Below are 57671 nucleotides of genomic sequence, written 5' to 3' on the forward strand. Positions count from 1 at the left end.
CCAAAGAAAAATTACAAGATAAAGTAGAAAGCCCTTTATTTAGTATTATTGTACCTATTTATAATGTTGAACGTTATTTGGAACAATGTATTGAATCTGTTATCGCTCAGGATTATCAAAATTATGAACTAATTTTAGTTGATGATGGCTCTCCAGATAATTCTATAGATATTTGTATAAAATATGCAAAAAAATATAAGAATATCATAGTTATTCATAAAATTAATGGTGGGCTATCAGATGCCAGAAATGCAGGTATAAAAGTAGCTCAAGGTGAATATCTTATCTTTTTAGACAGTGATGATTATTGGGATGGCACAAAAATTTTAACTGAAATTAGTCAACTCATCCAACCTGAATATCCAGATGTCATCTTTCATGATATGACATTTTATAATGAAATCGAAAATAAATTGAAGCCTTATATTACTAATAAAAATAATCTTACAGGTAATTATCGGGAAGATTTCCTTCTACTTACTCAGAATACTGTTTTCCGGCCATCTGCTTGGACAAAAATAGTAAAAAGATCTATCTTAATAAAAAATGAGTTATTTTTTAAAGTTGGAATTGCACACGAAGATCTAGATTGGAGTTTTGAGCTTGCAAGAAAAATAAATTCTTATAAAATCTATAATTCTCCATTCTATATTTATAGAACAAAAAGGTTTGGTTCCATTACTACTGGGATAAAGGCCGAAAATGTTAATGATTTACTTGATATTGGCATAGAAAAATTAATAAAACTTAACGATATGAAAAATATTTTTCTATATAAAGGCTTAAAACAATACTTCCTTTATGAAGGGCAATATATTATAGATTCTTTTAAACTCCTTAAAGGAGAAGAAAAATCTAGTTTACAGGGTAAATATAACACTTTTGAAAATTTATTTAATTTAATTAAGTGAATTGTATAAAATATACACAATAATATATTGTTGTAAATATATAAAATGAAAAAAATAGCTTATTACGTACTTTATTCAGAACAACAAATATCTCAATTCAGAGACAAATTCTCTTTTATTCCTGTTCTAGCCATCAATCCTTCTCAGATAGATTCTATTGATGCCTCCCTTTTTTTTAACAAAACGAAAGCATTTGAAAAACTCAATCGTCAGATTACCAATGAAGAAATCGCTCACACACTCTCTCATATTAAATGCTGGAGAGAAATCGCAGAAAATAACGAATTAAGCGATGAAGATTTTGCTTTAATTGCCGAAAGTAATATTCAACTTGTCAACAATTTTGAAAATTTAGTTCAAAGCTATGCTAATAAATACCCCTCTTATGGCATCATAAAATTACAAAAGAATGGTGAATATTACTCAAATAAACGCTTATTTCAAGAAGGCGATGAACCTGATGCAATAATTTATGGCGATATAAACAAGTATAATAATGGCTGTTCTTTATACCTTATCCGAAAAGATATAGCTAAAAAACTGAGCTTATCTTTAAATGAATCTAAACCTCATTGGTTAGCAGAGCAATTTACTGAATTTCATGAACCATCAAATATTGCTCAAGCTCATTATTTATTAGGCGAAATCCCCAAAGAAAAATTACAAGATAAAGTAGAAAGCCCTTTATTTAGTATTATTGTACCAATTTATAATGTTGAGCGTTATTTAGAACAGAGTATTAAATCAGTACTTGCTCAAGATTATCATAATTATGAATTAATCTTAGTTGATGATGGCTCGCCAGATAATTCAATTGATATTTGTGTGAAATATGCTAAGAAATATAAAAATATTAGATTTATTCATAAAAGCAATGGTGGATTATCTGATGCCAGAAATATGGGTATTAAAATTGCACGTGGTGAATATATCATTTTTTTAGATAGTGATGATTTCTGGCAAGGTTCGCATATTCTTTCTGATTTACAAAAGATTATTTTTCACGATAATCCTGATGTTATTTTTAATTATATGAGTAGCGTCTATCCAGATCATATTATCCATCATTATATTGATATTTCAGAAGAAACCGGTGATTTTGTAAAAAATTTCCCTATATTGTATCAATCGGATATTTATATTGGTTTTGTTTTTACTAAAATAGTTAAGAGATCTCTTATATTAGATAATAACCTATTCTTTATTAAAGGAAGACTATTTGAAGATGTTCCTTGGAGTTTCTCGCTACTTAAACATATAAAAAGTTATTCTATCTATAAAAGTAGTTTTTATATGTATAGACGTGGAAGAGAAGGTGCTATTACTCAAATTGTTACTAGCGAAGGAACGGTGCATTTATTTGCTAATTTTGATAGCCTTATTGAAGACTTTAAATATATTTCGGTTAATCTACCTGAACTAAAAATATCCGCTTTAGAATATATTAGTAAAAATCATCAATATACTATGCAGTGCTACGATCTACTTTCAGACAATGAAAAAGAAAAGTTGAGAGAAGTAAAAGAAACACATTTGCAAAAATGGAAAGAATTAAATAATGAATAAAAGAATTATTTTAACAGCATTAAATAATAATGAAAAATTATGGTATGAACAATTTATTCCCTTTATTTCAACCCTAAAGAAAACAGACTATGAAGGAGATATTGGTATAATTGATTATGGAATTACTTCTGAGGCTAAAGATGTTTTAGCTAAAAATAATGTATTGGTTTTTGCTCCTGAGAATTGCGTTTCTAATTTAGCATTAGATCGTCATTTTTCAACTGCTTGTATTGCTCAAACATATCATTATGATGAATTAGTTTTATTTGATGCGGATATTTGGTTTCCTTCTCATCAATTCACTTTATTTGAAAATATCAAAGATAAAGAATATCTTTATGCTTGCCCAGATAATCAAGTGAGTGGTTTTATTTATGAATGTGTAAAAGATTCTCCGCAGGCTCAATACTCTCATCTTTATATTGGACAAAAATTAAGGCAAATTTTAGATAAATATCAGTATATTTGGCAACTAGGTTTAGTTGCTGGTTGTGCCAAAGCATGGCTAAACTATAAAGAATATCTTATTAAGCTCTGCCAGCATCCAGAATTTAGCATGGATTATGGTGTTGATACTACATTATTAAATCTTTATTCTGCTGAAATAGATAAAGTAAAACCGCTACATAAAAAATATAATTGTATTCCTAACTGGGAAATTAGTTTTCTATACCAAAATGGAAAATTTCGTTCTTTTTCAATAGAAGAAGAAACAGTTGAAGCAATGCATACACCTGGAGATTTTAGATTAGAAGGGAAATATAGCTTAGCTAAATTAGATGCTGAGAAATTAATAAAATTAGGTAAAACATATCGTTTGAAAGATTATCCTATTTATCATATTCTAAGAGAAAGCCTAACTTCTTATGCTATTGAAGAGCGTTATACGACACTAAAATTAGAATATGCTAATGCGAATTATATCGCAATAAAAACGTTAAATAATACAGATGTTTCTCAAACATTAAATGCATTATGTATTGATGTGACAGGATACTCAAAAATTTGCTTAAGTAATCCACATTCTTATGAAATAAACCTTATTTATTCCTATCATGATATACCTAATTTTGATTTATGTAATGTTACTTATGTGAAAAAAGAAGGTTTAACGCCATTTCTAACGAAAGAAAATAAATACTATAGTGTAGTCTTAAAGCCGAGTGAAAAGTTATATTTCTATACTGATTCTCTTGATATTGAAAGAACAAGAACAAGATGGGTATTTGAAAATATAAGATTAATATAAGAGTCGTTATTTATGAAAAAGAAAAAGCTCCTGTTTATTCATCCTGCTTTAGTATTTGGTGGTACAGAAAGAGTACTTATCAATTACCTCAATCTACTTTCACAAAAAGGAAAGTATGAAATTGAACTAATGCTAATAAAAAATAAAGAAAATCATAATATTGATAAAATTAACCAAGAGATTAAAGTTAAATATATATTAAGTGATATTGAGTCTGAATTCTTTATTTTGAGTTATATTGAAAAACAATCTGAATATTTTAACTCATGGTTTAATGGCATAAAAGAGAGGATAAATAGTAGAATTCTTGATGTTATAAATCAAGGAGGGTACGATGTTATTATTGATTTTCATAAACATTTAGCTAATTTTGAAGACTTTATAAATCATTACGATATCAATAAATCTATTCCTGTGTTATATTGGATTCATGGTAAATATATTATAAATATTTGGGAAAATAATCCTAGCTATTATTCATATGTTTTATCTAAATATACCCATTTTATTGCTATTAATGAGAGTATGAATAAAAGTTGTAGTCATGCATTAAATAATTTAGGTATAAAAAATAGTAGCGTTATTACACTATATAACCCAATTAATATTGAGAATATAAGATTGCAAGCTAATATACTTCTTATTCCTGAGTATTATAAAAAATTAATCAATGAGCCTTTTATTTTACAAGTAGCAAGATTGGATCCTATCAAGAATCACTTAGAAATGATTGAGATTTTTTATCAACTTAAACAAAAAGGTGTTAAAGAAAAACTCTATCTTATTGGTGAAGGTGAAGCAAGAAATGAATTAGAAGATAAAATAAAAGAATTAGAATTAGAAAATGATTGTTTGTTATTAGGTAAAATTGAAAATCCTTTTCCATTTATGCAACAAGCAAAACTTTTCATTCATACTTCAAAAATAGAAGGCTTACCTACAGTACTGATTGAAAGCATGGCATGCGGTACACCGGTAGTTGCTTATGATTGTCCATTTGGACCTAAAGAAATTTTAGCAGATGGTAAATATGGAGAACTCATTCCATTACATGATAAAGAACTATTTGTTCAAGCAACTTATGATTTATTAACCGATGAAAATAAGCGACAACACTACATCCGTTTATTGCCTGAAGCTATTAAGCGGTTTAATTTCCAAACAATTGGAAATAAATTAGAAGTATTATTAGATAATCTATAATATGAGGATTCTATGATAAAAAGAAATTTTGGCATTGATTTGCTAAAAATAACGGCTATTTTTATGGTCGTGATATTACACACTAATGGACATGGAGGGATATTATTTTCGCCTTCTCTGACTTATACCCAAGAAAATTTCTTTTATTCCAATTATTCTATTGTTTGGCTAATTGAATACCTTGCCTATTGTGCAGTAAACTGCTATGCCTTAATTACAGGATATTTTTATTGGAATAAAAAAGTTCAATATTATAAACTCGTGGTGTTTTGGCTACAGATTGTCTTTTATATGGTTTTAGCCACCTTAATTTATAGTATTATTACTGCAACAATAAATACTACTCTTTGGTTTAATGCTTTATTTCCAATAATGACCTATCAATATTGGTATATGACGGCTTATGTTGGTGTATTTCTTTTTATGCCAATTTTAAATGCTTATGTTCAACATACACCTAATCGATCGCTGATATTACATCTTGCTATTCTTTTTATTATCATGTCGGTACTACCTTTCTTTTTTAGCCAAAATGGCGATCCATTCTTATTTCATCAAGGCTATAATACTTTCTGGCTGATTATGATGTATATTACAGGTGGAATTATTGCAAAATGCGAGATTGGCAAGAATTTATCTAAATTAAAATGCTTTTCTTACTTTCTGTTAATGATCTTATTAACATGGGGGTATCAGATGGTTATTACTTATTTTAATACTTATACTCAAGCAGGTATTAATTCACTGAAAATTATGCAATATTGTGCACCAGCAATTGTACTTGCGGCTGTATTCTTATTATTGCTGTTCAAACAAATTCATATTACTCATCCCATTCTTAAAAAGATAGTATTGTTGTTATCTAATGCTACATTAGGAGTCTATTTAATTCATGAGCAACCATTAGTTCGCGATAATTTTATTAGCGGTTATGCTCAAGAATTTGCAACTTATTCAACATTAAAAATGGTCGGTGCGATTTTATTAAGCTCACTCGCTATTTATGCAATTTGTACGATGATTGAATTTATTCGTATGCAATTATTTAAATTATTAAATATTAATAATTGCTTAAAAAGCATTGAAATAAAATGTACAGATCTATTAAATAAATCTTAAAGAAAAATCCCTTTGGTAACTATTACTAAAGGGATTTTGCTAATCTAATTAAGAAAACAACCGCTTGATCTCTTTCTCATACATATAAATATTAACAGGATTTGTTGGTAACTGAGAATCCAAATATTCATTTGCACGTTTTACATATTCTTCGTGATGCTTATCATGATTATCAATTATATCAAGTAATACTTTTGCACCTTCAAAAGCATCGAATTGTTCATAATAATATCCGATCCCTTTTGGAATTAATTTTGAGTTATGAATAAACGGATAACCGCCATATAACGCATCATTATAGGCGTAATTTAGTCCGTTTTCCCATTGATGGCTTAACACAATATCAACATAGCGGGTTAAAAAATCTGGCATCTGATAACGTCCTTCCACTGTCATCACCCCATCTTTGACCAAATCCGTTCGACCAATAAAATTAAAGAATGTTGGGTTATCCTTTTTATCGTAGGTATTACATAGATATACATTTTTAATTTTTTCTGGATGTTGGCGATAAGCCTGTTCACAAATTAAGATAGGCGTAAAACATGTTTTCACTACGTTGATATTTGCTTCAAATGAGGCAATGCGTTTAGCTTTTTGATCTAAACTTGGTTTATATCCAAAATCTAAATTGTGTTCCTCTTTAATACGTTTAATAACTTGATCACAAAAGATAGGCGACCAGATAGCAGGCACAACATAAGAAGGGCAATGATACATAATTGAAAAATACGATTTACACGTATTTTCATGCTGAGGGATCATCCATACCGCATCAAACGTTGTACCATTAAATACGCGTCCTGCTTTTTTATCAAATAGGAAATTTTCCATATCCATAATAAAGTCATTCCCCATCTTATAGCAAACGACTTTACCACCGTGATCGTGCATTCTTGTTACTTGAGAAGGCTCTATGACTAGAGTTCCTTCAATAAGCACATCTAATTCATCAATAATATCCTCAACATAGGCAAATTTAAGATTCATACCTTCCAACATAAAGCCTTCAGGTGGCGTTGTACGTTTCTCAGGTCCCCAAGAAACTAATACAACATCTTTAATAAGATCTGAGTGTTGAAATAAATGATAAAGATGAATAACGTTTTGATTTGCCCCATTAGCCCAAATATCTGTTACCTGAGATTCTAAATTAAAGGTAATGCCAATTTTATATTTTTTCATAAATTTCTCTTAATTAGGATTTATTACATAACTGCTCTCAACAAGCGGTTAAATTTATGCTGTTTTTTTGCGAGCTAAGAGTATTTATATAATAAAACCACTCGGGTTTCCCCGAGTGATTTTTAATTATCTAGTATAAATTACCATTGGTAACCAATACCAGCACCAATATTATAATCGCCTTGCGTTGTTGCAGAACCGCTCATTTTGAAAATGACTCGGTTATTATCACTTGATTTAGATAAACCAACCGCCACAGCACTTTGACCTTTATAGTTACCAATGCCTGCTCCAACCATCAGTTTACCAGGTTGAGTAACTTGCGGAATATTTGCCATTGCAGTCGCACCAGCTACCCCTCCACGAAGTTTTTTCTCTGTTTTTCTGAGATCGTTACGTACAGAGCCTACAGCATTATCAACATAGCGTTTATTCGCAGCATCTGTGTTGTTTACAGGATCTGCAACGTTAGTAATACGGCGTTCATTGCCTACTCTACCCACAGATACCGTATTGCGTTCGTTCGCTACAGAATCTTGACCAATTGCCACAGAATTTTCTGCAGTTGCAGTTGCATTTTGACCTAATGCTGTGCTGTTTCTACCTGATGCAGTTGCATTGTTACCAATTGCTGTCGCATTTTTACCACTTGCATTTGAGCCATAACCTGCAGCGGTCGCATCTTTGCCTTTTGCTTTAGCACTATCACGATTGCTGGTGTTATCCGCCGCAAAGGCTGTTTTACCATCTTTGCTGATTAAGCCAGAATCTTCGATACGTTGAGCAGAGCTTTGTGCTGCTGAAGCAGCTGAACTTGCCGCAGTTGCTGAACTGTTCGCTGCAGATGCTGAAGAGCTTGCTGCGGTTGCAGAGCTATTCGCTGCTGAAGCAGATGAACTTGCTGCGGTCGCTGAACTGTTCGCTGCTGAAGCAGAACTTGATGCTGCGGTTGCAGAGCTGTTTGCTGCTGAAGCTGATGAACTTGCTGCGGTTGCAGAGCTGTTCGCTGCTGATGCAGATGTGCTTGCTGCGGTTGCAGAGCTATTTGCTGCTGATGCAGATGTGCTTGCTGCGGTTGCTGAGCTGTTTGCTGCTGATGCTGAAGATATAGCTACTTTTGCAGCCGTACTTGCTACTGTGGCAGAGCTTGCTGCGTTAGTTGCGGCAGTTGTAGCAGATGTTGCAGCTGTTTCTGCACGTTGAACTGATTGGTCGATCTGATTCAGTTTCGTTGTTACTGTTTGTGCTGCTGTTTTAGCATCAGTAATAGCTTGTTTGGAATCGTCATTTAGTTTGTAAGTTACTGCATTATTTTCATATGTAACATCTAACCCATCGCCAGCTTTGAAATCAAGCGTATTATGAGCATTATTAGCTGCTGATGTGCCATTGTTACGCATGGTTTTAATATTCTTGCCATTTACTTGGAAGTTATATTCCGTTTTAGCAATTTCATCAGCGGCTTTGATTACATGGTAAAGTTGTGAACCAGTAATTACATCACTTGATGTAGCAGAGATCTCACCAGCTCCTACATTTTGGATCTGGCGTTTAACATTATCTTTACCAAAACTTACAGTGCCATTATCGGTTGCAGCAACGCCTGTAGATAAGGTTGCGTCACCAATTTTGAGACCATTTACTGTATGTTTAGTTGATGTACTTGAAGATTGACCAATAGCAATATCACCTGAATTATTAGCAACTGCGGCTTGACCCAAGGCAATACCATTATTTGCACCAGAAGCAACATTAGCACGATCACCAATGCTAATCCCTGTCGCAGCTTCTGTTTTGGCGCTGTTACCTAAAGTAATAGAATAACTTGCAGCTGTTTTCGCTTGTGCACCGTTACCAATTACAATAGCTTGATCCGCACCAGTTTCTGATTTTGCTTGATTATCTGTCTTATTATCACCTAATCCACCAATCACAATAGATTTTGAGCCATTAGCTGTTGCTTCTGGACCAATTACAACTGTTCTATCGCCATTTGCGGTTGCGTAAGCACCAATTGCTACAACCCTTTCTCGAGTTGCTTTTGCTTCTTGGCCAATAACTACAGAATTTTCACGTGCGACGCTTACGTTTGTACCAATACCAACAGAGTTTTCACGTGAAACTGTTGTATTATTACCTATCGCAATACTATTATCTGAAGCCTTCCATACACCATTAGAAGCATAATTCCCCCCTATACTAGCATTATTACCTAATGCAATCGCATTACTTGCTTGATCTACTTTAGCTAATTTACCAATTGCAATTGCATTATTTGCATTAAGTGTTGTTTGGTCGTTATGTAAAATTTGTGCTCCTGACCCCATAGCAATAGAATCTTGTCCAGCATTTACTGTTGCCTCACGACCAATTGCAATCGAACGTTCAGCTGCAACCAATTGCGATCCCCAGTTATTATTTACATTAGCAAGTGAACCAATAGCAATAGAATCTTTTGCTAATGCATTAGCTCTTACGCCTGAGGTAATAGCCCTGTTTCCTTTTGCTCCAGCTGATTCATGATATGTGCCGTTGTTATTGTCAAACTGATTTTCCCAATTTTTAGCTGTAATAATACGATTTTCTGTAACATTATTCGCATCAGTTTCATTAACATGCGAATACCCCATGATATCAACTTTATCCGCTTTAATTTCATTAAATTTATCTAATACGGATTTTACACCTGCAGTTCTTGCAACGGTGTTATTTGCATCTGTGCTAATAGGATCTGTTACAGTAATCTTTGAAATCTTACCATTTGCTACTTCTGTACCTAGGTTAGCTGTTTTAACTTCGATATTTACTGTGCTTCGATTGGTTGAATCTAAACTTGTCCATACATCTGTGTAATTACCAGGTTTAAAAATAACCGTATGATCATTATTAACACGTCCTGTTGTCGTGTTAGCTCTTGTTACATCATCATAATGCCCAATATTCCAACCCGTATAATTTCTCACGTAGTAAAGTTGAGAACCGTTTACTGCATCATTACTGTCAGAGGCAATACGACCTGCTGCCACGTTTTGAATTTGGCGATACATCGTATTATTACCATCTTTACCGCCAACAGAAAGAATAGAAACGGTTGTAGTGCCAGCAGAACCATTAATTTGAGAAACTTGTTGATCTTGTGTCGTAAATTTACCCGTTTGAGTTGGATGAACAACATTAGATTTGATAGTCATCCCTTCTACTTTATTTAATGCGGCATTGTTTATCTTTCTTCCTGCTTCTTTAACCGCATTTAAAGTGTCTGCATTTTGGTTTTGATTGAATGCCTCAACCGCTGTAACGTAGGTGTTATTTAAATTATTAATCTCAGCATCAGTATAGTTTTGTCCTAAACCTTTTGGTGCAATACGAGAGAATGAACCAAGATAGACAGCGTCATCATACCCTTGGTATCCCACTCCACTACCTGATGCAGCCCCTAACGCTAATGCATTAAGCCCGATAGATTGTGCTCCAGCACCAATTCCAACTGTATTAAAACCTTGAGTACCACCTTGTCTATAAGTTAATCCCCAAGCGTTAGCATGCCCATAATCAGAGCCAATAACGATACTATTATTACCAGAGGCAACTAATTTATCGTGTCCAATAGAAATTTGTCTATTACCAACCGCTGCAACTCTATTTCCCTCTTTTGGCTTAGGACCAACTTGTGCACCACCATTATAACCACCAATAGCAATCCCATAATCACCATACTTAACAGCTCCATTTTCAGCACCTGTCGCTGCCATTGCCCAGGTTGGATATCCCAAGCAAATTGAGAGTAGAGAAAGTTTTAAAACAGGTTTAGATAAATCTTTAGCTAGATTTACTACATTATTGGAAGAAGATTTTACAGCTCCTTTTGCTAGCTCTGATACGACTTCTAGCCTCTGAGTCGTTTTATTCCAAATAACTTTAAATATTTTGTTCATACTTAACGATATCCATAAATTTAATTAATACAAAGAATAGACGGTATGTATTCTATAAATACTTCCACAAAGAAATTAACAACCATGAATCTTGTTAAAACCAAGGTCATCATTTCTTTCACAATCCGCATATATGTTAACGGGCGAAGTATTATACAAAAAAGTAATGAAGAAAAATTAATCTAATTTGTAAATTTATGTAAATATCCCTACGCTTTTTCATCTTGGTATTTTTTAACTAAAAAAACCACGCAAAAGCGTGGTTTTTTTCAATATAAAGTGTTACTTATTTCGTTTCTTCTCAATCGTTTCTAGCAACTGATTGATTTCCGTATTTGCAAAAATCTCTTCAATAGTGTGGCTGAGTTTACGTCGCCAGTTTGGATACTCCATACTTGTGCCGGGAATATTCACAGGATCAAGCATATTCAACCAATCTTCAGGCTGTGAACCGAATAACGCACTATTTGTGTCTGCCACATAGGCTTGCAATTGATGTGTGAACTCTTTGCTTACGTTGGTATCAGTATTCGCAAGTTCTTGCACATTTTCAACCGCTTGTCGAATTTTCTCTTTTGCCTCTTTGCGTCCTTGTTTGAGAATATTCAGCACTTTTTTACTCGGATAAACCCCGAATTGCTCGCCTAAATCAAAGTCGTAACCTTTCCAATAGCCTTGCACCGTTGGTAAGTCGTGTGTACTCAACGTGGTCATTGCTTGGTATGGATAGTTCTCTAGCGGTTTACTTCCATTTGCATCCATTTCAAAATAAAAGATGTTATAAGCTAAAATACCTTTTTCTTCCAATTTTTCGAGCATACCTTTCGGCACTGTGCCTAACGCTTCAGCAATGATTAAACATTGGTGGCGTTGGCTTTCAAGAGCTAGAATTGCAAGTAAATCATCTAATGGATAACGCACATAAGCCCCGTTTTTGGCAGAGTCTCCTTTCGCCACCCACCACATACGTGCCAAACCTAAAATATGATCAATCCGCAATGCACCACAATCTTTCATATTGGCACGTAATAAGTCGATAAATGGTTGATAACCTCGTGTTTGTAACACTTCTGGATGCATTGGCGATAAGCCCCAGTTTTGTCCGTTTGGTGCCATAATATCTGGAGGAGCACCCACAGAAGCATCCAATACAAACAACTCTTTATCTGCCCAGGTTTCCGCACCGTTATCTGCTACGCCTACGGCTAAATCGCGGTAAAAGCCCACAGGCATTCCAAGCTCTTTCGCCAATAAGTTGCATTGTTGTAATTGCTGTTGTGCAACAAATTGCAACCACATATAAAAACGTACTAAATCGCTTTGTTCTGCTTGGAATTGTGCCACTGCTGGTGAATGGTAATCGTGATATTGTTCTGCCCAGAAATTCCAGCCCCATTGTTCGCTAAATTGTGCAGAGAGCCAACTATGTAATGCATCAAACGTACCTTGGATTTTTAACGCTTCGCCATTTTGAGCGATAAATTGCTCGAAAGCGGTCTGATCTTGACTACAAAATGCAGAATAGGCTAAACGTAAACCGTGCAATTTCAAGTTCATTACTTGCGTGTAATCGACATAATCTTTCGCACGCTGTTCGGTTAATTGGCGTTGTGTTTCAGCGTCATTAAACCACGCTTGTGCCTCTTGAGATTGCTGGAAGGCTTCAATCGCATTTACATCAATATAGATGATATTCATCCATAAACGTGAAGATGGGCTGTAAGGACTTGCCCCTTCTGCATTCGCTGGGAAAAGTGCGTGAATTGGATTAAGACCGACAAAATCGCCACCCTTTTCAGCTACTTTGGTTAAGAATGCTTTGAGATCACTGAAATCGCCAATTCCCCAGTTTTGCTCTGAACGTAAGGTGTAAAGCTGTAAAATTGCTCCCCATAATTTCTGATGAGCTTGCAATGCTTTTGGCTGGAATGCTGTTTCTGGTGTTACAATCACACGGCAATGATACGCTGCTTTTGCGGTGTGAAGAGAAAGCTCGTGATAGCCTAGAGGTAAATTACTCGGCAAGTTGATCGCATTGCGTTTTACTTTGCCTGTCAGCATTTCGTTATTTTCAAGCGTAAGTTGCCAGTGTGCCTGCAAGTCTTGATTGCTGTTTGCAATATGCAGTGGAATATAGACCGCTTGTCCTGCCTTTACTACTTTAACAAGCGGTAGAATTTGACGACTTTTTGGCGAGCCAAGGCGTTTCGCGATTTTTTGGTAAACGTCCGAGCTTGCATAACGACGGCGACCATATTCATCGAAGAAATAAGTGTTTAAATAAGGGTGAGTTTGTTTCATTTGCTTTTCCTAAATATAAATATATCGTACCGTAGGGTGTGTGAAATGAAGCTTCACGCACGCAAGCGGTTTATTCTTCATAAGAATTGACAAAGCGTGCGTGGATTTTTTTAAATCCACACACCCTACGTTTTCTATCCTTTTACCCCACCAGCTGTGAGACCGCCAACCAACCAACGTTGTGCCAAAATAAACACAAGGGTAATTGGAATCGCTGAAAGAATTGCCGCTGCCGCGAAGTCGCCCCAGAGGTAATTTTGTGGGTGAAGATATTGTTGCATTCCCACTGCTAAAGTGTAGTTATCTACATCACGTAATAAGAGTGAGGCAACAGGGACTTCAATGATAGAGGAAATAAATGCGAGAATAAATACTACCGCTAAAATTGGTACCGAAAGTGGTAACAAAATCAAGCGGAAAGTTTGCCACGGGGTTGCACCATCAAGAGCTGCGGCTTCTTCCAATGATTTATCGATGGTTTCAAAGTAGCCTTTGATTGTCCAAACATGCATTGCGATCCCGCCAAGGTAAGCAAAAATCACGCCGCCGTGGGTATTCAAGCCTAAAAATGGAATGTAGTCGCTCAAGCGATCAAATAAAGCATACAATGCCACAAGCGAAAGCACCGCAGGGAACATTTGAAAAATCAGCATTGATTTCAAAAGTAGGCTTTTTCCCGCAAAGCGTAAGCGTGCAAAGGCATACGCTGCAGTAGTAGAAAGCATGAGTGTAATAATTGCAGTAATGCCTGCGACTTTCACAGAGTTCCAAAGCCAAAGTAATACTGGGAATGGTGGTGGTGTTACCGTACCATCAGCGTGAGTTACACTAAAACCAAGTGCTAATTTCCAGTGTTCGAGAGAAATTTCACTCGGGATCAGCTCACCTAAAGCCAAGTTTCCTGGGCGAAGTGAGATGCCGATGATCATAAACATCGGGAATAAAATTAAAGCACAAAAGCCGATTAAAAACAGATGCGTTGAAAATAAACGCAGTTTCATTGATTTAGGTTGAACAATAGCCATAGGTTGTATCCTTTTGTATTTCCCTTAGAACCTTTGTAGGGACAGGCTTTATGCCTGTCCTTGGCGATTTGGGACAGGGATAAACCCTGTCCCTACGAGAGTAAAAGCATTAATCCTGAGAAAGTTTTGTCATTCTAATTTGGAACAACGCTAATCCGCTCACGAGTAAGAAGATAATTACAGCAATCGCAGCCGCTAACCCAAAGTCTTGTGTACCGCTGCCTTCAAAAGCGATGCGATATGTATAGCTTACTAACAAATCTGTGTGACCTGCTGGTGTTGTTGTTCCCACCATATTTGGTCCGCCGTTGGTTAATAATTGAATTAACACAAAGTTGTTGAAGTTAAAGGCAAAACTTGCAATCAAAAGTGGCATTAATGGTTTTACCAACAACGGCATCGTAATGCGGGTAAAGTTTTGCCATACGCTTGCCCCATCAATTGCTGAAGCCTCATATAAGTCTTGTGGTATTGCTTTTAATAAGCCCATACACACGATCATAATGTATGGATAGCCTAGCCAAGTATTTACGATTAACAACATCGTTTTGGCTAAGAATGGATTGTTAAACCACTCTGGACGAATACCGAATAGATTATTCAGAATTAAGTTGATTTCTCCGAAACTTTGATTAAATAGCCCTTTAAAAATCAAAATTGAAATGAATCCTGGCACAGCATACGGCAAAATAAGCAGTAAGCGATAAACCGATTTGCCGCGTAATGCTTCCCATTGAACAAGTGAGGCAAATACCATACCAATGATAGTAGTGAATACTACAGTTAAGAGGGCAAAAACTACCGTCCACACGAAAATTTTAAGGAAAGGTTCTTGTACGCCTTCATCGGTTAAAATTTTCACAAAGTTTTTCCAGCCCACACCCACGGTATAACCAGGTTCTAGACGCTCGCCAACAAAATTGCCTTGATTATCGATTTCTTGAAAGAAACCAATCGCATCATTCGCACGATAAACTTTGCCTGTTTCTACGTTAGTTAAGTCTTGTAGGCTGTCTTCATAGCGATAACGCGGTTTTTGCTCGGCAAACTGGCGTAAAGAACTCATACTTAATCGTTCTTCCGTCGGCAATACTACCTGAATGCTTTGTAATACTTGACGATTTTGAGTAATTACTTTCAGTGGTGCGGCTTGGGTTTCTGGCAGCTGTTCCACTTCTTTTACCGCAACTTCACCTTCATTGTTGTCTAATACAAGCGGTTCAGAAAGATAATTTTTTTGCGAAGTTTTGTTAGTGAGGGCAATTTGGTATTGGTTCTCGCCATTTTCCAATAATTTAAAATCTAAACGATCACCTGCGGCATAGGTTTGGCTTTGGAGCTGTTTTAATACCTGCTCATAGCTCAGCTGGTTAGAGCCACTGTAGTTTGTAAAAGCAATTACCACCGTACAAAGCAGTGGAAACAGCACGAAAATTCCCATTGCAGCAACGCCTGGATAAACATAACGCCAGCGATATGTAGCTTGATTACTAAAGATGTAAATTCCTGAAGTGACCACAACTAACACGAGCAGTGCGAAAAGAATTTCACCTTGTAGATAGATGGTAAAAACAAGATAAAACGCAATGAGATAAAGCAAGCCTGAAAAGATGCGTTTAACCCAAAGTTGAGAAGGAGTGAGTGGTTTGGTATTTAGCATAAAGATCCCCAAATGTTTGAGAAAATGCAAGAATTTAGAAAAATAACCGCTTTCGCAAAAGTCTATGAAAATGTAACATTCATAGAAAAGAAATGATTTTTTTGTAGCAATAGTGTTGCTTTAGTGTAGGGGCACGTGTAACACGCCCCTACACTTACTTCGACGATATAATAACTACTCTTTTTCAATCTTCGCTTGTGCTTCATCAAGCGCAGCTTTTACAGATTGACGACCAGAAGTTGCATTCACAATGGCTGCTTTTTCTGAATACCAGAAACGACTCATTTGAGGGATATTTGGCATTATCTCTCCATTTTCTGCATTTTTCATTGTTGCTGCGATGCGTGGATCTGAGGCTAATTTCGCTTGGTAAGATTTTAATGCTACCGCACCTAATGGTGCATCTTTATTCATTGTATCTAAACCTTCATCGGTTAATAGATAGTTTTCTAAGAACTCTTTTGCTAAGTCTTGATTCGGACTAGACGCATTTACTGCCGCACTTAATACGCCAACGAATGGTTTAGATGCTTTACCGTTTAATGTTGGAAGCACCGCTACACCATAGTTGATGCCGCTTTTTTCAATATTCGCCCAAGACCACGGGCCATTGATAGTTAAAGCCGTATTTCCTTTATTGAATGAAGCTTCAGAAACAGAGTAATCAGCATCAGCATTGATTACTTTTTTCTTCACAAGATCGACCACGAATTGTAAGCCTTTTTGGGCAGCTTCGTTGTTCACACCTACATTTTTCACGTCATAGCCATTTTGGGTAACTTTAAAGGCGTAAGCCCCTTGTGAAGAAGACACAGGCCAGGTGAAGTACGGTTCTTGTAAGTTCCACATAATCGCATTTTTGCCTTTCGCACGAAGTTCTTTGTCTAAGCCTTCGATCTCTTCCCACGTTTTTGGTGGGTTCGGCACTAAGTCTTTGTTATAGATTAAAGAGAGTGATTCAATTGCAATAGGGTAAGCAATTTGTTTACCGTTATATTTATTTGCATTCCAACCGATGTCAGAAATTTTCGCTTTAAATTCTGCACTTGGTTGCACCTCTGCAATTAAACCTGCTTGTGCGTAGCCACCAAAGCGGTCGTGAGCAAAAATGATGATGTCTGGACCATCCCCAGTTGAAGCCACTTGTGGGAAAAGTTCTTCTAATTTTCCTGGGTGTTCAACGGTCACTTTTACGCCCGCTTCATTTTCAAATTTTTTACCGACTTCAGCTAAGCCGTTGTAGCCTTTATCGGCACTGATCCAGATGTTGAGTTGTCCTTCTACAATTTTTGCTTGCACGCCTTGGGCAGTCAAGAATCCAACACATAATGCTAATGCGGTTTTGGTGAATTTTTTCATAGGAATGTCCTCGTTTAGGTTTATATCAATTGCCAAGCCATTTTTATTCCATCTGACTTGGTTTTATGCCTTGCATAATGCAAAAAATACATTGGCTTTTCCTCATCCCCCCCTCTACGCCCCCCTGACTAAAATCTTGATTTACTTCACAAAATTGACCGCTTGCATCTCATTTTGTGATCTGGGTCACATTTTTTAGGTAAAATTCTGTGATCTAGTTCACAAAAAATGGCGTAAAAAAGTTCTATTTCACTATGCAAAAAAATGACAAAAGTATGATGTACTCCTCCTAAAAAATCCTTAAATTATCGACAAGTTCAGTTAGGTGCGAATTAAGCTAAAAATTCCACCGCTTTGTGAGGATTCCCAAATGACCGATGTTCGATTAGTCAATGTTTGCAAATCTTATGGCAACGTACATATTTCTAAAAACGTCAGTTTAGATATTAAAGATGGTGAATTTGTTGTTTTCGTTGGTCCTTCAGGCTGCGGTAAATCGACCTTACTTCGAATGATCGCAGGTTTAGACGAAATTACCTCTGGTGATTTATTTATTGGCGATAAGCGAATGAATGATGTGCCACCAGCAAACCGCAATATCGGGATGGTATTCCAATCTTATGCACTCTATCCACACTTAACCATTGCGGAAAATATGTCGTTCGGCTTGAAATTAGCAGGGGCAAAAAAAGAGGAAATTGAGCAACGGGTCAATCAAGTAGCAGAAATTCTACAACTAGCTCACCTTTTAACCCGCAAACCTAAAGAGCTTTCAGGCGGTCAGCGTCAGCGTGTCGCAATTGGACGTACGTTAGTTTCGCAACCAGAAGTCTTTTTGCTTGATGAACCCCTTTCTAACCTTGATGCGGCATTACGTGTGCAAATGAGGGTAGAAATTTCTAAACTCCACAAAAAACTTAACCGCACAATGATTTATGTAACCCACGATCAAGTCGAAGCAATGACCCTCGCTGATAAGATCGTGGTGTTACAAGCGAACAGCGACAACATTGAGAGCAACGTGGCACAGGTTGGTCGCCCATTAGAGCTTTATCACTATCCTGCTAACCGTTTTGTCGCGGGATTTATCGGTTCACCAAAAATGAACTTTTTACCTGTGCGTGTGTTAGAGGTGAAAGAGGATGCAGTTAAAATTGAAATGCTTGATGCCGATCACGTGAGTTTCTGGATTCCTGTGGAAGGCAGGGGCTTAAATGTGGGCGATAACGTTTCATTAGGTATTCGTCCAGAGCATTTACTCCCTTGCGAACACAGCGAAATTTGTATTAAAGGCACGGTAAAAGTGGTGGAACAATTAGGGCACGAAACGCAAGTTTATCTCGAATTACCTGCAATTAAACAAAATATTGTTTATCGCCAAAATGACATCGTGTTAGTCAAAGAGGGCGATGAAATGGCAATCGGTATCAATCCGAATCGATGTCACCTGTTCCGCGAAGATGGTACAGCGTGCAGACGTTTATATAAAGAGTTGGGTGTTTAACCTGTTTTTACATAATGACAAAACTAAAGGAGCTTATTATGAGCCTTAATAAAACAGTATTAGCAACAATCGTATCTGGTGCATTACTTTCTAGCACAGCATTTGCTGTTGATTTTCATGGTTATGCTCGTTCAGGCATCGGCTGGACATCAGGCGGTGGTGAACAATCTGCATTCTCGGTAAATGGTGGTGGTTCTAAATACCGTTTAGGTAATGAATCTGATACCTATGCAGAATTTAAATTAGGTCAAGAACTATTCAAATCAGGCGAGAAATCTATCTACTTTGATTCTAACGTTGCTTATGGTGGTACGTTAAATGATAACGACTGGACAGATACTAGCCCAGCATTACGCGAATTAAACGCACAATTTAAAAACTTTGCAGATGTGTTACCAGGTGCAACATTATGGGCAGGTAAACGCTTCTACCAACGCCATGATGTGCATATGAACGACTTCTACTACTGGGATATTTCTGGTCCTGGTGCAGGGGTTGAGAACATTGATTTAGGCTTTGGTAAATTATCTGTAGCAGCAACCCGTAATACTGAGCGTGATGGTGCATTCTCTTACTATTATGACCACGCAACAAAAACATATAAGAGCAATCGTACTCAGAAAAAATCGGTTTATAACGATGTATTTGATGTGCGTTTAGCGAATATTGAATTATGGAAAGATGGTTCATTAGAATTAGGTTTCGATTATGCTAAAGCTCACACCAAAGATGATGCACGTTTCGTTAACGATAACGCAGTGAAAAAAGGTTATATGGGTACAGCAGAATACACCCAAGGTAACTTCTTCGGTGGCTTCAATAAATTTACCGTACAATATGCAAAAGACTCAATGGTGGATGGTGCGGGGCATGCTAGTGGCAGTTCTGCAGATAAACGCGGCAATATGCTTCGCTTAATCAACCAAGGTACATTCCAAGCAAGTGATAAAGTAGAAGTCATGTATGCCTTAATCTATCAAAAAAATGATTTAGATAACAAACAAGGCAAAACGTGGTACTCTGCCGGCATCCGTCCAATGTATAAATGGACAGACACGATGAGCACTTTATTAGAAGTGGGCTACGACCGCATTAAAGATCAAGCTACTGGCAAGAAAAATGATTTAATGAAATACACTGTTGCACAACAATGGCAAGCAGGTAACAGCATTTGGGCACGTCCTGCCATCCGTATATTCGGTACTTACGCACACTGGAATGATAAATTCAATACCGCAGCTCGCACTAACCAAGGTTACAAAGCGAAAGATGGCGAATTTATCGGTGGCGTACAATTTGAGGCTTGGTGGTAGTAGCTTATAAAGCGGTCAAAATGGGTAAATCATTTGCAAAAATCGACCGCTTGAAATTATCGCAGGGACAGGGGTTATCCCTGTCCTTTTCATATTATCGGACGGGGATAAACCCTGCCCCTACAATTTATTACAATGAATATTTCAGGGGATAATTTATGAAATTCAAACTCTCCCTTTTATTTTCCGCTCTTGCCCTTTCAAGTGCTATTTTTGCAAACGAACCATCTAAAACTGAACTCGCCAATTTCAATTGGCAAGCGGTCGATTTATCGCAAAAAATTACCAGCGATGTGAACGAGGCAAAAATTGTTGCTTTCGCTAAAAATCTTGCAGGCACAGACAGTGCCGTTATTGGTTACAAAATTCCTGCCAATCAAGGCACATTAAATATCAAAATTAAAAGTTTGGTCGTAGATAACAACCACATTTTTGTACCGAATGTATTAGTGCTTGATAGCAATTACAATGTCTCTCTCAAATATCCAGCCTCCCAATTTAAAAAAGCGGAAGAGCGAGGATTAGAAGGTAACCAATTACAAGCTGAATTAAGCCTAACGCCTGTTTCAGGGCAAGATTTTGTTTATGTGCTTCTCTACACCACTGAACAAGATCTGAATGGGCAAACCCAATTCACTCACCCTGCTAAACTCTATGAAAAGGCAAAAGGCAACCAACCGCCAGCAATTGCCGATATTATGGTCAAACATACCAATTCGGGTAAAATTGAGTTAGAGGTGGATGGCATACAATCAACGCAATTTGTCGGTTTAGGTAATATTGCTAAAGGCGGTGCGATCTTTGAAAGTAAAGCTCAAACTGCACCTACGCAAAGTGTGGGAGAGGAAAAACCAACAGCGAGCAAAATGCAAAAAAGCGTTAAAAATGAACCGCTTGCTCAGCCTGTAGAACAAACTACTGAGCAATATTTCAACCAAGCGGTGAAAAGTGCGCTGAAAAATCATGACATTAATAAAGCAATGAACTTGGTCAATGAAGCAGAAAAATTAGGCTTAACTCAACCTCGTAAAATTTTCTTACAGCAAGTTTCATCTAAATAATCCTATCTTTTTATCATAATGATCCTTTTGCCATCACTGCTGCAACACCGTGATGGCTTTTTTACATTCTGGTTACCAAAAATTTCTCCCCCATTTTCTGTAAAAAATTGCTAAAATCAAACTGCCATACATCATAAAAAGAGGAAAAGAAAGGATGCCATCTCTAATTTCGGGTTTAATGTCGAGTAAATTTATTGCTCATTTTTCGAAAAAAGAAAATAAGATTGAACGTCCTGCATTATTGGCAAAATTAGAAAAAACAAAAAATTATCCCCTTACTCTACTTGCTGCTCCAGCAGGTTATGGCAAAACGACCTTAATGGCTGAATGGCAAGCTATTCAAACTGCAAAACATCAGCGAGTTAGCTGGCTAAGTTTAGATAAAAGTGATAATCAAGCGGTCGAATTTGCTCGCTATTTTACACAAGCATTACGGGACGCAACGCATCTCTCTTTTAGTCATTGCCTCTTTCAAGATGATCTTACCCGCTATTTTCATGAACTCTTGCTTGAATTACAAAGCATTCGTTCCCCTTTTTATCTTATATTGGATGATTATCATCTGATCGAAAATGCAGAAATTCACGAAGCAATTCGATTTTGGCTAAAGCATCAGCCTGAAACGATGCATCTCATTTTGCTTTCTCGTACGCTTCCTCCCATCAGCATCACACAATTACGATTGCGTGAGAAATTGCTTGAAATAGGCGTAAATGATTTAGCCTTCGATCTTGAACAATGTCGTCAATTGATTGAACAAGCAACGAATATTACCCTAAGTGAAACAGCACTTCATCTCCTCTATGAGCACACGCAAGGTTGGATTAGTGCACTACAACTACTTTGCTTTAGTTTAAAAACTTCCCCAGAATGGCTTAATACACCAGAGAAATTATTTGCTAGCCTGAGTCAGCAATATATAGAAGATTATTTGAGCGAGGAAGTCTTCCATTTCATTCCATCACAAACGCAATATTTTATGCAATGTTGTGCTCTGCTACATAAGATGAATGAACGCCTCGTATTCGCTTTAACGCAAGCAGAAAATGGGATTTATCAACTTGCAGAATTAGAAAAACAAGGCTTATTTGTACAACGTAATATTTACGAGAATGGCGAAACGTGGTGGCAATTTCACCCGATTTTATCTGATTTTTTACGCCAGCGTTGCAGAATGGAACACCCTCAAACTTGGCGAACATTACATCACCTTGCTATAACGGAATGGCTAAAGCTAGGTAATGGCACAGAAGCCTTATATCACGCTCAAATTTTAGAAGAGCCAGCATTACTTTATCAAGTATTGCAAGAATATGGTTGGAAATTATTCCATCAAGGACAATTAAAATTACTCGAAGAGTGTTTAAATTTAATGCCTGCTGAGCAGATTTGGCAGGATTCGAATTTAGTGTTGTTGAAAGCGTGGTTATCACAAAGCCAGCATCGTTATCAAGAAGTCTCGGGAATCTTGCAAAATTTTAAACCAAATCAACCTCTTGAAGAGGATTTACAGGCTCATTTTGAAGCCTTGCAAGCTCAAGTTGCGATTAATGAAGGCAATGAGGATTTAGCTTACCAGCTTGCGAACCGTGCTTTAGTACATTTTTCTTCTAAAGTTGGCTATGCTCAAATTGTCGCTAATTCTATTATTGGCGAAGCACAACATTGCCAAGGTTACCTCAAAGAAGGTTTGCAGCGAATGCAAAAAGTAGAAAAGATGGCGTTAGAGCACTCTGCTTATCATCAATGGCTCTGGTCAAAATTACAGCAAGCTGAAATGCTTTCCGCTCAAGGTTTTCTACAATCTGCTTATGATTTACTGAAAGATACGACGCAACAGGCTCAACTTTTACACAAAATTCCGATGCACGAATTTTTATTCCGTTTACGCGGACAAATTTTGTGGGAATGGCATCACTTAGATGAAGCTGAAGAGATGGCAAATGCGGGGATAGAAGTGCTTGAAAAAGAGAGTGAACAAGCACATTGCTTGGCATTGATCGCAAAAATTTCTCTTACTAAAGGGAATTTAACGAATGCTTCCCGCTTAATTGAACAAGGTAAAAACCTGCTTGCTAGCCATTCTGTTCATCGCGATTGGCTAACGACTTTTGATGAAGTTCAGCTCTATTATTGGCAAATTAGAGAAGAAAAAGCACCGCTTGAAGGGTGGTTGGCACAAACCACGTTCCCGACTCAAGATCATAATCATTTCTTGCAACGCCAATGGCGAAATATTGCCCGCTGTTATTTGTTGCAAGCACAGTTTGATAAAGCATTGGAGATCGTAAACCGCTTATTAAAAACCACGGCAATCTTTAATTTAATTAGCGACACACAACGAGCGTTGATTTTACGCAATCGCATTTATTATCAACAAGGTCAGCACGATTTAGCTCAACGCGATTTAATCCAAGCCTTAAATCTCAGCCAACAAACTAATTTTATTAGTGCGTTCGTGATTGAAGGTGAATTGATGGCTGAACAAATCCGCCAATTACTGCAAATTAATGTGTTAGATGATTTATCAACGCATAAAGCGAAATTTATTTTGCGTAGTATTAACCAGCATCATCGTCATAAATTCGCCCATTTTGATGAAGAGTTTGTAAGTCATTTACTGAAAAATCCACAGCTGCCTGAACTGCTCAAAATAAGTCCGCTCACTTCCCGCGAATGGCAAGTGCTTGGGCTAATTTATGCAGGTTATAGCAATGAACAAATTTCTCAAGAATTAGTCGTTGCAATAACCACAATCAAAACGCACATACGCAACCTATACCAAAAGATTGGTGTTGAAAATAGGATTGAGGCGATTGAGTATACGAAAAGTTTATTGAAGATGATGGGATATAACTAAGAAAAAGGCAGAATTCACATTCTGCCTTCAAACTTTTATCTATTTTGTTGTTTTTTAATATTCTCTTTTGGCTGTTTTTCATCATAAACAATGGTTTTTACACATAATTGAATAATTTGATCTGAACCATTGCGGATATATTCATCATCACGTACTTGGTTGTTTTTTTGCAAGTCGTGCATTGCATCATCAATCCCTTGGATCATACTTGGCTTATGCAGCAAGCCCCAACAACTTGGATCAAGATAATTCACCTTTTGTTGGAAAGCATCAGCAAAAATTACGCCGCTATTATAGGCATATTCTTTGTGATCGACTAAACGGTTGATGGTTAAGGCTTGAATTTGCTCGATTGGCATTGGTACACGGTTGTAATACCAATTTGTCACACCTTGAGTAAATTGAGCAATATCGTAATCTTTGGTAACACGATCTTTATAGGTTTGTCCTGTTACGCTATAAGCAATGGCATAAGATTTTTGGTCTAGTTCAGTTTCGCTTAAGCGTGGTAATGTCGTATTTTGATTGGAACAAGCGGCAAGAACCCCCACCGTGCAAATTAAAAAGATTTTTACAAGGTTTTTCATTTTTACTCCTGATTTCTTTTTTGGAAATATTAAAACTGATACAATTCTACCCGAAATAAAATATTTTTGCTTGAGGATTGAATGAAACAGTATCTTGATTTGTGTAATCGTATCGTGAATGAAGGCAAATGGGTAGCCAATGAACGTACTGGTAAGCGTTGTTTAACAGTAATTAACGCTGATTTAACCTACAATGTTGAAAATGGCGAATTTCCTCTTGTCACTACTCGCCGTAGCTTCTGGAAAGCGGCTATTGCTGAGCTATTAGGCTATATTCGTGGTTACAGTAATGCTGCTGATTTCCGAGCCTTAGGCACAAAATCTTGGGATGCTAATGCTAACGAAAATACAGCTTGGCTTAATAACCCGTATCGAAAAGGCGAAGATGATATGGGGTTAGTTTATGGAGCAATTGGGCGTAACTTCCCAAAACCTAATGGCGGTTCTGTCGATCTGCTTCGTCAAATTGTCGATGATTTAAAACGCGGTATTGATAATCGTGGTGAAATTTATACCTTCTATCATCCTGGTGCGTTTGATTTAGGTTGCCTACGTCCTTGCCTACATAGCCATCACTTCTCACTTTTAGATGGCAAACTCTACTTAAACAGTACACAACGTTCCGCCGATGTGCCGCTTGGATTAAACTGGAATATGATTCAATGTTACACTTTCCTTGCGTTAATGGCTCAAATCACAGGACACACAGCAGGGCAAGCATTCCATAAAATTGTGAATGCACATATTTATGAAGATCAACTTGAGCTTATGCGTGATGTGCAGCTCAAACGAGAACCACTATCTGCACCGAAACTAATTATCAACCCAGATATTAAATCACTCGAAGATTTAGAAACTTGGGTTACGCTCGATGATTTCAAAGTAGAAGGCTATGAATACCACCAGAGTATTCAGTATCCATTTTCAGTGTAATGAAAAGTAGATAAAAACGCAGAAATTTTCATAATTTCTGCGTTTTGTTTAAGAAGGCTTAAGCGGTAATCACTTCTACCCCACCCATATATGGGCGTAACACTTCAGGCACAGTAATTGAACCGTCAGCATTTTGGTAGTTTTCTAACACTGCAACAAGGGTACGACCAACCGCTAAACCAGAACCGTTTAAGGTGTGAACCAAACGGGTTTTCTTATCATTTTTCGCTTTGCAACGAGCTGCCATACGGCGAGCTTGGAAATCCCACATATTTGAGCAAGAAGAAATTTCACGGTAAGTATCTTGAGCAGGTAACCATACTTCTAAATCGTAAGTTTTGCAAGAACCGAAGCCCATATCGCCCGTGCAGAGTAATACTTTGCGGTACGGTAAGCCTAAAAGTTGTAATACTTTTTCAGCATGTCCCGTTAATTCTTCTAACGCTTCCATTGATTTTTCAGGTGCAACGATTTGTACCATTTCCACTTTTTCGAACTGGTGCATACGGATTAAACCGCGAGTATCGCGACCGTAAGAGCCTGCTTCTGAACGGAAACAAGGGGTGTGAGCGGTCAATTTTAACGGAAGTTTTTCTTCTTCAATAATTTCATCGCGTACTAAGTTCGTCACTGGTACTTCAGCGGTTGGAATTAAGCTAAATGAGCGTTGAACTTCGTTAGGATCTTGACCCGTTAATGGTTGAGTGTGGAATAAATCTTCCCCAAATTTTGGCAATTGACCTGTGCCGAATAAGCTGTCGTGGTTTACTAAGAATGGTACGTTTGTTTCTACATAACCGTGTTGTTCGGTGTGTAAATCCAGCATAAATTGCGATAACGCACGGTGTAAGCGGGCTAATTTACCTTTCATTACCACAAAACGGCTTGCGGTTAATTTTGCACCAGCACCAAAATCTAATCCGCCTAAGTTTTCGCCTAGGGTTACGTGATCTTTAATTTCAAAATCAAATTGACGTGGTTTGCCCCAACGAGTGACTTCTAAGTTTTCGCTATCGTCTTTACCTAATGGCACTTCTTCCGCAGGTAAATTTGGTACGTTTAAAAGCAACTCTTTAATTTGCACTTGCACTTCATCAAGAGCTTTTTTCGCTTCATTAAGCTCATTGCCCATATTGTCTACTTCCGCCAATAATGCAGAAATATCTTCACCACGCGCTTTTGCTGCACCGATATTTTTAGAACGAGCATTACGTTCTGCTTGCAATGTTTCTGTTTTTACTTGCAATACTTTGCGTTTTTCTTCTAACGCTTTGACTTGCTCAACATCTAAAATAAAATTACGTTTGATTTTAAGTGCGTTTGCTACTTCATCTAAGTTAGTACGCAGTAAGTTTTGGTCTATCATCTTATATTCCTTTTGTTAAAAATTAGCCACGAGCAGCGTTTTTCATAATGCGTTGTTTTGCAACTTGCCACTCGCGATCTTTAATATCTTCACGTTTATCGTGCAGTTTTTTACCTTTCGCCACACCGATTTTCACTTTTGCCCAAGCTGCTTTCCAGTAAACAGAAAGTGCGACAACCGTCATCCCATCACGGTTTACTTTACCAAAGAGAGAGTCTAGTTCACGTTTGTTGAGCAACAATTTACGGGTGCGAGTTGGGTCTGCTACAATATGGGTGGACGCCACGTTTAATGGGGTGATGGTCGCCCCAAATAAAAAGGCTTCGCCACTGCGGAAAGTAACATAGCTATCGCCAATATTTGCCTTTCCTGCACGCAAGGATTTTACTTCCCAGCCTTGTAATTCTAAGCCTGCTTCAATTTCTTCTTCGATAAAATATTCGTGACGAGCACGCTTATTTAGTGCGATAGTATTCGAAGCTACTTTTGGTTTCTTTGCCATAATTCAATTCTTGTTAAAAATAAAACCGATTTTACCCTAATCTAACATATCAGCCAATAAAAACTGTAGCACTGCATCCATCCGTAAATGTGGAATAGGCTCATCATATTCAATATGTTTTGGTTCAAACTGGTCAAAATCGAACTGGTTATATTGCCAATAACTTGCATTCGGCAAACGGCTCGGTACGCTACCTGGATAAGTGACCGACACTTGTGATGGATTATTGGAACGCACGCCTTTTACCGCTTTGAAAGATTGCCCTCCTTTAGTGACATTTACCACATCAGTCGTTTTAATACTCGAAATCGCATAGTAGCCTAGCCCTTTTATGCCATCGAAAGCGGTATGATTTCCGCCTTCTAATACTAATTGACGCATTAAACTTTCTAAATTCGGAATTTGTTCTGGTGTAATATGATCGGCTTTGGTCGCTAAAAATAGCAATTTATCAATATGTGCGGAAAAAAGGCGAGAAAATAAATTTCTCGTGCCATAATGAAAATGTTTAAATAATTGCTGCAAGCCGATTTTCATCTCCATAAATTCATGATAACCGTGATTTAATGGCGTTAAACAATCTGCCAAAATTACTTGACGATCAAAACGAGAAAAATAATGATCATAAAACGGTTTTACTATTTTTTGCTGGTAATGGTAATAGCGTTTTTCCAACATTTTATAGGTGCTATTTTTATCTGCTTTTTCTAATTTTCTCCAATCCGTTTCCGTTAAATTTAATAATGGAAAGAATTGTAGAACAGGTGCACCTTGCATATTTTGATCAGGCAGTACAAATCGCCCAGGTTGAATATATTGCATTCCGTTTGCTTTGCATTCTAATAAATAAGCGGTGTATTTTTCACTTAAATTTGCAAGTTGGTTTTCATCGGCTTTTGTAAAAAGATCCAAATTTTCGACCGCTTGTAACCATTCTTTCGCTAACTCTGCACGTTTTCCAGTGTGTACTAATTGCTGTGCTTCGCACCATTCTTTAAAAGATTGATGTAAAATTGGTAAATCCAGCAGCCATTCACCTGGGTAGTCAAAAATATCCAGATAGAGCGTATTTTCTTCCGCTAAATGGCGAGAAATGCCCTTACGTTTATAGCGAATGACTAAGCGAATTTCACTGATACCACGCGTGGAATCGCACCAACGTGCAGGCGTATCTTCTAAACATTGACGATTTTTATCATATTCAAAACGTGGAATGGTTAAATTACCTTGTTCAATACGTTTGACCGAGACAATTTGCCCCGATTTTACTACCTGAAACAGAGGTAAGTTTGCTGTTTGATAATGTAAAAGTTGATCGACAAGGCTAGTAATAAACGCTGTTTTTCCGCTTCGGCTTAACCCCGTTACCGCTAAGCGTAAGTGATTGTCTAAACCACGTCGAACTAAGGTTTGGAGTTCATTTTTAATTCGATTAAACATAATAGGTTTTCTGATAAAATAATCTTCCGATCATATCAAAAATAGGCAGAACAAAAAATGGAAAATGAGATTGAATTAAAGATTATGCTTGAGGCACAAAACATTGTGCCACTTACCCAATGGCTTGCAATGCAACGGGTTCTAGATGAAGGTGAAACGGCATTAGGCAACACTTATTTTGATACGCCAGAACAATATTTCGCTCTTAATCAAATGGGTTTTCGTGTGCGATCGAAAAATCAGCATTATGAAATGACGCTCAAAACTAAAGGTGAAATTGTTGGAGGCCTGCATATTCGCCCTGAATATAATCTGCCATTAGAGAATGAAAAGCCTGATTTTAAGCGGTTAGTTTCGCACTTTAATTTGCAAATTGGGGGATCAGACCAGATTGCTGAAGCACTCATACCTACCTTTAGCACAGATTTTATACGCCATCAATGGCTAATTGAAATAAACCAATCACAAATTGAAGTGGTGCTTGATCAAGGCGAAGTAGAAAATCCATTTGGTTCAGAAAAAATTTGTGAGCTTGAATTTGAATTAAAAATAGGAACATTAGCGGATATTTTTCAGCTTATTGAGCAAATGCCAAAATTAGATGGAATGTGGTTAAGTAGTTTAAGCAAAGCACAACGCGGTTATATTGTTGGTAGGCCTGAGCGTTTTAAACAAGAAATTTTACAAGCACTCCAAAAAGAGAAAAATTATACTCTGGAACAGCAATTAGCCGATTATTTACGCCTTTATCCAGATGAAGAAATTTATCAAATTTTTGTGAGCGAATTTTCTGAGTTTAAGCAATATAAAATGGTGGAATTACAAGAATATTTGAAAATGAGAAATTATTTAGATAAAAATATCAGTATATTAAAAGAAATTGCAAATATTCGTTAATTTTTCATTATTTTAAGTAGGCGGTAAGCCGCCTATTTATAGTTCTTTTGCTTCTTCCCAAATCTTTTGCTGTTCTGCTTCCAATTTGGCTAATTCTCGTTGAGTTTTACGTTCTTCTTTTAATGCCTGTTGGCGAATTTCATCTTCCGCTTCCCAAATATCATAGGCTTGAACAATTTTGGCGACTACAGGATGGCGAACAATATCTTTACTGTCGAAGAAGTTGAAACTTAATTCTGGCACATCTTTTAGCACTTCCATAGCGTGTTTTAAGCCAGATTTTTGGTTACGAGGAAGATCAACCTGAGTAACATCACCTGTAATGACTGCTTTAGAATTAAAACCAATACGGGTTAAAAACATTTTCATTTGTTCGGTCGTCGTGTTTTGACTTTCATCTAAAATGATGAAGGCATCGTTTAGTGTACGACCACGCATATAGGCAAGCGGTGCAATTTCGATCACACTTCGTTCCATCAATTTTTGTGCGCGTTCAAAGCCGAGCATTTCAAATAGGGCATCATAAAGCGGGCGTAAATAAGGCTCAATTTTTTGCCCTAAATCCCCTGGTAAAAAGCCTAATTTTTCGCCTGCTTCAACCGCTGGGCGAGTAAGTAAAATACGGCGAATTTCTTGGCGCTCAAGAGATTCTACGGCTGCTGCTACAGCTAAAAAGGTTTTTCCCGTCCCTGCTGGACCAATCCCGAAGCTGATGTCGTGCGTTAAAATATTACGTAAATAAGCTTGTTGATGCTCACCTCGCGGTTTAATCACGCCTCGTTTGGTTTTGATTGAAATTTCACCGTGGTTAGATGATTGCCAATGATTTTGTAGCAACATTCGGCTTTCTTGAATGGCAAGATGTACATCTTCTAAATCGAGCTCTTTTATTTTTCCTTTAATTGGGGCAGTTTCAATATAGAGCTGTTGAATAAGTTTAGCTGCTTGTGACAACAATGTAGCGGAGTGGTGCGTTTCCTCCGCAGCCATAATGGTAAACACAAAACCTTGACGTGCAATACTGAGATTAAAGCTCTTTTCTATCAAGGTTAAATGTTCATCAAATGCACCGCAAAGCGATTGCAAGCGGGCGTTATCGGCAGGAGAAAGAGTAAAGATAATTTCGTTCAAAATCGTTCCTTTTTAGCTTGATTTTAGCTAGTAACTTGTTTTCCAAAATCTTCAGGCAAGTCTTGTAAAATTTCAGTCCAATAAATGCCACTTTGTTGGCGATTTTTTGCGATACATTGTTGTACGGCTTCGTCATCTCCTTGTTCGCAAAGTATTTTTAGCGTTTTATAAAACTCAAATGTGCTAAGGCGAGCAATTTCTTCACGGAAAAATAGGCTTGCAACTTGAATATACATCTCTTTAAAGCTGTTTAAAATTAAGCCATAAACAGGTTTGTTCGCAATAAAAGTAAATTGACGGAAGAGGGTGTAGTCAAAAGAGGCATAAGCAAAAGCGGTATTTTCTAAATTATCTAATTCAGAGAATAAATTTGCAGAGGCTTTTGCATCTATTTTTACTGCTTCACGCACATAATATTCAACCATTCGGGTACGTAGTGAAACCACATTAGAGATAATAATAGGTAGATAAGAGCGGTCTAATTTGATGATTGTTTTGATAATGTTTGGACCACCTGTTTCCCAAATGTTATTCACCCGCGTTGCTTTGCCGTGTTGAATTTGTAACCAACCATCACGGGCTAAGCGTTGCAATACTTCACGTAAGGTAGTGCGCGTAACGCCAATGCGTTCGGCGAGTTCTCGCTCGGCTGGTAGGTCAGAACCTGCAGGGAAGTGATTATTCCAAATACTTTTTACAATATATTCTTCTGCTAAAGCAGCAGGGCTTTGTGCAGTTAAAATAGTTGAGTTATCCAAAATGCCCCCAATGGCAAAACTAAATAAAATGTATCGTTTTTTTTATTATTATCAAATTTTCTAAGAAAAACCGCATAAATAAGCAACGATATTGAATTGTATTGTCGCTTAATTTCTATTATATTGCAAACTCACATTAGGCTTTTATTCTTTATCTTATCTTCATTGTACAGGGAGTTCCTGATGAAAGGAGCAAACGTATTTTTCAAAACTTTTTTAGGAAAAAGTCCAAATTGGTACAAATTGGCAATCGTCAGTTTTCTTATCATTAACCCAATCATTTATTTCTTTGTTTCGCCCTTTGTTGCAGGCTGGTTGCTTGTGGCTGAATTTATTTTCACGCTAGCCATGGCGTTGAAGTGTTATCCACTTCAACCAGGTGGTTTATTGGCGATAGAAGCGGTTGTAATAGGGATGACTAGTCCGCATCATATTAAGCAAGAAGTTATGGCAAACTTTGATGTCATTTTGCTTCTTATGTTTATGGTGGCTGGCATCTACTTTATGAAACAGCTTCTGCTCTATGTCTTTACTAAACTACTTCTCTCTATTCGTTCTAAAAAGGCTCTTGCTTTAACATTCTGTCTCAGTGCCGCATTCCTTTCTGCCTTCCTTGATGCTTTAACTGTTATTGCCGTTATTATGAGTGTTGGAACAGGTTTTTATTCAGTATATCATCAAGTTGCCTCAGGTAATACGTCTATTGAAGAGCAATTAGATGTGAGTAACGATGACAAAATTACTAATCATAAATATATTTTAGAAGAATTTCGTGCATTCTTACGTAGCTTACTCATGCATGCAGGTGTTGGTTCTGCATTAGGTGGCGTAATGACAATGGTAGGAGAACCACAAAACTTAATTATCGCAGGGCAAGCAGAATGGTCGTTTGTAGAATTTTTAATTCGAGTAGGGTCTGTGAGCATTCCAGTATTAATTTCAGGGATTATTACTTGTTTGGTCGTTGAGCGTTTTAAACTCTTTGGCTATGGAGCAAAGTTACCACTTCGTGTATGGGTCATCCTTGCTCGCTATAATCAAACCAAGGAAAAACGAATGACAAAGCAAGATCGCTTTAAAATGGCGATTCAAGCAGTTGCAGGCATATGGCTTATTTGTGGTTTAGCACTTCATCTTGCTGATGTAGGCATTATTGGTTTAACCGTGATTATCCTCACCACCGCATTTTGTGGTGTCACAGATGAACACTCTCTTGGCCGCTCTTTCCAAGAATCAATGCCATTTTGTGCCTTGTTAATCGTGTTCTTCTCAGTGGTTGCGGTTATTATCGATCTCAAACTTTTCGAACCAATTATCCACTTTGTACTAGCGGCTGAACCACATTCACAACTCTCGTTGTTCTATATTTTCAACGGTTTACTTTCAATGATTTCAGATAACGTTTTCGTGGGTACGGTTTACATCAATGAAGCGAAACACGCCTTAACCTCTGGTATCATTGGTCGTGAACAATTCGATATGATTGCAGTGGCAATCAATACAGGGACAAACTTGCCATCGGTTGCAACACCAAATGGTCAAGCAGCGTTCTTATTCCTCTTAACCTCAGCATTTGCACCGCTTATTCGACTTTCATACGGTAAAATGGTGTGGATGGCATTACCATACACCATTGTACTTTCAGTGGTTGGATTCCTATCACTTGAGTTTCTCCTCCCTGAAATGACCGATTTAATGTTGCAATGGGGCTGGATTATTAATCGCTAAAGAGAATAAAAGTAGAATAAATACAAAGAGCAGATCATCATGATCTGCTCTTTTTAGAATTACTTTTTAGTATTTATTAATGGATTTTCCCACACTGCAAACAATACAAATAACGATATTGTGGATCATTAAATTTTGCAAAAGTTTGAGCAAAATCGTCCGCTTGTTTGGCGATCGGAAGGTTTAACCATTTGGCAAAGCTGACTTGCATTTTGCTGTTTAAACTGCGTGAAAGTTCGGCAAAAAGAGACTCATCACGGTCGCCAAACCATTGTGGCACCAATTTTTCGTAAGCTGGTTTGTTTTCTGAGCGTTGTTGTTTCAGTAACTCGCTCATTGCATATAATGCATCATCAAAATCGCCAAGTTGGTCTACTAATCCTTTCTCTTTGGCAACAGTACCTAACCAAACTTGCCCTTGAGCGATTTTATCTACATCTGCTTTGGCAATGTTACGCCCACGGCTGACTAAATCTAAAAACTCGCGGTAGCCTTGCTCTACGCTCATTTGAATCAGCATTTTCTGCTCTTCAGATAACGGCTTTAAACTACTGATTTCCGCTAATGGCGAGGTGGTGATACCATCTTCTCGTATGCCTAAATTTTTCGCTGTTTTTTCTAAATTGAACATCACGCCGAAGATGCCAATTGAGCCTGTGAGCGTGTTTTTATCAGCTAAAATTTTATCGCTAGTTGCGGCAATCCAATAACCACCTGAAGCCGCCATTCCACCCATTGATGTAACAACAGGAATGCCTGATTTTTGAATCGCTTCCACTTCTTGGCGAATCAGTTCCGAAGCTAAGGCACTGCCACCAGGGCTGTTGATACGGAGCACTAATCCTCGTACGCTTTTATCTTGTTTCACTTTTTGCAGTTGAGCAATGATGGTGTCTGCCCCCGCTGTGTTTTCTAGGCTTTCACCCATTGTGATTTCGCCCTCAATATTGACTACAGCGATTTTGTTTTCACCTTTGCGATTAAAACGATCAATCAGACCGCTTGCGTAATCTTGGTAATCAATGGATTTGAATCCTTTTTCGTCGTCTGCTCCGAATTTATTCGCTAGTGCTTGGCGAATTTCCGCTTGACTGTTGATATGGGTCACGAATTGTTGCTTTAACGCAAAATCAGCTTCATTGCCTTGGGTTTGTTTTCGCATCTCAACCAGTTTATCTAATGGCGGTACGATATTTTCGGCAGAAATTTTTCGATTTTCTGCCAATTTCTCTTTTACATTTTGCCACATTGGATACAACCAAGCAGTCGTATTTTGCTTGGCTTCTGCAGACATATCATCGCGAATAAGTGGTTCAACTGCAGATTTATAAGTGCCCACACGGAAAATATATGGTGTTGCTTCAATTTTGTCGAATAACGATTTGAAATAGAGTGTGCTATATTTCAAGCCTTCTAACTCCACAGAGCCTGCACTGTTAAGGTAAATTTGATCGGCAAAGCTTGCCAAATAATATTGTTTTTGGCTGAAGCTGTGACCAATTGCAATCACGGGTTTGCCTGATGCTTGGAAATCTTCGATCAGCTTGCCAAGATAATCAAGCGAAGGATAATCCCCACCTTCGAATTTAGCTAAATCTAATACCAGTCCTGTAATTTTTTCATCAACTTTCGCTTGACGAATAGCATTCGCGACGTCAAAAGTCGAGTATTTTTGCGGTTGCTCGTTGCCCATTTCAGCTTCTAACAAGCGGTAGAAATCGGGGTATTCCTCGCGATTATCTGCCAAATAGCCGTTTAAATTGAGCACTAACGCACCGTAGTCAAAGGTTGACATGGTTTCACTTTCAGCCTTACCGTTAAATGAACTGAGCAATGACACAAAAGCAAAGCTGATCATTACGAACAGTAGGAAGAAGAGTGTTACCACGCCTTCACGAATACAACGGAACACTCGGTAGAGTGCTTTGAGTAGCTTTAACATAGGAATCTCAGAGTAAAAAAATGAGTGACTAAATTAGCACAAAATCAAAGATTATTTAATAAAATCGGGTTAAAATAAGCCAAATTATTCATACAAGGAGTTTATTATGGCAATTCTAGTGACTGGCGGTGCAGGTTATATTGGCTCGCATACCATTGTTGAATTATTAAATACAAACCGCGAAGTGGTGGTGTTAGATAATTTAAGCAATTCATCTGAAATTTCGATTGAACGTGTTGAAAAAATCACGGGCAAAAAAGTGCCTTTTTACAAAGGTGATGTGTTAGACCGCGACATTTTACGCAAAATTTTTGCAGAAAATAAAATTGAGTCGGTGATTCATTTCGCGGGCTTAAAAGCCGTGGGTGAAAGCGTGCGTGAGCCATTGCGTTACTATCAAAATAATGTCACAGGCTCTATTGTATTAGTTGAAGAGATGCTCAAAGCAGGCGTGAATACGATTGTATTCAGCTCATCGGCAACGGTGTATGGCGATCCGCAAATTATCCCAATTGTGGAATCTTGCCCAGTTGGCGGCACAACCAACCCATATGGCACATCAAAATATATGGTGGAACGTATTTTAGAAGATACGGTCAAAGCCTTCCCACAATTAAGTGCCGTTATCTTGCGCTACTTCAACCCAGTAGGCGCTCACTCAAGCGGTTTAATTGGTGAAGATCCAAACGGCATTCCAAACAACTTATTGCCGTACATCAGCCAAGTGGCAGTTGGTAAATTGAAAGAGCTTTCTGTATTCGGTAGCGACTACGACACCCATGATGGCACTGGTGTGCGTGACTATATCCACGTGGTAGATTTGGCGTTAGGTCACTTAAAAGCGTTAGAAAAACACCAAGATGATGCAGGCTGCCACATCTATAACCTTGGCACAGGCGTGGGCTACTCTGTGTTAGATATGGTCAAAGCATTCGAAAAAGCAAACAATATTGAAGTGCCATACAAATTAGTCGATCGCCGTCCTGGGGATATTGCAACCTGCTATTCAAATCCGCAAAAAGCGTGGGAAGAGCTTGGTTGGAAAACACAACACGGCTTAGATGAAATGATGCGTGATACGTGGAATTGGCAAAAAAATAACCCGAATGGATATAAGGGCTAGTTTAGTCCTAATGTAATTATCGTAGGGATGGAGTTTATCTCCACACAAAATCTTATTCAATTTATCGGACGGGGATAAACCCCGTCCCTACGACAAGCAACATCATTGATATTTCCTTCCATAATTTCTCTTTTGAATATAAGAAAAAAATGACCGCTTCTCCATCTTCTCAACCTTCCATCTGGCAACAAATTTTTACGAAGAATATGTTGCTTTGCCTTTATACAGGCTTCTGTTCTGGCTTGCCGCTGTTTGTGTTAATCCAACTTCTGCCCGCGTGGTTTACTTCAATGAATTTGGATATCAAAACCATCGCCGCTTTCACATTAACTTCACTGCCTTACACCTGGAAATTCCTTTGGGCTGCCTTATTAGATCGCTATTTCCCTCCTTTTTTAGGGCGCCGTCGTAGTTGGATTTTTCTCTCACAAATCGGGCTATTTTTGATTTTAATCAGCTACGGCTTTTTTGATCCCGTGCAAGATATTGGCGTCATCACACTTCTCTCGGTTGTGTTGGCATTTCTCTCAGCGACACAAGATATTGTGATTGATGCGTTTCGTCGCGAAATTTTAAGCGACAACGAACTCGGTTTGGGTAACTCCATTCACGTAAATGCTTATCGCATTGCGGGGATCATTCCTGGTGGATTATCGCTATTTTTAGCAGATCATTACCCTTGGCAAACGGTGTTTATCATCACCGCAAGTTTTATGTTGCCTTGTTTGTTGATTACCCTGATTGCCAAAGAACCGCAACATTCGCCTGTGGATAAAAGCAAACCGTTTTACACCGCTTTTGTGGATCCTTTTGTTGAGTTTTTCACGCGTAAAGGCGTGATGGGCGCTTTGGGGTTAATCCTTTTTATTTTTCTTTATAAGCTGGGCGACTCACTCGCTACTTCGCTACAAACCAAATTTATTTTGGATATGGGCTTTACCAAATCACATATTGCCGCTGTGGTAAAAACGACCTCACTTTGGTGCAGTATTGGAGGCGGCATTGTGGGCGGCATCGCTATGCTTAAACTTGGCGTAAACCGTGCTTTGTGGCTATTTGGTAGTGTGCAATTGGTCACCATCTTGGGCTTTGCTTACCTTGCAAGTTTTGGGCATTTTGAGACCGCTTCTATCGGCACAAATGAACTTTTAAAATTGGGGCTTGTGATGGCGGGCGAATACTTAGGCGTAGGCTTAGGCACTGCCGCTTTTGTTGCCTTTATGGCACGTGAAACCAACCCGCTTTATACCGCAATGCAATTGGCTATTTTCACTAGCCTTGCCGCCTTACCGAGTAAATTCTTAGGGGCTTATACAGGGCATTTGGTGGAAGCTTTTGGCTACTATCACTTTTTCTGGATCTGCTTTTTTGTCGCTATCCCAGGAATGTTGATGTTGTTTAAGGTTGCCCCTTGGAATGTAGAAAGCAACGAGAAAACAAGCGGTTAAATTTTAAGAAAAATTTGCAATAGAAAAGCCAGCTATTTCCGTGTAAAATACTGGCTTTATTTCCATTTATAGCAGAAAAAATAGAGAAGAGAAGTATGGCAGAGAAGCGTTATGACGCAGATGAAATTACGGTATTAAAGGATCTTGAACCTGTCCAGATGCGTCCTGGAATGTATACCGATACTACTCGCCCTAACCACTTAGGACAAGAGGTGATTGATAACAGCGTGGACGAAGCGTTGGCGGGCTATGCTTCTCAAATCGATGTTATTTTGCACAAAGATAATTCGCTTGAGGTAATTGATAACGGGCGTGGTATGCCAGTGGATATTCACTCAACCGAAAAAATTTCTGGCGTGGAGTTAATTTTAACCAAGCTACACGCAGGCGGTAAGTTTTCGAATAAGAATTACACTTTCTCCGGCGGTCTGCACGGGGTGGGTATTTCAGTGGTGAACGCCCTTTCACAACGTGTGGAAATTGCGATTAAACGTAATGGCGAAGTGTACACAATTGCGTTTGAAAATGGCGTGAAAGTCGAAGATTTGAAAGTAGTTGGCAGTTGCCCGAAACGCCAAACGGGAACAACCGTTCGTTTTTACCCAAATCTAAAATATTTTGATTCGCCGAATTTTTCGGTCAGCCGTTTACGCCATTTACTTAAAGCCAAAGCAGTGCTTTGCCCGAAATTGACCATCAACTTTAAAGACCATATCAATAAAACCGAAGAGACTTGGTATTATGAAGATGGGCTTTCAGACTATTTAAACGAAGCGTTAGAAGGTTATGAATGTTTGCCAAATCCGCCGTTTATTGGCGATGTGGTGGATGAAACCGAAGCGGTAAGCTGGGCATTAACTTGGCTACCAGAGGGCGAATTGTTGGCGGAAAGTTACGTGAACTTAATCCCAACGTCACAAGGCGGCACACACGTAAACGGTTTGCGTAACGGCTTATTAAAAGCGATGACGGAATTTTGCGAAATTCATAATTTATTGCCGAAAAGCGTGAAATTAACCGCAGACGATGTTTGGAACCGTTGTGCTTACGTACTTTCGCTCAAAATCCAAGAGCCACAATTTGCGGGGCAAACCAAAGAGCGCCTCTCTTCTCGCCAAGCCTCAAGCTATGTTGAAAGCACGCTTAAAGATGCCTTTAGTTTATGGTTAAATCAAAACGTGCAAGTGGGGAAACAGATTGCTGAAATGGCAATTAGCTCAGCTCAGGCACGTTTGCGTGCGGCGAAAAAAGTGGTACGTAAAAAATTGGTTAATGGACCTGCTTTACCAGGAAAATTGGCGGATTGTATCTCTCAAGATTTAAGCCAAACCGAACTTTTCCTTGTGGAAGGGGACTCAGCGGGTGGTTCTGCGAAATCGGCTCGCGATAAAGATTACCAAGCGATTTTGCCGTTGCGTGGGAAAATTTTGAATACGTGGGAGGTTTCATCTGATCAAGTATTGGCTTCGCAAGAAGTGCACAATATTGCAATTGCCATCGGGATGGATCCAGATAGTGATAATTTAGAAGAGCTACGTTACGGCAAAATTTGTATTCTTGCTGATGCGGACTCGGATGGCTTACATATTGCAACTTTACTTTGTGCCTTGTTCCTGCGCCACTTCCCAAGTTTGGTGAAAAATGGACACGTTTATGTTGCAATGCCACCGCTTTACCGCATTGATATTGGTAAAGATGAGGTTCATTATGCCTTAGATGAAGCCGAAAAAGAGGCGATTTTAGCCCGCCTTGCGAAGAAAAAAGGCAAACCAAATGTACAACGTTTTAAAGGATTAGGTGAAATGAACCCAAGCCAACTGCGAGAAACCACAATGGATCCAAGCACGCGCCGTTTAATCCAGCTTACGTTAGCGGATAGTAATGAAGACGAAGCAGCCTCTCTACAGCGCACCATGGAAGCAATGGATATGCTACTTGCGAAAAAACGAGCAGAAGATCGCAAACAATGGCTACAAAATCGTGGGGATGAAGCAGAGTTGGATGTTTAAAAGCGGATAAATTTCTATATTTTCGAGCAAGAAAACAAGAACATAAGGCATAGAATTCTCTGCTATGCCTTTATCTTTTACTCAAATTCCAATTCTACCGAACTTTCCCCTAGCAAGGCTCGAAGCCCAACGAGCATTTTTTCGCTTGGTGTCACTCGCCATTCTACACCACCTTTTAATAAGGCTCTGCCTTGTTCGTTTTGGTAGTAGAAATGCAGAGGCAAGGTTCCTTCTTTGTAAGGTGTAATGCAAGCGGTCAATTCTTTCACAAATTTTGCATCTAATTGTTCTTGATTGATTGCAAGAGCAAGGCTTTTAGCATTACGAGTACGTGCATCATCAAGCGTCATAATTTCGCGGGCGGACATTTTTAATCCTCCGCTAAAATCATCAAATTGTATCGAACCTGTAGCGATAATAATGCCATCTTTCTCAATTAAATCTCCGTAAGTCTCTAAAGCTTCAGAGAAAAGCGTAATATCTAGCTTGCCTGAACGATCTTCAATGGTCGCAATGCCAATGCGACTACCTCGTTTAGTGACGGCTACACGATAGCCCACCACCATACCCGCCACGGTTGCATTTTGCCCACGAAAAGTCGGTTGTAATTCGTTTAAGCGAACAGGTGCATAGTGAGTCAGCTCTTTAAGGAAACGCCCGATTGGGTGTCCGCTCAAATACAAGCCTAATGTTGCCCTCTCACCATCTAAAATGGTTTGCTCACTCCATTTTGGCGTATTTGCATAGGCATTTTGTACCTCTTCTGGCGTTTCAGTCAGCACACCAAACATATCACTCTGCCCAAGCGCTTCCATTTTTGAATGCTGATCGGAGGCTTTAAGCGCATCTTCTAAGTTTTTCATTAAGGCTGCACGATGCGGACCGAGTTTATCCAAACTTCCCGACATAATCAGCGCATCAAAGGTGCGGCGGTTGATTTTTTTCAAATCGACACGAGCAGTTAAGTCAAACAGATCTTTGAAAATGCCATCTTGTTGGCGAGCAGATAAAATCGCATCAATCGGGCCTTCGCCCACGCCTTTAATTGCGCCTAAGCCGTAGACAATCTCGCCTTTTTCATTGACAGAAAAACGGTGCTTACCGCTATTAATATCAGGCGGCACAACGGTTAAGCCCATATTCATACATTCATCGTACAAGCCTACGATTTTATCGGTGTTGTCCATCTCGGAAGACATTACTGCCGCCATAAATTCAGCGGGGAAGTGCGCTTTAAGCCAGAGTGTTTGGTAAGAAACCAAGGCATAGGCTGCCGAGTGCGATTTATTGAAGCCGTACCCTGCGAATTTTTCCACAAGGTCGAAGATTTTCATCGCAAGATTACCATCAATGCCTTTATTGATTGCCCCTTTCTCGAAAATTTCACGCTGTGCTGCCATCTCTTCAGGCTTTTTCTTACCCATCGCACGACGCAACAAGTCCGCCCCACCGAGCGTATAGCCCGCCAACTCTTGAGCAATCTGCATAACTTGCTCTTGGTAAACAATAACGCCATAGGTCGGCTCTAAAATCGGTTTGAGGCATTCGTGCTGATATTGCGCATCAGGGTAGGAAACTTCCTCTTTGCCGTGTTTACGGTCGATAAAGTTCTGCACCATCCCCGATTCTAGCGGACCTGGGCGGAACAATGCCACCAACGCGATAATATCTTCGAAACAGTCGGGCTTGAGGCGAGAAATCAGATCTTTCATCCCGCGAGACTCTAGCTGGAACACCGCCGTGGTTTTTGATTGCAGCAGTAAATCGAACGATTTTTTATCATCCAGCGGAATGCTTTCAATCCGCACAGGCTCTTTGCCTTCAGCAGCCATTCGAGCATTGATCATCTCCAACGCCCATTTAATGATAGTGAGCGTACGTAAACCCAAGAAGTCGAATTTGACCAATCCCGCATATTCCACATCGTTTTTGTCAAAGTGGGTTACAGGATGCATCCCTTCCGAGTCGCAATAAAGCGGTGAAAAATCGGTAATTGCCGTTGGCGCAATCACTACGCCCCCTGCGTGTTTGCCTGCATTTCGGGTCACTCCTTCCAGTTTACGCGCCATATCGATCAGCACTTTTACCTCTTCATCGCTGTCGTAAAGCTCGGGTAATTTTGGCTCGGCAGCAAAGGCTTTTTCGAGCGTCATTCCTGGATCTAGAGGAATCAATTTTGAAATACGATCTACAAAGCTATACGGATGCCCAAGCACACGCCCCACATCGCGGATTACCGCTTTTGCCGCCATTGTACCGAACGTGATGATCTGCGATACCGCTTGGCGACCGTAAGTGTCTGCCACATGGTCAATCACGCGATCACGCCCATCCATACAAAAATCCACGTCGAAGTCTGGCATCGAAACACGTTCAGGGTTTAAAAAACGCTCAAAGAGCAAATCAAATTCAAGCGGATCAAGGTCGGTAATTTTCAACGCATACGCCACAAGCGAGCCCGCCCCCGAGCCACGCCCAGGACCTACAGGAATACCATTTTCTTTCGACCATTGAATAAACTCCATCACGATCAAGAAATAACCAGGGAAGCCCATTTGGTTAATTACATCTAGTTCAACTTGCAAACGTTTATCATAAACCGACCGCTTGTTTTTACGCTCTTCTTCATCTGGGAATAAAAATTCAAGTCGTTCTTCCAAGCCTTCTCGGGATTTTTGCACTAAATAATCTTCGGTGGAAAGTTCACCAGTCGGGAAATTTGGTAGGAAATATTCGCCCAAACGTACCGTTACTGAACAACGTTTTGCAATTTCTACCGTGTTTGCCAAAGCACTTGGAATATCCGCAAATAGGCGACACATCTCTTCTTCCGTGCGGAAATATTGCTGTGCGGAATATTTTTTCGGACGTTTTGGGTCGTCTAGCGTGTAGCTATCGTGAATCGCAACGCGGATTTCGTGCGCTTCAAAATCCTCAGGTTTTAGGAACACCACATCATTCACCGCAACTAGCGGGATGTTATGCTGAGAGGCAAAAGGCACAACCGCTTTAATGTAGTTCTCTTCATCCGCTCGCCCCGTGCGACAAAGTGAAAAGTAAAAATGATCGGGGAAATATTGCTGATAGAAAGCTGTCAGATTTTCCGCTTCTTTTGCATTTTCTTTGAGTAAAGCCTTGCCTACATCACCCAAACGCCCACCAGAAATGACAATCACGCCCTCATTGTATTCGGTTAGCCACTCTTTTTCCACTACGGGCAGGTCGACATAGCCCTGCTGGTAGGCTTTAGAAAGGAGCATCGTGATGTTGTGATAGCCTGTGTTATTTTTGGCAAGTAAAGTGAGCTCGTCCAGATCTTCAGTTTCTGGTATGGCACGTACGAGAATATCTGCCCCAATGATCGGTTTTAACCCCGAACTGAGGGCTTCACCATAGAATTTTACCAAGCCACAAAAGTTGCTAAAATCGGTAAGAGCCATCGCAACCATATTGCCTGCCACAGCATTTTTTACCAGCGGTTTGACTTTAGCTAAACCGTTGATCATTGAGAAATCGCTGTGAACTTTGAGATGAACGAAACGAGGGAGCATAGGAACCTTGTGAGATGTTTTATCTTATGTTTTAATCTAATAATTTCTTCGTTTTCTCTTCTGCCAAATCTCTCCTACTCTTTAGTAAAGAGAGGTAAGGAGATTTGGCAATATTAGTAAACGAAGAAATAAGTCTATTTAGCAAACTTACAACCCAGCTTTAAGACTAGCTTCAATAAACTTGTCTAAATCACCATCGAGCACAGCTTGAGTATTTCGGTTTTCCACACCAGTACGTAAATCTTTGATACGGCTATCATCTAACACATAAGAGCGGATCTGGCTACCCCAACCGATATCGGATTTGTTATCTTCCATCGCCTGTTTTTCGGCATTTTTCTTCATCATTTCCATCTCAAACAATTTTGCTTTAAGCTGTTTCATCGCCTGATCTTTATTTTGATGTTGTGAACGACCGTTCTGACATTGCACCACAATCCCCGATGGCATATGAGTAATTCGTACTGCTGATTCGGTTTTATTCACGTGCTGACCACCCGCTCCCGATGCTCGGTAAACATCGATGCGAAGATCTGCTGGATTAATTTCAATATCAATATCATCATCAATTTCAGGATAAACAAAAGCTGCAGCAAATGAGGTGTGGCGGCGGTTATTGGAGTCAAATGGACTTTTACGCACTAATCGGTGAATGCCTGTTTCAGTACGTAGCCAACCGAAAGCATATTCACCCGACACGCGAATTGTTGCCGATTTTAATCCAGCAACATCACCGTCTGAAACCTCGATCAACTCTGCCTTGAATCCTTTGCTTTCTGCCCAGCGTAAATACATACGTAGGAGCATTTCCGTCCAGTCTTGTGCTTCCGTACCGCCCGAACCTGCCTGTAAATCCACATAGCAATCAGACGCATCGTGTTGACCACTGAACATTCGTTGAAACTCTAATTTTGCAAGTTTTGCTTCTAACTCGACCGCTTCTGCTTGTGCTTCGTTGAAAGTGTCTTCATCTTCTGCTTCAACGGCAAGTTCAATTAAGCCCTCGAGATCTTCAATACCTTGGTCAAGGGCTTTGATGGTATTTACCACCATTTCAAGAGCAGAACGTTCTTTGCCTAAGGCTTGTGCTTTTTCAGGCGTATTCCAGATTTCTGGCTGCTCTAATTCAGCATTCACTTCTTCTAATCGTTCGACTTTAGCATCAAAGTCAAAGATACCTCCGAAGCACATTGGTGCGTTCAGCGAGATCAGCAAGTTGGGTTCGGATCGGGTTTAATTCAAACATTCTTTTTCCTTTAATCATAGCAAAGGGCGTGCTCAGCACGCCCCTTATATATTTACTTTTTGAATAATAACATTAAATTAGAATAATTTTCTTGATGTTTCAAATAATTCTTCTTTAAATGGGCGACGCATATTATTGATCGCATCAATAATGTCGTGGTGAACCAATTTTTCGTTTTGGATGCCCACACAGCGACCACCAAAGCCTTGAAGTAATAATTCTACCGCATAAACGCCCATACGCGAGCCTAAAATACGGTCGAAAGCACAAGGTACGCCACCACGTTGCGTGTGACCTAATACGGTTGCACGGGTTTCGTGACCAAATTTATCTTCAATTTCACGTGCTAATTGATGTACATCAGTCATTAACTCTGTAATAGCGATAATTGCGTGGCGTTTACCTTTGCGTAAACCACTTTCAATATTACGCATAAGGGATTCTTTATCTAAGCCTTTTTCTGGTACCACGATGTATTCACAACCGCCTGCTAATGCGGCACTGATGGTTAAATCGCCGCAGTGACGCCCCATAATTTCTACGATAGAGATACGTTGGTGCGAGCTTGAAGTATCACGTAAACGGTCGATAGCTTCTAATGCAGTTTCAAGTGCTGTTTGGTAGCCGATAGTGTAATCCGTACCTGCTACATCGTTGTCGATAGTGCCTGGCAAGCCAATACAGTTAATACCGTGCTCTTCGGTTAATAATTTTGCCCCCATATAAGAACCATCGCCACCGATTACCACTAAGCCATCGATCTCATATTTTTTAAGCACTTCCACGCATTTTGCTCGTACGGCGGGATCTTTAAATTCAGGGAAACGCGCTGAACCTAAGAAGGTACCGCCACGGTTAATCACATCTGATACAGAGTGACGCTCTAATTTTACTAATTTATCGTGGTATAAACCGTAGTAACCATCGCGAACGCCATAGATTTCTAAACCTTCGCTTAATGCTGCACGCACCACACCGCGGATAGCGGCGTTCATACCTGGTGCATCGCCACCGCTTGTTAATACGGCAATACGTTTGATTTCTTTAGCCATTTTGACACCTTATTTAAAAATTAAAAAATTCAATTGAGCGAGAGATTACGCCTTTTTGCGGGCGAATTCTACCATAAAATCGTTATTTTTTGATCTAATCCAATAAAATTGCTAACGCCTTATCAAGGGCTGTGAAAAATTGCTCTACATCCGCATCAGTATTGTAATGCGCCAGCGAAAGGCGCACCGTTCCCGCTTGATTTAAATAGAGAAGATAAGGTTTCGCACAATGCTCTCCACTGCGAATAGCTACTTTGCTTTCTGTGAAAAAAGACGCCAAATCAGCGTGGTGAATACCTTCAATTACAAAGCTCATTGTTGGGCTATTTTGACTGCCTAGAATATGCAAATTTTTATAGTTTTTTAACCGCTTACGAGTATTTTCCGCAAGCTGATAAAGGGATTGATTTAATGCTTTAAAATTCCATTCTTTTAGCCATTGTAACACTTCGCCAAAACCAATAATGCCAGCAATATTTGGCGTACCCGCTTCTAAACGATAAGGCAGCTCTGCTAACGTAAGTGCGGTTTCAGTGACATTTTGTAACATCTTCCCGCCATAAAAGAGCGGTTTTAAGACTTGCAAGCGGTCGAATTTCCCAATCAAAACGCCAACGCCATTTGGCCCATACATTTTATGTGCAGAGAAGGCATAGAAATCCGCTCCGATTTTTTGTACATCCACTTGCTCAGAACAGACTGCTTGTGCCATATCCACCACAATTTGAGCAGAAGAATGTTCACGAATAATGGAGATAATCTGTTCCGCTGGTTGGCGAACGCCTGTTACATTCGAGACTAAATTAAATGTCACAATTTTAGTTTTTGCTGATAACGCTTGCGTTAAAGCCTGCTGATCGATTTGGTAATCCACATTTAACGGCAGCACAATCAATTTTGCCTGTTTACGTTTGGCTAGTTGCTGCCACGGAATAAAATTGGCGTGATGTTCAGCAACAGAAATCACAATCTCATCGCCGGCTTGGATTTGATCTTCTAGCCCGTAAGCGACTAAATTTAGACTGTGAGTTGTACCACTGGTCCAAATGACCTCTTCTCGCTTTGCGTTAAAACGTTCAGCGACTAAACTACGAGCTTGTTCATATTGTTGAGTTTGAGACAAATCATATTGGCTACGATGTACCGAGCCAGCCGAACTGTAAAAATGCTGCGTCGCGTCAATCAACACTTGCGGTTTTAGCGTGGTCGCAGCACTGTCTAAATACGCCCAATCAGGAGATTGACGGAAAAACGGAAAATGTTGGCGAAATTTCTGGTTAATTTGGCTCATCGGAATTTTCCTTATCGATGTTTTCTCATTTTGTTATAGAGGCTATTGCACGGAATATTGTCACTATCACCATCCATTCGTTTGGCGTTACATTGGCGATAATAACGCTCGGCATCGGAGTAATTGGTAAAATCTTTGCAGGTTAATCTTTGAGAACAATCCACTCCTCCTATCGAGCCAGAGAGTTCGGCTGAGCGAATTTGCACCATCCCACCATTATTTGAATGTTGATACCTAATGCCTTTTAATTTACGCCATTCGGTTGGTTCAACAGGGCGAAGATCGTTCCACAAACCGATTTTTCTACTGCGAGCCTGCTCTTGAGCTTGCTCATAAATTGGCTGTGTTTGGCGATATGCCCACGCCATTCCTTGCTCAACCAGTTTTAAATTGACGTTTGTGTTATGGTCATAAACCACCGCTAACACTCGCCCATATTTATCATACCCTGTGCTTTGCAACATCACTTGCTTTTTAAACGCTAAGTTAGATAAGGCTTGCTTCGCTTTATTACCAAAGGGTTGAGATGACTCGGGGGCATCGATATAAAGCAATCGCACTTTAAGTTCTGTGCGCTTTTGTAAGCAAGTGAGGGTATCGCCATCGCTGATACCCACAACTTTGCAATCAATGGTTCGCTCTGTTTTCGCTATTACAAGCGGTGAAATTTGCCAGAAAAAGAGCAAAGAAAGTAAAAAGAAGAGTTGTTTCATAATTTAAAAACAAAAATGCTGAATTAACTTCGTCAATAGTTCTCTTGTTGGCTCAATAAACTTCGTTTCTAAAAACTCATCAGGCTGATGAGCTTGTTCAATCGAACCAGGACCAAGCACTAGCGTTGGGCAGAGTTGCTGGATATAAGGTGCTTCGGTGCAATAGTTTGCTGACTCACATTTTTCGCCCAATAATTTTTCTACCACTTGCACGATTTGAGCGGAATGTTCGCATTCATAACCTGGGATACCGCCGTGTAACTGGCGAATTTCGATTAAATCGCCATATTTTTCCAGCATTGGAGCAAGATTTTCTAGCATCAAATGATGTAAATCTTCCACCGCTAAACCTGGCAACGGGCGCATATCCAATTGCAACTCACAGCAAGCACAAATGCGGTTAATTGCATCGCCTCCGTGAATGTTGCCAAAATTCATTGTTGGATAAGGCACTTTGAAGAAATCGTTGAGGAATTTGGTTTTGAGCTCATTACGCATCGCAATTAAGTGGCTTGTAGCTTCGTGCATTAGCTCAATTGCGTTAATACCGCGATCGGGATCGCTTGAGTGCCCACTTCTACCTGTAATACGGATCGCCTCGCCCATATGCCCTTTGTGTGCTCGAATAGGTTTAAGTGAAGTTGGCTCGCCGATAATGGCACAATCTGGGCGAATATGGCTGTGTTGTGCAAAGGTTCTCGCGCCAACCATTGTCGTTTCTTCATCGGCTGTGGCTAAAATGCGGAGCGGTTTTTTTACTTGACTTAAGTCAAGTTGGCTTACTACATCCACAATGAAAGCAAAAAAGCCTTTCATATCTGCCGTACCTAAGCCGTAAAATTTCCCTCCTTTTTCAGTAACATTAAATGGATTAAACGTCCATTTTCCCTCATCAAAAGGAACTGTGTCGGTGTGTCCCGCCAGCAATAAGCCGCCTTCACCTTCGCCATAAGTTGCCAATAAATTGTATTTATCTCGGCTATTTTCAACCGCTAAAATCTCGGTGTGAAAGCCTAAATCATTGAGCCAGTTTGCCAATAATTCAATCAGCGGTTTGTTCGACTGATCTTCAAATGCTTCAAGGCTTGAAATAGTCGGGATGGCAATCAGTTGTGAATAGCGATCAATAAATTTCATCATCTTCTTCCTCTTGTTGACGATGGCTTATGATATTTCTTATGACGGCAAAACCCGCAATTATTTCCCAAATCATTATGGTATAAAGGCTGATACGCTCTAATATTGGTGAAAATAACGTTGGATAAACCATTGTAATACTTACGCAAATCAATCCAATAAAGCCAAGCCAGAGACTTGATTTTTTAAGGCGTGGTGTAAGGGTTTTGTCTAAATCTAGCCCTATAAAAAGCAACATTAAATTACCGATAATAATGGTGAGGCTTAAGCCGAAATTTTGCAAATTACCCTCTGAATAGCGACCGCTCGTAATCTCGGATACTAATGCCGTACCGATAGCAAAAAGCAGTGCGAGCACAAGCTCAACCAGCCAGAGGCGTTTGTGTGAAATTGGATAAAGGCAAATAAAATAGAACGGCACGACGATGTAGCTTTGGTAGCTAAACAATGCTCGCATAATATGCGGTAAGTTGGAAAGCGAGCTTTCTTTACCATCAATCACGCTTCCAATCGGGAAAAAAAGTTCTAATGTTGAATGATGAAAATAAGTGGTGATGGAACGTTCACTAAATAGAATCGCAACGTGTTCACCAAAAAGATAAAATACCCCCGCATAAGCCATTAATCCACCGAACATAACGGTTAAAATCATCGCCATTTTCTTAAAGCAAGGATGCATTAAATAGGGATAAACCGCTATCGCAAAAGAGCCACTTTTAAAGTAGTGTCGAGTATTTTGAGAAATCGAAACCAAGAAATTAAAGATTAGGGCGAGATATTTCATCTGATAAAAGCCTACTACAAAAAGGCATAAATAGAGCCAATGGATAAAAGAATGGTACAGCCAAGAGCAACTGTTTCATTACGTGAAAAATCAAATTTACCCGTTTTCTGATAACGTGTGTAGAAAAAGAGAATTGCCCCAGGTGTGTATAAAATCACCGAAAAGAGCAAATATTCCATTCCAGCAGCGTAAACTAACCAGAAACCGTAAAGAGTTGCAATAATTCCTGTTAGCTTGATATACCAAACAGCCCCAATTTTAAATGCGAGACGAAGTAAATAAGTACCGACTAGAAAATAAGGCACTAGAATCATTGTGGTTGTTAACTGAATGAGTACATCATACCCTTTGCTGGTAAAAAAAACGAGCACCAAGATAATTTGAATAACGATGTTAGTAAACCAGAGCGAGCTAATTGGTGTGTCGTTTTCATTCTTTTTATTCAAAAAATGTGGGAATACTTGTGTTTTAGAAGCTTGATACATTACTTCTGCTGAAAACATTGTCCAGCTCATATAAGATGCAAGTACAGATACAATTAAGCAAAAAGTAATCAAAATTTTACCGCTTGTGCCGATCATATGCTCCATAATGCCCGTCATTGAAGGATTTGGCATAGCAGCAATCACTTCACGTGGCAAAATACCGAGCGAAAGTGCAGTAATTGCTACATAAAGAACCAGGGCGATTAAAATGCCGAGGATAGTCGCAATGCCCACATCATTTTTCTTTTTCGCGTGAGCGGAAAGAACCGTTGCACCTTCCACGCCCACAAAAACCCAAAGGGTAATGAGCATAGTGCTTTTGATCTGATCTAATAGCGACATTTGCAAACTTTCTCCGTGGAAATCTTGCATAAATTGAGTAGGCGAGAAAAAGATTATGGCTAATACAATAAAAACAATTAACGGAAGTACTTTAACGATCGTTGCAATTAAGTTCACATAGGCGGCCTCTTTTACGCCCTTTGCAATCAAAATATGGATCAACCACACCACCAAAGAGGCAGATAAAATCGACATCAGCGAAGTACCATCGCCAAAGATGGCGACTTGTTCACTATCAAAGAAGAGACCAAAGCCACTAAATGCCACCACAAGATAACTCACGCTACCAATAGAAGTACAGAGCCAGTAGCCCCATGCTGCAAGTCCGCTGATAAAATCGCCAAAGCCTTCTCGGGCATAGGTATAAATGCCTCCATCTAAATCAGGGCGTAATCGGGAGAGAAAGAAAAAAGAGAGTCCAAGGAAAAGAATCCCCAAACCTGTGATTGCCCAACCTGTGAGCAAAGCTTCCGCACTTGCAACTGCAGCCATATTTTGTGGTAGGCTAAAAATACCCGAACCAATCATTGAACTCAGCACTAGTGCAGTAAGTGATACTAACCCGATTTTGCTTTTTGACATAAAATGTCCTTTTATTTATTTCGTTAATTATTCAAAAAATTTGCATAATCTATCATAAAAAGAGGAAATTCTCTAATTATAAAAAATGACATGAATTATCAACGGCTCTTAGAGATTATGAATATTTAAAAATAAAAATCTCCATTGAATTAACATATCAATGGAGATTTCTTTAAGAAACTTCTCTTACAGTTTAGGAATTTCCGCTCCTGATGAAAGCAAATCTTGAATATCCGATTTCAATACATCGGCTTTTGGTCCGTAAATCGCTTGGATGCCTGTGCCTTTGGCAATAAAGCCCATTGCTCCTACTTGTTTCCATTCCGCTTCTTTGCCCACTAATTCTGGGTTATGAACGGTGATACGTAAACGGGTCATACAAGCATCGACATTCGAGATGTTATCTTTGCCACCCAGTAAGTTGATGATTTTCACCACTTGTTCACTGCCGTTTGCTACTTTTTTCTCGTCTGCTGGCGCTTCGTCTGAGTTTTTTGCATCATAGTTACCGTTACGACCTGCAGTAGCAAGGTTAAATTTCTTAATCATAAAATTGGCGATAAAGAACATCACCACGGCGAATAGGATTGAGACCCAGATGAAGTTCACTAAATCCATTCCGATACCAGCTTTAATTGCCATTGGCGTACGGGTTAAGAACTCGATGTTACCGAATGAATGCACGCGTAAGTCCACAATATCTGCCATCGCAAACGCTGTACCTTGTATTACGGCATACACAAGGTAAAGCGGAAGTGCCACAAACATAAACATATATTCGATTGGCTCGGTTACACCAGTTAAGAACACCGCAAGGGCAGAAGAAAGGAAGATCCCTTTGTAAACTTTTTTCTTGTCAGCATCCACGTTGATGTACATCGCAAGGGTTAAGCCCATTAAGATACCGCTTGAGCCGATCATTTGACCTACTTTAAAGCGAGCAGGGGTCACATTATTAAGTAATTCGTTGTATTGTACAATATCGCCTGAATCTTTTAAGTTAATGAGATCAGAAATCCATGCGAGCCATAATGGGTCTTGACCGAATACTTGTTTGCCCGCTTGTGCACCAGTTAAGAACTCATAAGTGCCACCTAATGAAGTGTAGTTCATCGGAATGGTAAGCATATGGTGCAAGCCGAATGGCAATAAGAGACGCTCTAAGGTACCATACACAAATGGTGCAAGAATTGGTGCCGAGCTTTGTGAATTGGCAATCCATTCACCGAAATGATTGATTCCTGTTTGTACAATTGGCCAGAATAAGGCTAAGAAAATCGCTACAATCACAGAGCGGAAAATTACCACGAAAGGCACGAAACGTTTACCGTTGAAGAAAGTAAGCACTTCAGGCAATTTACGGAAGTTGTAGTAGCTGTTGAACGTGGTTGCGCCCACAAAACCCGCAATAATCCCGACGAACACGCCCATATTTAAGGCTGGTTGTCCGAGAATATTCACGAAGTAGTGTGCAACTGGAATCTCGCCTGCGAATATGGTGCTAACGTGTGCAGTTGGATCGCTTAACATTTCCAATTTCACACCAAAGAAATTACCCGTGATTAAGTTAATCAAGATAAACGCTAAGCCAGCCGCAAAAGCACCGCCTGCTCGTTCATTCGCCCAGCTACCACCAATGGCTAACGCAAAGAGCAAGTGAAGGTTACCAATAATCCCCCAACCAATTTGGGCAATAATGTTTCCCACCATCGCGAGCCAATGGGCATCGCTAATTAACGGCAATGAGTTACCGATACTGACCATTAAACCTGCGGCAGGCATAACGGCAATCACCACCATTAGGCACTTGCCGAATTTTTGCCAAAATTCAAAACTGAGCAGTTTTTTCATTTATATCTCCTACAATAAAAGCTCGACTTCTACACCAAAATGGTCGGATACAATCGGTTTATTTTTGTTATTAAAAATCACCTGACTGGATAAAACCCTTTGGGCTTGATTTAAAAAAATATAATCTAATCGTTTCTCTTGGCTATGTCCTTGCCAGCCGTCAATCGCTTTTTCTACTGTCACGCCGCGGTCTTTTTGCTCGGCAAGTTCAAAGGTATCAAGCAAACCAAGCGATTGAATTTGTTGGTAAGATTGCAAATCACCAATGGCATCGGTGTTGAAATCACCCATCAAAATTTTAAGATTATCGCTTTGGCTACGCTCAACAATGTTACGAATGTTGTCGAGTTGATTTTCGCCTTCGCAGTTCGGCAAATTGATGTGGCAAGAGTAGCAATCAATCCGCTTGCCTTGATATTCCACGGTTAAGCCGAGAATTTTGCGGGAAAGGATGGAATCAAGGCGTTGATGCTGGCTGCAATAAAACGGATCAACTTCGCACACAGGTAAGCGGGTTAAAAAGGCGATGCCTTCGTCATATTTGTCGTAACCGATGTGCGAGTTGCTCCAAAAAAGTGAGTATTTTTGCTCTGCACTTTGGTTGATTTTATTGAGTAAAATGACACCGTAGTTATCCGCTTTCAATTCCCGAGAAATGGCAGGAGATGCCATCAATTGATTTACCTCCTGCAATGCAATTACATCGTAGCCTTTTTCCACAATGGTGTCGGCAAGAATGTCGATTTTTTCTGCTTGGTTATCTTCTAACCAAGCGTGTACGTTGAGGGTCAGTAATTTCATACCTTCCTCTTAGCCCTCACAGTGCCAGATGTCAGCGTTGTATTGCGCAATGGTTCGGTCGGATGAGAAGAAACCTGCTTTGGCAATGTTTTGTACTACTTTTTCGTTCCATCTATCTTGGTCTTCATAATCGGCAAGAATTTGCTCTTTCGCTTTTATATAAGCATCGAAGTCGATTAAGGTCATAAACCAGTCTTTATTCAACAATTCATTGTAAAGACGAGTTAAGCGCGTTTCGTTGCCTAATTTCACAATTGCAGGATTCAGAATAAAATCAACCGCTCTTTTGATATTTTTGTCTGCTTCGTAGTAATCTTTTGACACATAGCCTGCAGTTTCATAAAGCTTGATGATGCTTTCTGAATCTTTACCGAAGGTGTAAATGTTTTCCGCCCCCGCTAATTCCGCAATTTCCACGTTCGCACCGTCCATTGTACCAAGGGTTAATGCACCGTTTAGCATAAATTTCATATTGCCCGTACCAGAGGCTTCTTTTGAGGCAAGGGAAATTTGCTCTGAGATATCGGTTGCAGGAATTAATTTTTCTGCCACGCTCACGTTATAGTTTTCCACTAAGAATACGTTTAAATATTGATTTACCTCAGGATCGTTATTAATCAATTCTGATAAGCAAAGAATTAAGTGAATAATATCTTGGGCAATAATATAGGCAGGCGCTGCTTTACCGCCAAAAATCACTGTGATTTTACGTTTGGGTAATTTACCCGCTTTAATTTCAAGATATTTATGAATCACATAAAGTGCATTCATTTGCTGACGTTTATATTCGTGGAAGCGTTTAATTTGCGTATCAATAATAGAATGTTCGTCTAATTCAATGCCTTTATTTTCTTTCAGATATTTTTTCAATGCGAGTTTATTATTAAATTTAATTTCCGCTAATTTTTGATGCACTGCTTTATCATTTTTAAATGCTAATAATTTTTCTAACTCTGTAGCATCGTGTAAATAACCTTCTCCAATTAATGTTTTAATATAAGTAGCTAATTCTTGGTTTGAAAATTCTAACCAACGACGGAACGTAATCCCATTGGTTTTATTATTGAATTTTTCAGGATAAATTACATAGAACGCTTTTAATTCTGAATTTTTTAAAATTTCTGTATGCAATGCTGCTACGCCATTCACCGAATTAGAGAAGTGAATATCCATATGTGCCATATGCACGCGTTTGTGTTCATCAATAATTTGCACCGCAGGGTCTTTATAGGTTTTGCGAACTAATTGATCTAATTTTTTAATAATTACCACAAGGTGCGGAACCACTTCATTTAAATAAGCTAACGGCCATTTTTCTAAGGCTTCTGCAAGAATTGTGTGGTTGGTATAACCCACCATATTACGGACAATTTCTACCGCTTCATCAAATTTCAAATGATGTTTTTTGGTTAATAAACGAATTAATTCAGGAATCACCATTGAAGGGTGCGTATCATTAATTTGCACATAAGCATAATCTGCTAAATCGTGTAAATTACTGCCACGTTCAATCGCTTCATCAATTAACAATTGTGCTGCATTCGATACCATAAAGTATTGCTGATAAATGCGTAATAACTCGCCATTTTTATCAGAATCATCTGGGTAAAGGAATAACGTCAGATTTTCTTTAATTTTGGTTTTATCAAATTCAATGCCAGTTTCAATAAGATTATAATTTAAGGCTTGAATATCGAATAAATTCAGATAGTTTTTGCTCTCTTTTTTATAGCCTAAAATATCTACACGATCTAATTTAGAGGTTAAAGTAAAGTGTTTGAACGGCACTTCATAGCTGATTTCTGTTGGAATTAACCAAGAATTCTCTTCAATCCAATTATTTGGCTCTGCGTGCTGTTCATTCTTTTTAAATACTTGTTTAAATAAACCGCAGTGATAATTTAAGCCCACGCCTTCCGCATTCAAGCCTAAAGTGGACATCGAATCAATAAAGCAAGAGGCTAAACGCCCTAAACCACCGTTCCCTAAAGACGGCTCTGGCTCAATATCTTCAATATGGCTTAAGGATTTCCCCGCTTCAGCTAATTCGGCTTTGATCTCTTGATAAATTCCAAGGTTAATTAAGTTATTTGATAATAATTTACCGATTAAAAACTCCGCTGAAATGTAGTATACCTTACGTTTGGCGGTGTTTTTGGTTTTGTCGGCAGAGAGGCTTTTCACATAATTTAATAACTGAACGTAAATTTCATGATCACTAAGTTGTTCTAATGTTTTATGAGTGGCAGTTTGTACGAAAGTACTAAATTGAGTCATTGTAATGCTCCTTTTAAAATTAAGAATTGTGGTGCATTTTACTCTAAACTGATTCTCAATCAATTGCTTTTACGTAAAAGTTAGTTTTTTTATATGAAATTGTGATGTGGATCACGTTTTTACGTATAACTTATCTGGTTTTATGGTATGCTATAAAACATATAAAGGAATAACGAATAGAGTAAGCATAAAAGAAAGGGTAAAAATGAGTAAATATAAGCAAGTTTATAGTGAAATTAAAACCCAGATTAGCCAAGGACTTTTAGCACCTAATCAAGAATTACCGAGCGAAAATGAGCTGATGCAAAGCTATGGTTTTTCTAAAGATACAATTCGTAAGGCATTATCTTTGCTTGAAATGGATGGTTATATTCAGAAACAGCAGGGCAGAAATTCCATTGTTTTAGAGCGTGATTTATTAAAATTACAACCGCTCTCTGAACTTAAAACGATGAGTGAGCTAAACCATAAATTTACCCATCAAGTGAAAACGCTTCTTTCTAGCTTATATATTGTGCAAGGCGAAGAGACACTTATGCGGATCTTTAATGTAAATGATCAAATAGACTTTTACCGTATAAGTCGCCATCGTGAAATAGATGGTGAAGCTGTGGAATATGAGATCTCTTATTTTGACAGACGCATTGTGCCTTTTATTAGCCGTGAAATTGCTGAACAATCTATCTACCGCTATTTAGAAAATGAACTCGGCTTGAAAATTAGCTATTCTCAGAGGGAAATTAGTTTCCGTTATGCTAACGACGAAGAAAAAGAGAAAATGGATTTAGGCGAATATGAGATGGTAGTCAGCGTAATCAGCACCACTTATTTAGCCGATGGTCGCCCATTCCAATACGGCAGTATTAGTTATCGCCCAGATAAAATTACCTTTTCTTCAACGGCAAAACGCTATGTTTAGCCCTAAAAACCGCTCGAAATAGCGGTTTATTTTTAGCTAGATTTTGCAAATGTCTCTTTCAAAATTCCTTCCAAGACCGTGATTTGACCACTTGTTCCCTTTTAGACTGTTTCAGGAATCTGTGGCAAATTCACGGCTTCGACCGAGCCTAATGCTTTGGCTTTTTGGTAAAATGCTAACTTATATTCCAGTAATGCTAAATAGCGTTTTAATTCGGTAATTTGGCATTTCACATTTTCTGTTTGGCTTTCAAATAATCCAGAAAATCGACCGTTTGGTGTGATTTATAGGCTTTCTGGCTTGACTTGTACGGAACAAAATTTCATTACTAAATCAGGCTTTCAGCGTTATGCAGCTGAACATCAAGTGATTGTGGTTGTGCCTGATACTAGCCCTCGCGGAGAACAAGTGCCGAACGATGCGGCTTACGATTTAGGGCAAGTGCGGGCTTTTATGTTAATGCGACCGAGCAGCCTTGGGCGACGAATTATCAAATGTATGATTATATCTTGAACGAATTGCCTA

40 protein-coding genes and 2 pseudogenes (1 of these 42 running past the window's edge) are annotated in these 57671 nt (G+C 38.9%); 17 read left to right on the forward strand and 25 right to left on the reverse strand.

Annotation, left to right across the window (positions count from 1 at the left end):
* The 5 genes from QMF79_RS06435 to QMF79_RS06455 form a co-directional block, all read left to right on the forward strand.
* On the forward strand, positions 1-911 hold a 911-nt coding region (locus QMF79_RS06435; RefSeq protein ID WP_425591886.1), incomplete at its 5' end, for a glycosyltransferase family 2 protein.
* Positions 912-956: 45 nt separating this feature from the next.
* A complete protein-coding gene (locus QMF79_RS06440) occupies positions 957-2477 on the forward strand; it encodes a glycosyltransferase (protein ID WP_281773184.1) in 1521 nt (506 codons plus the stop codon).
* Positions 2470-3726, forward strand: coding sequence for a hypothetical protein (locus QMF79_RS06445; RefSeq protein ID WP_281773185.1), 1257 nt, complete (start codon positions 2470-2472; stop codon positions 3724-3726). The genes QMF79_RS06440 and QMF79_RS06445 overlap by 8 nt, the downstream gene beginning before the upstream one ends.
* Before the next feature lie 12 nt (positions 3727-3738).
* A complete protein-coding gene (locus tag QMF79_RS06450; protein WP_281773186.1) occupies positions 3739-4929 on the forward strand; it encodes a glycosyltransferase in 1191 nt (396 codons plus the stop codon).
* A 12-nt stretch (positions 4930-4941) separates the two neighbouring features.
* Complete coding sequence (locus QMF79_RS06455) at positions 4942-6048, forward strand: acyltransferase (protein WP_281773187.1); 1107 nt, start codon at positions 4942-4944, stop codon at positions 6046-6048.
* A 48-nt stretch (positions 6049-6096) separates the two neighbouring features.
* Here the strand turns inward: QMF79_RS06455 and QMF79_RS06460 are convergent, their stop codons facing one another.
* The 6 genes from QMF79_RS06460 to malE form a co-directional block, all read right to left on the reverse strand.
* Entirely contained in the window at positions 6097-7233 is a 1137-nt protein-coding gene (locus tag QMF79_RS06460) for a DUF2827 family protein (protein ID WP_281773188.1), read from the reverse strand.
* Positions 7234-7373: 140 nt separating this feature from the next.
* Positions 7374-11168, reverse strand: coding sequence for a YadA-like family protein (locus tag QMF79_RS06465; RefSeq protein ID WP_281773189.1), 3795 nt, complete (start codon positions 11166-11168; stop codon positions 7374-7376).
* Positions 11169-11450: 282 nt separating this feature from the next.
* Entirely contained in the window at positions 11451-13469 is a 2019-nt protein-coding gene (gene malQ, locus QMF79_RS06470; protein WP_281773190.1) for a 4-alpha-glucanotransferase, read from the reverse strand.
* 134 nt (positions 13470-13603) lie between these two features.
* The gene (gene malG, locus QMF79_RS06475; protein WP_119222551.1) at positions 13604-14494 is read right to left on the reverse strand and encodes a maltose ABC transporter permease MalG; all 891 of its coding nucleotides are present in this window, start codon (positions 14492-14494) and stop codon (positions 13604-13606) included.
* A gap of 109 nt (positions 14495-14603) precedes the next feature.
* A complete protein-coding gene (malF, locus tag QMF79_RS06480; RefSeq protein ID WP_281773191.1) occupies positions 14604-16154 on the reverse strand; it encodes a maltose ABC transporter permease MalF in 1551 nt (516 codons plus the stop codon).
* 174 nt (positions 16155-16328) lie between these two features.
* Complete coding sequence (malE, locus tag QMF79_RS06485) at positions 16329-17513, reverse strand: maltose/maltodextrin ABC transporter substrate-binding protein MalE (protein ID WP_281773192.1); 1185 nt, start codon at positions 17511-17513, stop codon at positions 16329-16331.
* Positions 17514-17883: 370 nt separating this feature from the next.
* Here malE and malK point away from each other — a divergent pair, with 370 nt between their 5' ends.
* From malK to malT, 4 genes are all read left to right on the forward strand, one after another.
* Positions 17884-19017 (forward strand): maltose/maltodextrin ABC transporter ATP-binding protein MalK, encoded by a 1134-nt coding sequence (gene malK / locus QMF79_RS06490; RefSeq protein WP_281773193.1) that lies wholly within the window; start codon positions 17884-17886, stop codon positions 19015-19017.
* Between the two features lie 38 nt (positions 19018-19055).
* Positions 19056-20330, forward strand: coding sequence for a maltoporin (locus QMF79_RS06495; protein WP_281773194.1), 1275 nt, complete (start codon positions 19056-19058; stop codon positions 20328-20330).
* Between the two features lie 158 nt (positions 20331-20488).
* The gene (malM, locus tag QMF79_RS06500) at positions 20489-21391 is read left to right on the forward strand and encodes a maltose operon protein MalM (protein ID WP_119222555.1); all 903 of its coding nucleotides are present in this window, start codon (positions 20489-20491) and stop codon (positions 21389-21391) included.
* A 154-nt stretch (positions 21392-21545) separates the two neighbouring features.
* Positions 21546-24251 (forward strand): HTH-type transcriptional regulator MalT, encoded by a 2706-nt coding sequence (gene malT / locus QMF79_RS06505; RefSeq protein WP_281773195.1) that lies wholly within the window; start codon positions 21546-21548, stop codon positions 24249-24251.
* 35 nt (positions 24252-24286) lie between these two features.
* Here malT and QMF79_RS06510 read toward each other — a convergent pair whose 3' ends face one another.
* Entirely contained in the window at positions 24287-24838 is a 552-nt protein-coding gene (locus tag QMF79_RS06510; RefSeq protein ID WP_119222556.1) for a hypothetical protein, read from the reverse strand.
* A gap of 81 nt (positions 24839-24919) precedes the next feature.
* On the opposite strand from QMF79_RS06510, the gene QMF79_RS06515 reads away from it, so the two are divergent.
* Entirely contained in the window at positions 24920-25771 is an 852-nt protein-coding gene (locus tag QMF79_RS06515) for a thymidylate synthase (RefSeq protein ID WP_281773196.1), read from the forward strand.
* Positions 25772-25829: 58 nt separating this feature from the next.
* Here the strand turns inward: QMF79_RS06515 and serS are convergent, their stop codons facing one another.
* From serS to QMF79_RS06530, 3 genes are read right to left on the reverse strand one after another with little or no spacing between them, the layout of a single operon-like run.
* Positions 25830-27137 (reverse strand): serine--tRNA ligase, encoded by a 1308-nt coding sequence (serS, locus tag QMF79_RS06520; protein ID WP_111426868.1) that lies wholly within the window; start codon positions 27135-27137, stop codon positions 25830-25832.
* A 22-nt stretch (positions 27138-27159) separates the two neighbouring features.
* A complete protein-coding gene (gene smpB, locus QMF79_RS06525; protein ID WP_281773214.1) occupies positions 27160-27642 on the reverse strand; it encodes an SsrA-binding protein SmpB in 483 nt (160 codons plus the stop codon).
* 33 nt (positions 27643-27675) lie between these two features.
* The gene (locus QMF79_RS06530; protein ID WP_281773197.1) at positions 27676-29079 is read right to left on the reverse strand and encodes a YcjX family protein; all 1404 of its coding nucleotides are present in this window, start codon (positions 29077-29079) and stop codon (positions 27676-27678) included.
* Positions 29080-29136: 57 nt separating this feature from the next.
* On the opposite strand from QMF79_RS06530, the gene QMF79_RS06535 reads away from it, so the two are divergent.
* Positions 29137-29976, forward strand: coding sequence for an inorganic triphosphatase (locus QMF79_RS06535; protein ID WP_281773198.1), 840 nt, complete (start codon positions 29137-29139; stop codon positions 29974-29976).
* 36 nt (positions 29977-30012) lie between these two features.
* On the opposite strand, the gene QMF79_RS06540 is transcribed toward QMF79_RS06535, so the two are convergent.
* Positions 30013-31107, reverse strand: a complete 1095-nt coding sequence (locus QMF79_RS06540) for a PhoH family protein (protein ID WP_111426872.1) — start codon at positions 31105-31107, stop codon at positions 30013-30015.
* A 23-nt stretch (positions 31108-31130) separates the two neighbouring features.
* Positions 31131-31865: a fatty acid metabolism transcriptional regulator FadR gene (gene fadR, locus QMF79_RS06545; protein WP_111426873.1), complete on the reverse strand. Its 735-nt coding sequence runs from the start codon at positions 31863-31865 to the stop codon at positions 31131-31133.
* Positions 31866-32048: 183 nt separating this feature from the next.
* On the opposite strand from fadR, the gene nhaB reads away from it, so the two are divergent.
* Entirely contained in the window at positions 32049-33593 is a 1545-nt protein-coding gene (gene nhaB, locus QMF79_RS06550; protein ID WP_111426874.1) for a sodium/proton antiporter NhaB, read from the forward strand.
* 76 nt (positions 33594-33669) lie between these two features.
* On the opposite strand, the gene sppA is transcribed toward nhaB, so the two are convergent.
* Positions 33670-35535, reverse strand: coding sequence for a signal peptide peptidase SppA (gene sppA, locus QMF79_RS06555; RefSeq protein WP_281773199.1), 1866 nt, complete (start codon positions 35533-35535; stop codon positions 33670-33672).
* Positions 35536-35641: 106 nt separating this feature from the next.
* On the opposite strand from sppA, the gene galE reads away from it, so the two are divergent.
* From galE to parE, 3 genes are all read left to right on the forward strand, one after another.
* Positions 35642-36658 (forward strand): UDP-glucose 4-epimerase GalE, encoded by a 1017-nt coding sequence (gene galE / locus QMF79_RS06560; protein ID WP_281773200.1) that lies wholly within the window; start codon positions 35642-35644, stop codon positions 36656-36658.
* Between the two features lie 149 nt (positions 36659-36807).
* Positions 36808-38106 carry an AmpG family muropeptide MFS transporter gene (locus QMF79_RS06565; RefSeq protein WP_281773201.1) on the forward strand — a complete coding sequence of 433 codons (1299 nt, stop codon included), beginning with the start codon at positions 36808-36810 and terminating at the stop codon, positions 38104-38106.
* Between the two features lie 95 nt (positions 38107-38201).
* Entirely contained in the window at positions 38202-40115 is a 1914-nt protein-coding gene (parE, locus tag QMF79_RS06570) for a DNA topoisomerase IV subunit B (protein ID WP_281773202.1), read from the forward strand.
* A 77-nt stretch (positions 40116-40192) separates the two neighbouring features.
* On the opposite strand, the gene dnaE is transcribed toward parE, so the two are convergent.
* The 11 genes from dnaE to glgP form a co-directional block, all read right to left on the reverse strand.
* Positions 40193-43666 carry a DNA polymerase III subunit alpha gene (gene dnaE / locus QMF79_RS06575; protein ID WP_281773203.1) on the reverse strand — a complete coding sequence of 1158 codons (3474 nt, stop codon included), beginning with the start codon at positions 43664-43666 and terminating at the stop codon, positions 40193-40195.
* Positions 43667-43813: 147 nt separating this feature from the next.
* Positions 43814-44912 (reverse strand): peptide chain release factor 2 gene (prfB, locus tag QMF79_RS06580; RefSeq protein ID WP_281773204.1). Its coding sequence is split into 2 segments (ribosomal slippage): positions 43814-44836 and positions 44838-44912, totalling 1098 coding nucleotides; the frame shifts between segments, so codons are not numbered across the junction.
* A 77-nt stretch (positions 44913-44989) separates the two neighbouring features.
* Positions 44990-45964 (reverse strand): 6-phosphofructokinase, encoded by a 975-nt coding sequence (gene pfkA / locus QMF79_RS06585; RefSeq protein ID WP_111312126.1) that lies wholly within the window; start codon positions 45962-45964, stop codon positions 44990-44992.
* Between the two features lie 94 nt (positions 45965-46058).
* The gene (locus QMF79_RS06590) at positions 46059-47255 is read right to left on the reverse strand and encodes an aminotransferase class V-fold PLP-dependent enzyme (RefSeq protein ID WP_281773205.1); all 1197 of its coding nucleotides are present in this window, start codon (positions 47253-47255) and stop codon (positions 46059-46061) included.
* Positions 47256-47266: 11 nt separating this feature from the next.
* Positions 47267-47968 carry a thermonuclease family protein gene (locus tag QMF79_RS06595; RefSeq protein ID WP_281773206.1) on the reverse strand — a complete coding sequence of 234 codons (702 nt, stop codon included), beginning with the start codon at positions 47966-47968 and terminating at the stop codon, positions 47267-47269.
* Between the two features lie 3 nt (positions 47969-47971).
* Complete coding sequence (gene argE / locus QMF79_RS06600; protein WP_281773215.1) at positions 47972-49105, reverse strand: acetylornithine deacetylase; 1134 nt, start codon at positions 49103-49105, stop codon at positions 47972-47974.
* Positions 49092-49757 carry a DUF998 domain-containing protein gene (locus tag QMF79_RS06605; RefSeq protein ID WP_281773207.1) on the reverse strand — a complete coding sequence of 222 codons (666 nt, stop codon included), beginning with the start codon at positions 49755-49757 and terminating at the stop codon, positions 49092-49094. Before QMF79_RS06605 ends, argE begins: the two co-directional genes overlap by 14 nt.
* Positions 49758-49903: 146 nt before the next feature.
* The gene (locus tag QMF79_RS06610; RefSeq protein WP_281773208.1) at positions 49904-51298 is read right to left on the reverse strand and encodes a basic amino acid/polyamine antiporter; all 1395 of its coding nucleotides are present in this window, start codon (positions 51296-51298) and stop codon (positions 49904-49906) included.
* 186 nt (positions 51299-51484) lie between these two features.
* Positions 51485-53149 (reverse strand): PTS transporter subunit IIBC, encoded by a 1665-nt coding sequence (locus QMF79_RS06615; RefSeq protein WP_281773209.1) that lies wholly within the window; start codon positions 53147-53149, stop codon positions 51485-51487.
* Positions 53150-53158: 9 nt separating this feature from the next.
* Positions 53159-53950, reverse strand: coding sequence for an endonuclease/exonuclease/phosphatase family protein (locus tag QMF79_RS06620; protein ID WP_281773210.1), 792 nt, complete (start codon positions 53948-53950; stop codon positions 53159-53161).
* Positions 53951-53959: 9 nt separating this feature from the next.
* On the reverse strand, positions 53960-56227 hold the full coding sequence (gene glgP, locus QMF79_RS06625; protein ID WP_281773211.1) for a glycogen/starch/alpha-glucan family phosphorylase: 2268 nt from the start codon (positions 56225-56227) through the stop codon (positions 53960-53962).
* A 205-nt stretch (positions 56228-56432) separates the two neighbouring features.
* Between glgP and QMF79_RS06630 the strand changes: the two genes are divergently transcribed.
* Positions 56433-57146, forward strand: a complete 714-nt coding sequence (locus QMF79_RS06630) for a UTRA domain-containing protein (RefSeq protein WP_281773212.1) — start codon at positions 56433-56435, stop codon at positions 57144-57146.
* 101 nt (positions 57147-57247) lie between these two features.
* On the opposite strand, the pseudogene QMF79_RS06635 reads toward QMF79_RS06630, so the two are convergent.
* A pseudogene (locus QMF79_RS06635) lies at positions 57248-57403 on the reverse strand (MerR family transcriptional regulator); the annotation flags it as partial.
* Between QMF79_RS06635 and QMF79_RS06640 the strand changes: the two are divergent.
* Positions 57381-57671: pseudogene (locus QMF79_RS06640) on the forward strand (alpha/beta hydrolase-fold protein) (its annotated part continues 78 nt past the right edge of the window); the annotation flags it as partial. The pseudogenes QMF79_RS06635 and QMF79_RS06640 sit on opposite strands and share 23 nt — an antisense overlap.

The organism is Pseudohaemophilus parahaemolyticus (genome assembly GCF_938021905.1).
Lineage (GTDB): Bacteria > Pseudomonadota > Gammaproteobacteria > Enterobacterales > Pasteurellaceae > Haemophilus_A > Haemophilus_A parahaemolyticus_B.

Excerpts from the sequence above, each read along its gene's own strand:
- QMF79_RS06535 (WP_281773198.1), top strand. The coding sequence starts at position 29,137 with ATGGAAAATGAGATTGAATTAAAGATTATGCTTGAGGCACAAAACATT.
- QMF79_RS06440 (WP_281773184.1), top strand. The coding sequence starts at position 957 with ATGAAAAAAATAGCTTATTACGTACTTTATTCAGAACAACAAATATCT.
- QMF79_RS06630 (WP_281773212.1), top strand. The coding sequence starts at position 56,433 with ATGAGTAAATATAAGCAAGTTTATAGTGAAATTAAAACCCAGATTAGC.
- QMF79_RS06465 (WP_281773189.1), bottom strand. The coding sequence starts at position 11,168 with ATGAACAAAATATTTAAAGTTATTTGGAATAAAACGACTCAGAGGCTA.
- QMF79_RS06620 (WP_281773210.1), bottom strand. The coding sequence starts at position 53,950 with ATGAAATTACTGACCCTCAACGTACACGCTTGGTTAGAAGATAACCAA.
- QMF79_RS06495 (WP_281773194.1), top strand. The coding sequence starts at position 19,056 with ATGAGCCTTAATAAAACAGTATTAGCAACAATCGTATCTGGTGCATTA.
- dnaE (WP_281773203.1), bottom strand. The coding sequence starts at position 43,666 with ATGCTCCCTCGTTTCGTTCATCTCAAAGTTCACAGCGATTTCTCAATG.
- QMF79_RS06515 (WP_281773196.1), top strand. The coding sequence starts at position 24,920 with ATGAAACAGTATCTTGATTTGTGTAATCGTATCGTGAATGAAGGCAAA.
- malK (WP_281773193.1), top strand. The coding sequence starts at position 17,884 with ATGACCGATGTTCGATTAGTCAATGTTTGCAAATCTTATGGCAACGTA.
- nhaB (WP_111426874.1), top strand. The coding sequence starts at position 32,049 with ATGAAAGGAGCAAACGTATTTTTCAAAACTTTTTTAGGAAAAAGTCCA.
- malG (WP_119222551.1), bottom strand. The coding sequence starts at position 14,494 with ATGGCTATTGTTCAACCTAAATCAATGAAACTGCGTTTATTTTCAACG.
- QMF79_RS06510 (WP_119222556.1), bottom strand. The coding sequence starts at position 24,838 with ATGAAAAACCTTGTAAAAATCTTTTTAATTTGCACGGTGGGGGTTCTT.
- malQ (WP_281773190.1), bottom strand. The coding sequence starts at position 13,469 with ATGAAACAAACTCACCCTTATTTAAACACTTATTTCTTCGATGAATAT.
- malF (WP_281773191.1), bottom strand. The coding sequence starts at position 16,154 with ATGCTAAATACCAAACCACTCACTCCTTCTCAACTTTGGGTTAAACGC.
- QMF79_RS06445 (WP_281773185.1), top strand. The coding sequence starts at position 2,470 with ATGAATAAAAGAATTATTTTAACAGCATTAAATAATAATGAAAAATTA.
- sppA (WP_281773199.1), bottom strand. The coding sequence starts at position 35,535 with ATGTTAAAGCTACTCAAAGCACTCTACCGAGTGTTCCGTTGTATTCGT.
- QMF79_RS06460 (WP_281773188.1), bottom strand. The coding sequence starts at position 7,233 with ATGAAAAAATATAAAATTGGCATTACCTTTAATTTAGAATCTCAGGTA.
- parE (WP_281773202.1), top strand. The coding sequence starts at position 38,202 with ATGGCAGAGAAGCGTTATGACGCAGATGAAATTACGGTATTAAAGGAT.
- QMF79_RS06615 (WP_281773209.1), bottom strand. The coding sequence starts at position 53,149 with ATGAAAAAACTGCTCAGTTTTGAATTTTGGCAAAAATTCGGCAAGTGC.
- pfkA (WP_111312126.1), bottom strand. The coding sequence starts at position 45,964 with ATGGCTAAAGAAATCAAACGTATTGCCGTATTAACAAGCGGTGGCGAT.
- argE (WP_281773215.1), bottom strand. The coding sequence starts at position 49,105 with ATGAAATTTATTGATCGCTATTCACAACTGATTGCCATCCCGACTATT.
- malT (WP_281773195.1), top strand. The coding sequence starts at position 21,546 with ATGCCATCTCTAATTTCGGGTTTAATGTCGAGTAAATTTATTGCTCAT.
- serS (WP_111426868.1), bottom strand. The coding sequence starts at position 27,137 with ATGATAGACCAAAACTTACTGCGTACTAACTTAGATGAAGTAGCAAAC.
- QMF79_RS06450 (WP_281773186.1), top strand. The coding sequence starts at position 3,739 with ATGAAAAAGAAAAAGCTCCTGTTTATTCATCCTGCTTTAGTATTTGGT.
- QMF79_RS06605 (WP_281773207.1), bottom strand. The coding sequence starts at position 49,757 with ATGATTTTAACCGTTATGTTCGGTGGATTAATGGCTTATGCGGGGGTA.
- galE (WP_281773200.1), top strand. The coding sequence starts at position 35,642 with ATGGCAATTCTAGTGACTGGCGGTGCAGGTTATATTGGCTCGCATACC.
- QMF79_RS06595 (WP_281773206.1), bottom strand. The coding sequence starts at position 47,968 with ATGAAACAACTCTTCTTTTTACTTTCTTTGCTCTTTTTCTGGCAAATT.
- QMF79_RS06565 (WP_281773201.1), top strand. The coding sequence starts at position 36,808 with ATGACCGCTTCTCCATCTTCTCAACCTTCCATCTGGCAACAAATTTTT.
- QMF79_RS06610 (WP_281773208.1), bottom strand. The coding sequence starts at position 51,298 with ATGTCAAAAAGCAAAATCGGGTTAGTATCACTTACTGCACTAGTGCTG.
- malM (WP_119222555.1), top strand. The coding sequence starts at position 20,489 with ATGAAATTCAAACTCTCCCTTTTATTTTCCGCTCTTGCCCTTTCAAGT.
- malE (WP_281773192.1), bottom strand. The coding sequence starts at position 17,513 with ATGAAAAAATTCACCAAAACCGCATTAGCATTATGTGTTGGATTCTTG.
- QMF79_RS06590 (WP_281773205.1), bottom strand. The coding sequence starts at position 47,255 with ATGAGCCAAATTAACCAGAAATTTCGCCAACATTTTCCGTTTTTCCGT.
- QMF79_RS06530 (WP_281773197.1), bottom strand. The coding sequence starts at position 29,079 with ATGTTTAATCGAATTAAAAATGAACTCCAAACCTTAGTTCGACGTGGT.
- QMF79_RS06455 (WP_281773187.1), top strand. The coding sequence starts at position 4,942 with ATGATAAAAAGAAATTTTGGCATTGATTTGCTAAAAATAACGGCTATT.
- glgP (WP_281773211.1), bottom strand. The coding sequence starts at position 56,227 with ATGACTCAATTTAGTACTTTCGTACAAACTGCCACTCATAAAACATTA.